Raw genomic sequence first — 50,280 nt, forward strand, 5'->3', positions numbered from 1 at the left:
GAAAAGTGTCCGGCTGGAGTTGACCAGAACATTATACCGAGCTTTCACTTGCCAAAAACAAACTTAAGTAGCAATGCAAACGTCCAGCAAGTAACAAAAGTCACCGCATAAACATATTTGTTGGACTGACTTTTTTCTCCTGCTGCTTGGCCTACTAAAGCCATTAGTCTGGCTTTTTCGCTATATAAAATCGCTAATATCATCAGAAGTAAAACCCCATTCACATAAGGTGTGCCTTGCCAACCAAGCGAAATTGGAATTATGGTTATGCTTAAGTGCATGGGCAATAACATGAGTGACGCGACCAATCTGAATTTATTAAAAAATAGCAGCAAACCAACTAGCAGCTGAGAGACTGCTATAAAATAACCAAACAAGGCCAGTTGGTATTTGCTGAGTTCGTCTATTAACCAGACTGGGCCTATTATATTTGGGAAGTCTGGTACAAGTTTACTCATACCAGCTGAAAAATAGATAACTGCCAGTAATACTTGAAAGCTGGTGATCAGCGATTTGGCTATATCCTTGTTCACCATAATGAACTTTCACCTTGTATGTTTGCTATTTTTCTAACTTTGGTTGTGGATTAGCGACTTTTTGTATCTTCTTTCTGCAATGTGCCACATTAATACACCAAAGCAGATACCTGCAATAGGCCAGATAAGATAGTGGCCAATCGCAGCTTGTGTTGTAAAACCATGTAGAAACGGTTCATTTATAAACGCCATTAAAATAAACATGGGCAATCCATAAAATAACAAGCCAAATTTACAGATAAAATGCCATTTTCCTTGTTTTCGGATGTCTTTCCACGCGGCTATTGTTTTATCTTGCGTCATGCTCTTCTTCTTTAGTTCCACTTTAATTTATTGCCTTTCTAATTCTTGCTGTTGGGGCTGATTGCTGAATATAGTAATAAGTTTTTTAAACAGACCTTTTAGCCAAACATGGGTTTTATAGCTTTGCCAATATAGGGTTGGCACAAATATTAAAGTCACTACTGAGGCAAATAATACCCCAAATGATAAAGCGACCACCATAGGGATCAAAAACTGCGCTTGGTTGCTTTTTTCAAACAGTATAGGCAATAAACCTACAAAGGTGGTGAGCGATGTTAATACTATGGCGCGAAATCTATCAACACCTGCTTGCACCACGGCTTGTTTTACCTCTACCCCTTGGGCGATTAAGTCTTTTAAGCGCGAGAGTAAAACTAGGTTGTCATTTACTACGACACCGGCGCAGGCTAAAAAGCCAAAAAATGACATCATACTAATGTCTAAGCCCAACAATAAATGTCCCCAAACTGCGCCCATAAAGCCAAACGGCACGGCAGTTAACACTAATAATGGTTCCCAGTACGAGCGAAATACAATGGCCATTAAGGCATAAGCTATGGCTAGTGCAATCATTAAGTTGGTTTGCAAACCTTGGGTGAAAGCTTGTTGGGCGCGTAAGTTGCCATCGGTACTTAAATTAATCCCTATATGTTTAAGTTGCCATTGTGGTAAGTAGTCTTGCAACATTTGTTCAACTGTGGCGTTGGCGTCAAACCCTTCTTGAATGTCTGCGGTTATGGCTATGTTACGGCGTCTGTCTACTCTATCAATTTGGCTAAAACCTGGAATTAATTTAACGTCAGCCACGGTTTCAATTGGTACTTGGTAACCTTGAGGGTTGCGAATACGCATGGAGAATATTTCTTCTAAACTACGACGATGCGATTCAGGAAATTTAAGCATTACTCGTACGTCTTCTTTACCACGAGGTATGCGTTGTACCTCTTCGCCATAAATTGCTTGGCGCACTTGCCTTGCTATCATCGCAAGGTCTATGCCCAGTGTTTCAGCATGCGGTTTTAACGACAGTTCTACTTCAACTTTTTCTGATTCTAAACTTGAACGTACATTATGCACGCCTGGGTAACTCGCCAATACTTTAGATACATCGTCTACAGCTGCTTGTTGGCTTGCTAGGTCGTTGGCTGCTATGTTCATATTCAAGAAAATGTCTGATTGGTTGCCACCAAAACTAAAAGCGAGTGAGTAGCTTTTTGCTTCTGGCAGCGGGCCTATCATATCTTGTAACTTGGCCGAAACCTCGTGCACAGGTATAACGTTTCTTTCGGGGATTTCTAATCCTACAAATACGTTGGCATTGCCTGTAACTACATTGGTTTTTATTTCGGTTACAAATGGAATTTGATCGTTTTGCGCTAAAAATTCTTCGTCTTTACTGAGCTCTTGAACTACTTGTTCTATGTGGTTGGCTATACGGACGGCTTCGCTATAGGGCGCACCTTCTGGTAATCCTACATTTACTGAAATAAAGGTTTGTGGAATGTTTGGGAAAAAGGTGGTGTTTAACCATCCACCAATATAGGTTGCCACACTTAAAGCGCAAGCCATGATAAAAGCCATTAATGTGGCTGAGCTTTGTTGCACCATGCTGGTTAATTTTTTGCCGTAGGTGTTTTGCGCAAAGTGTTCCATTTTGTCGGCAAACTTTTGGCGGCTATTTTGTAATTTTGCGAGTGGGGCAAAACTGGCAGTTTTTTCTGGTTTTAAATGGGCCAAATGCGCTGGCAGTATTAATAAACACTCAACCAGCGAGAATATTAAGCTTAAAGTAACCACAAAAAATATAGAGTGGGTGAATGGCTCAACATCCATAGGCACAAACAGCATAGGGGCAAATAAAATAATTGTGGTTAATACTGCCAATACCACAGGTTTTAATACTAGCTGGCTGCCAATAATGGCGGCATCTAATCTATTGTTGCTATTGTTTTTTTGTTGCGCGTATATGGCTTCACCCACCACAATAGCGTCGTCTACCACAATGCCAAGCACAACTAAAAATGCAAACATTGAGAACATGTTTATGGTTACATCAACATAGGTTAATAACCAAATTGCCCCAGCAAATGCGGTTGCTATGCCAACACATACCCAAAGTGCTAATGCTGGGCGTAAAAATAATACGAGTATAATAAATACCAGTATTAACCCGCCTAATGCGTTGTCGGTTAATAATACCAGGCGGCTGTCGAACAGCTCTTTCATTTCGTAGTTGATGTCAATTTGCATGCCTGCAGGTAGATTTTTTTGTAAATCGAGTAGGTAGTTACGTGCGTTTAATGTACCAGCGAATAGGTCTGGGTCGTCGCTGATCATTACTTGAAAATCAACTGCTTTTACCCCGTTAAACTTCACCGACATATCTTGTTCAACAAAACCGTCTGTTACTTGGGCAACATCACCTAAACGTATTTCGCGGCCAAAATTGTCAGACTTAACCACTATGTCGGCAAAGTCTGCTGCGCTATAAGCTTGGTTACGTGTTTGAATTTGAATGTTACCAACCGATGATTTTATCGTACCTGCAGGTAAATTCATTGAGGCGTTGCGAATGGCTTGCGCTATTTGGTCGAAAGTTAAGTTGTATTTTCGTAGCTGGTATTCAGATAATTCAATGCTGACTTCATCTGATTTAGTGCCGGTATAGTTAACGGTCGACACACCTTCTAGCAGCGCCATTTCATCGGCTATTTGTTGTGCTTTTGCTTTCATTAATTTGTCGTCAGCATTGCCCGACAAGGTGAAAAACATTAAGGGTACACGGTAAATTTGCTGGCTAATAATCGGCCGTTCGGTATTACCCGGAAAGGTGTTAATCGCATCTACGCGCAGTTTTATGTCGGCCAGTGCATCTTTTATCGGGTAACCTTCAATAATTTCGACAGACACATTGGCACTACCGTTATAGGCATTTGAACGAATTTGAAAAATACCGGGTAAATCGGCAATGGCTTCTTCTATGCGGGTAACAATTTGTTGTTCAACTTCTCGTGGCCCTGCACCTAAGTAGGCCATGTTAATGTTGACTATGTTGGTTTCGGTTGCCGGAAACACTTCTTTTTCAACTTCTTCTACACCGTATATACCACCAATGAAAATTGTGAGCATTAATAGGTTGGCAGCTACCGAGTTTCTGGCAAACCATGCAATTATTGAATTCATTTGGCTTTGCCTCTAATTGTTTTGTGCTATTTTTGTGGTTGACTCTACGTCTGTACCTGGCGACAGAAATCCAAGTTTGCTGATTATTACTTGGCTACCGTCGGTTAATTGCTTGCTGCTAATCCACACTTGCTCTGCGGTTTTGCCAACAACTGTCACCGTTTGTTGTTCTATTTGGCCATCTTGATTAATGATATAAATTTGGTTGCGTTTGAATAAGGCTTGTTTTGGTAGCTCAACCAATTGTTCAAGTGGTTTGCTGGTGATATTGCCATTTACAAATAGGCCGACTAATAAGGGTAAGCCGTGTTGTGATTTTTGTGCCTTGTGTTCAACCGTTACAATTAAATCAAGCATGCGTGTGTTGTTGTCTATTGCGGCGGATATACGTTCTATTTTCCCGCTCCATTGGTGTTGCTGCCCAGCGTAAAAACTTTCTAGTTGAACCAGTTGTGCTGTTTGCTGTGCTTGTGTGCTGTTCGACAATTGAATAATTGAGTTATCTATTAATGCTGCTTGTTGTTCGGTTAATGGTAATTTTACTTGTACTTTACTGGTGTCAAAAATACTGGCCAGCGGTGCGCCTGGGCTAACAAATTGGCCTACACCAACTAAGGTGTGTTCTATTCTGCCGTCAAACGGTAAGGATATTTTAGTGCGGCTTAAATCTAATTTTGCTTTGTTTAAACTGGCTTGGGCTGCTGCGTACCTTGCTTGCGCTGCGCTTAATTGTGGCTCTCGTTTAAATAGGGCATTTGCTTCGGCACTGCCTAGCTCTTGCCATTGGCGCTGTGCTTCTTGGGCGAGTGCTTGTTCTGTTGCAAGTTGCATTTTAGCATCCGCCAATGACGCTTGTGCTTGGGCTAAAGCAAACTGGTAGTCGCTGTCATCTAATTCAATTAACACTTGGTTTTGTTGAAATGCACCACCGTCGGCAAAAGTATCGGCAACCTTGACTATTTTGCCACTCACTTGCGCCATAAGTTGTGAGCTACGAATGGGCTCTACCACGCCTTGGCTGCTAACCGTTACTTGTTGGGTGGCCTTTTCAACCACTATGGTTTCAACCTGTGTTTTTACAACAGCTGTTTCGGCTGGTGGGGCTGGTTCTGGTTTAGGTTTGGCGGTTGCTACAAAAAAAATGATGATTGAACTAGGAATCAGTATTTTTAGTGTCAATGGTATTTTGGCGAACATCTTAGCGGTGGCTCCTGCAGTAAAAGAAAGTCCTCAAGCTAATTTAACACTCTATTGTTGTTTGCTATACATTTTAACAAATGCATACGTATGCATTTGTATGGTGAATAAAAGTCAAAGTCAGTTACCATCATGACTGTTTAAATATTAAATTTATTATTCACATATGATTAATAAAATGTAAAGATACTCATATTAGTTGCAATAAAATCTAATTTAAAAGGCGAGCAAAATATGAAAATAATGTCATATGCATCAGTATTGGTCGGCGCGAGTGTACTTGCCGGCTGCCAATTGACGAGTCAGAATGATAAATCACTTGTAAAACCACCGAGCAGCGAGTTGAGCACACCTGTTGGCTACCAGTGGCAGGTTATTGACAATATGTCTGATGAGTTTGAAGGTTCGGAGCTTGATAAGCAAAAATGGCGTGATCACATCACCACTTGGAAGGGACGCCCGCCCGCGGAGTTTCTACCTAAAAACGTTGCGGTTGCCGATGGTAATTTATTGGTTAAAACTTCAACTCATCCAAACCCATCAGAAAAATATACCATGGCGGGTGGAGCTGTTTCAGGTAAACATCAGGCGACATATGGTTATTTTGAAGCTAGAATTAAAGCGTCGAACACGCGAATGTCGACAACTTTTTGGTTGCATTCAGACAAACATGAAAATCAGCAACTTGGATGCGAACGAAAACACGCTATTGAAATTGACATTTTAGAGGCTATCGGTGGTTGGTATTCGTCTTTTTGGTCAAGCCAAATGCATTCAAATACTCACTACAAATCTTATCAGTTAGATGAAACGGGTAAATGTGTGCGATCGCCATATCTGTCAAAAGGGGCGAAGCATCAGCACGATGCAAAATTGGCTGACGACTATCACCTATTCGCAGCTTGGTGGGTAAACCCTAACTTAGTACATTTTTATTTTGACGGTCAATTGATGGGCACGGTAAATGTGGCTCACGACAAAGATCAAATACCTTTTAATGGGCCAATGTCATTGCGCATGGTTGCTGAGACCTACGACTGGCAAAAAAATATCGTACCTGCTGGTAAACCACATTATCCAACTGCTCAAGAGCTAGATGATCCTAGTATTAATACTGCATATTATGATTTTGTTCGCAGTTATCAATTGACGCCCAAAGCGACAAATTTAATGAGTAATGCTGATTTTGAACAAGCTGATTTACAAAATTGGCAGCTACACAAAGCGGAGATCGCGCAAGGTTTAGGCATGAGCTATACCCATGATGCTGGATTGCATATTCGCGCGGGCGGGCAAGCAGAATATCAACTGCGTGGCATTAAAGATGGAAACTATCAGTTGTCTTTTTATGCTCGAACAGCGAAAGCCAACGCTGCAGCCAAAGTGGAAGTGATAGACGCCAACGGCAATGTAATGGCGCAACAGAGCTTAACTGCAAACCAGTTTACGCCTTATCAATTATCGCTAACAAACCTTCAAGCAGGTGGAAAAATTCGTTTTGTTGCCAGTAGCGGCAGTGCGGTTGCGATTGATACTTTGGCATTCGAGAAAAACTAGGGGGGTGATATGCTAAGTTTTAACAAGGTTTGGCTTGTATGTTTAACGAGCCTGCTGTTTGCTTGTCAATCGGCTGAAGAAACAGCTATTGCTATAGACAAAGCGCAAACTCAGACGAAGGCGCATTCGAACCCGAATGTTGTGCTGATTCTAATTGATGATTTAAGTCACTATGGCGTAACAGCCTATGGTGCCAATAAATTACATAGTTATGATGGAGAATTCACCAACAAAGAATTCGCAACTCCAAATATAGATCAGTTGGCTAAAACAGGTGTGCGTTTTGACAACGCATTTGCTTATCCTATTTGTGAAAATACCCGAATAGCATTGATGAGTGGTAAGGTTAACGATGCTAATTATTTGCAGCCGAAATCTCAGCATAGCTCGGATATTACCTTTGGTGATGCATTTAAAAAAGCAGGTTATACCACAGGGTTATTTGGTAAGTGGAAACAAACACGTGGCACTAAAGAAGTTGCCGGTAAAGATTATATTGCTGAATTTGGCTGGGATGACTATGCGGCCTTTGATGTCGTTACCGAAGGGCAAAGGTTTATTAACCCTAACCTAGTCATCAATGGTAAAGAGTACAATTATAATGGCCGCTCAGATGTGGACCCAGCAACAGGTCGCCGATGGTACGGACCTGATATTGTGAATCGCCATGCACTAGAATTCATTGATAATAACAAAGACAAACCGTTCTTCTTATATTACCCGATGATTTTGGTTCATGATGATCACAAACCGACGCCTGATACTAAACCTAACAGCATCTTCGATAACTTTCCAGAAAACGCTGATTACAATAATACCCGTGGCGACGACAGAGAATATTTTCCTGACATGATCGAGTATATGGACAAGCTGATTGGTAAAGTGGTTAATAAATTAGAGCAAGCGGGTGTACGTGAAAACACCTTGATTGTCGTTATGGGCGATAATGCAACAAAAGAAACCTTCGGCCATATTCTACCTGACGGAACTATTTATCCTGGCCGCAAAGGTGGCAACGCCGACAATGGCATACACGTACCACTTGTGGTTAATTTTCCAGGTGTAGTTCCAGCCAGCAACAATCATGACTATCGAAGTTATGATGGCTTAACCTATGTAACTGACATATACCCAACTATTGCAGATGCTGCTGGCATTGAAATGCCAAATGCGGAGCAGGTTGAAGGCAAAAGCTTTTGGCCGCAAGCTATAGGTAAAAACAGCAATGAACATAGAGACTATATTTATGCGTGGTATATCGGTAACTCAAAATACACTTCAGATGAAGAGTTATTGCGGTATGCGTTTACCAAAGAGTTTAAGCGATATGCACCAGATAAATTTTTTCCAAAAGGACGGTTTTTTGATTTACGCTCAGACCCATTAGAAAGAGTCGGTGATGTGGTTGAAAAACGACGTTGGGGCGTTTTACGCTACAGTGGTTTGGATACAAATAATCTCACGGCTGAGCAACAACAGGCATATGATTATTTGGGCAAAGTATTAGATCAGCATCAAATGGTTCGCGTGACAGGGCTTAAACTTATCGCACCAAAAAACCAATTGTCTGTTGGCGATAGCATTCAATTGCAAGCGCAAGTGCTGCCTGAAAATGCAACTCGAAAAGGTGTTGTTTGGGAGAGTTCTGATCCTTCAGTAGCGACAGTTGATAAGTTTGGTCAATTGGTTGCACATAAAGCAGGACAAGTGACTGTTCGTATCTTCTCTTGGGACGATGCTTATCCTGTTAGCGCCAATCGTCAGCAAACCTATTATCGAAATGGAGTAACTGCCAGCAAAAGCTTTACCATCGGTCGTTAAAGCTTCCAGTCAAAGTGAGCCACTAGGCAAAATTTAAAAGGTTAACTGCCGTTTGGGCAGTTAACCTTTAATTGCGGTAGTAAAAGCTTTACCACCAAGTTGTATAGAAAGTAACAAGGATAATAGTGCAGCCTAGCGCCGCTAGGTTAAATCCTTTTGTGGTTGAAAAGTTGACTTCTGACAACGCAACCGTGTCCGAACTGGTGTAACCTTTGTTTCGCAATGAAACTATAGCTGTTACAACCAAGCATAGAACAAACACTAAACCGATGCGGTCCATAAACGGCAACTCAGGCCAAATAAATCTTAATGCAACCGACGCAACTGCTGAACAAATCGCAGCTGCTAATGCGCCTTCCGATGTGGTCTTCGACCAGAACATACCCATTAAGAATATTGCAGTGATACCTGGCGAGAACAAGCCGGTGAATTCCTGAATGTATTGGAATGCTTGATCAAATTTACCTAACAAAGGCTCAGCCATTAAATAAGCGATAATGAGTGACAGTACAGTGGCTAATCGACCAACGGTAATATAATGATGTTGGTTTTTATTTGGCTTCAGTGGCTTGTATATATCCATGGTAAATATGGTTGAAATACTATTGGTCATAGAAGCAAGAGAAGACACTATCGCGGCAACTAATGCTGCAAATACCAAACCTTTAATACCCTCTGGCATTAAGTTCATCATAGAAGGATAAGCTTGGTCCGGTTTGACTAAATCTGGATACAAAATCACCGCAGCAATACCTGGCAATACCACTATTAATGGCATTAGCAGTTTTAAGTAAGCAGCAAAGGCGATACCTTTTTGCGCTTCTTTTAAATCTTTTGCAGCTAGAGCACGTTGAATAATGTATTGATTAAAACCCCAATAACCAATATTCATCACCCATAAACCACCGACTAATACAGATATACCCGGCAGGCTCATATAGTTTGGATTGTCAGAAGATAAAATCATGTCGAAGTGACCAGGTGCTTTGTCAGTTAAAATACTGAAACCAGCAACAATACCATCCCCTTCAGCAATTAAATCAAGTGCCAAGTAACTTAATAACAAACCACCAAATACCAACAATACCACTTGGATAATGTCTGTATAAGCAACGGCTTTTAAGCCGCCGTAGGTTGAATAAGCGACCGAAAACACAGCTAAAAACATCATACCGTAACCCCAGCCAATGCCTGTAACTGTTTCGATTGCCAACCCGCCTAACCATAAAACTGAAGTCAGGTTTACAAAGATATACACAGCGAGCCAAAATAGTGCGAGGGTCGTTTTTATACGGCTATCAAAACGCTGCTCTAAATATTGCGGCATTGTATATATTTGGTTTTTTAAGAAGATGGGTAATAAATATTTACCGACTAATACTAGGGTAATAGCCGCCATCCATTCGTAAGATGCAATGGCTAAACCAATCGCGTAACCTGAGCCTGACATACCTATGATTTGTTCGGCTGAGATATTTGATGCAATCAGTGACGCGCCAATGGCCCACCAAGGCAGTGCTCGACCAGCCAAAAAGTAATCTTTGGTGTCTTTTTCATGGTTTTTCTCGTCGCGCGAAATCCACAATGCAATTGCCAATAAGGCAACTGCGTAGATAACCACAACGGCTATATCAACATTAGCTAAGTTCATTATGTTATTCCTATTATTATTAAGCTAGTGCTCGCCAAGGGAATTGACCCTGCTGCAAGGCTGGCTGCAGCTGCTTGTAGCCTTGGGTAAATGCCTCAACAAATACTGGGTTTTCAGCCAAGTCTTGCGGAAATACGCTATCGAGTGATAAAAATAGTTTCGCGTCATGCGTTGGCTCATCATTACATTGCTTGGCAATTGCAAATAATGCTTGTGCAAGTGGATCGACCAATTCTGCTTGTGCCATATAACGTTTTCTGCAGAATAAACACCAAGCTGCCAAAGCAACAGATAAGTGTTTAACGGGTAAGTTATTGGCTAAATTATGGCTGACAATCGGGATAATTCGCATTGGTAGTTTTTGCGAGCCATCCCAAGCAATTTGTGCCAGTAAGTGGCGGATAGCTGGGTTGCGAAAACGCTGTAAAATGTCTTGGCTATATGCCTGTACATCCAGCTCCTTAGGGGCAACAAAAGATGGAATTACTTCTTGCAGAATAAGTTGGCTAATAAATTCAACTAAGGCAGGCTGCTGCATTGCATCGTGTACAGTTTCAAGGTCTGCCAATACGCCAATGTAGGCCATTGTTGAATGTGGGCAGTTTAATAAACGCAGTTTAGCGTTTTCAAATCCTTGTACATCCGAAGTGAGGGTTGCGCCAACTTTTTGCCACTGTGGTGCATCAGCTGGCAGGGTGTCTTCTATTACCCATTGGACAAAAGATTCACGTTTAATCGGCCAATTATCTGCAAGTTTAATTTGCTCTGCCACTTGTGCACGAAGTGCATCGTCAGTTGCCGGTGTAATGCTGTCAACCATGGTACAAGGGCTAAGTAAATTTTCATCTAACCAGCTTGCCAGAGCGGGATCTTTTTGTTGGGCAAATTGAATTATCGCCTGGCGTAATTTTTTTCCATTGTCGGTTACATTGTCACAGCTCAAAACTGTAAAAGGTTTAAGCCCTAAGGTTTTTCGCTCAGCTAGTGCCGCTGTTAATAAGCCTATTGCAGTCACAGCTTGCTGACCTTGCAGGTCTTGCTGTATGTCTGGATTTTGCAGATCAAGTTCACCTGCTAGATTCAAACAATAGCCTTTTTCTGTGATTGTCATTGAAACTAATTTTGTTGTTGACGCTGTTAGTCGTTTGAATACCTGCGGGTAATCTTGTGCAGCAACCAATACTTCTTTAATAGAGCCAATAACTTCGTAAGCTGTTTGCTTGTCTAGTTCAGCTAAGGTGTAAAAACCATCTTGTGGGTTGAGGGCTTGACTGACTCCTGCCGAACGCATCGAAACACAGCTTATAGCCCAATCCCCACCAAATTGTTGCATTAATTTATGGGTATACCATGCTTGATGGCCTCTGAAAAATGCGCCTGGACCCAAATGCACTATACCTATTTCAGGTTGTTGTGAAGCAAAGCGGTATGTTGGTATGGAGATACCTTCTATTGATTGAACGGTTTTCGATTGCAATTGTTGCATAGCCGTATTCCTATTTATTTGTGAATATACTCAAAAATAATACATAATTTATATTCACTTGTTAATGTTTATATATGGAATTTGGTTGTTTTTTTGTGGTTTAATGTTAACCAAATTGGTTTTATTTTCAACATTTTATTTATAACTCTTTGATTATTAGTTATTTGTGTAAAAAATGGCTGATTCATTCAAAGGCAGGTTTGCAGTGTTTTTTTAGATCTCATATTAAAATTACGAAATTCACAAGTGAAAATAATAATTGATCTTTGTGCATATTTGATTATAGTGAGCATATTAAAAGAAACAATTTGTTAAATTGGGTGTAACACATATGGCAGGTTTAAAAAACAAATTTATTCAAAGCTCTGTTGCTTTAGCAATATTAACGGCTATCAGTGGTTGTGGTAGCACATCACCTTCTGGCGAATCTAACCACGCTGCAAATTCAGAGCACGCAGACAAGTTGGCTCAAATCGAAGAAGTTGCTAATCAAGGGCCATATAAGGCTTCGTTTGATTCCTTTACACAGTATGAAATTCCAGCTTGGTATCAAGATGCCAAATTCGGCATCTTCATTCACTGGGGCGTATATTCAGTACCTGCATATAATGGCGAATGGTACCCGCGCAAAATGTATCGTGATGAAAAATGGTCAGATGAAAAAGAGCATCATGCTAAAACTTGGGGCCCGCAAACTGAGTTTGGTTACAAAGACTTTGTGCCAATGTTTAAAGCTGAAAAATTTAATGCCGATGAGTGGTTACGCATAATTAAAAATTCAGGTGCTAAATATATTGTTCCTGTTGCCGAGCATCATGACGGCTTTTCAATGTACGATAATTCTTACACCCGTTGGGACTCGGTTGAAATGGGGCCAAAACGCGACATTATTGGTGAATTAAAAGTTGCGACGGAAAAAGCTGGATTACACTTTGGTTTGTCTAGCCATAGAGCTGAGAACTGGTGGTTTTTTGATGGTGGTCGAGAGATGCCGTCTGATGTGCAAGATGATGCATACCGAGATTTATATGGCCCGGCGGTCAATAAAGCGTCAACCGAAGCTGGCATAACGCCTGTTTCACAAGAATTCCTAGACGATTGGTTATTAAGAACCGTTGAGTTGGTTGACAAATATGAGCCTGAACTGATCTGGTTCGACTGGTGGATCGCACAAAAGCAATTCCATGAACATGTACAAAAGTTTACCGGTTATTACTATAACAAAGGGGTAAATTGGGATCGCATGCCTGCATTAAATTATAAAGAACATCATGATTTACGTTCTTTCAAACCAGGTAGTGCAGTACTGGATATTGAACGCGGCGCAATGACGGATATTCATCCGCACTTTTGGCAAACTGATACTTCGGTTTCTAAATCTTCTTGGGGTTATGTGACCAACCATAAATATCGTGATGCCAACTCATTAGTTGATGACATGGTCGACATTATTAGTAAGAACGGTTCGTTATTACTCAATATTGGTCCCAAACCAGATGGCACTATTCCTGACGAAGAAATCAAGCTTCTGGCGGAAATTGGCGACTGGTTAAAAATGAATGGTGAAGCAATTTACGAAACTCGCCCTTGGGTTGTGTTTGGTGAAGGTGAAACTGAAGTTCCAGACGGTAAGCATGCAAATGATGCTGAAAAACACCGTAAAGACTTTAACAGCAGTGATATTCGTTTTACCAAAAATGGTAATACAGTTTATGCAACTGTATTAGCTTGGCCTGGTAGCGGCAAAGAAATTACTATCCGCGCGGTTAACAAGCAGAATTTGCCTCAGAAAATTAAAAGCGTATCTATGATTGGCGCCGGTGAACTTGCTTTTAGCCAGACCGACAAAGGGTTAAAAGTGGTACTGCCAAATCAATCGCCTTCAAAATATGCGCAAGTCATTAAAATTAAGATTTAGTGTTTAGTGTGTGTAGTGCGGCCCTCGGGTGTTGGATAAATACTCGTTGGGCCTTTTTTACACTTTATTGTCTCTAAGTTTCTTCGAGTGGAACCTCTCATTTACTACTTTTAGATTAGTCGTTTATGAGAGGTTTTCGTTTATCTGGTTGATTAAGATTTACAGCCTTTGCTGCCTTTGGGTAGTGCTACAAGTCCTATATTAGCTACTTCAATGTCGAGCTTCCCTTGTGTCGAAATACTAACAATGTTGGTGACTTGGCTAAAATCCATGGTACTTTTGTGACTAAAACAATTGAGCGGTAAGGTCAGCATGCTCCACTCTTGCTCTGGAAGCTTTTTTAACTGATGCTTAATTGGGATTTTCCCTGAGCATTTATTAGAATACTTACATTGCATTGAAATAAACACGTTTTCAGAAGGTGATCTGTTTACTTTTAACTCAATTGCTATCGCTGCTTGATCTTCTACCTGTGCAATATCTATTTTGTGTTTACCCAGTGCAAAAAACGAATCGTTTAAAGTATTACCGCCCCACTGATTTTTAACTTTTTTACCTTTCCAAGTAATTCGCAGAGCATCATTGTTTCCATCCTTACTGCTCGGCTCAACCAATAAGTTGCCGCGAGGTGTTTTTGCTTGCTGATTTTCCACTGGCACAAAGTAGTTTAAAGCATTTCCAACATATGCTTGCCACTGAGGAACAGCTTGGCCTGACTGGATATAGCTTACCAATGGGTCTTGGGCGAATGATGTGCTTGAGCCGCATACTGCGATCCCAAATAATATTGATTTATATAGTTTCATAGCTCCACCTTTTTTGTATGTAAATTTAATGTGTTGAATATAATTGTTGCATAATGGTTATAAATAAGTCAATTTTCATTGGTTTATTGCTCGGGTATTATGTATATCTAATTGATATTACGTGATTTTGTTTATGTGTTACCTGTGAAATTTAAAGGGTTTTATCGAGGTTAAATATGAAATCTTCTGTTTATATGGAAAAATAGTGCTGGTATTTTTGCTGGTCAATGTTAAGATTGATCTATTAACGCTATTTTTTATTGGGAGATTGCTCACATGAGATCTATTGTATGTGTCGAGCCAGGCAAATTAGAAAGCCAAATAAAGGACAAGCCAGTTGCTGCTTCAGGTGAAGTATTAGTTAAGATTAAATCAATTGGTATTTGTGGTACGGATATTCACGCATTTGGCGGCAACCAACCTTTTTTTAGCTATCCAAGAGTTTTAGGACATGAGCTATCGGGCGAAATTGAAGCCGTTGGTGAGGGTGTAGATTTACCAATTGGCCAGGCCGTTTATGTTATTCCTTATATAAGCTGTGGTAAATGTGTCGCTTGCCGAAAAGGTAAAACTAATTGTTGTAGTAATATCGAAGTTATTGGTGTTCACCGCGATGGTGGCATGTGCGAATATTTAGCAGTACCCGCTTCTGCAGTCGTAAAAGCAGATGGCCTGTCATTTAATGATATGGCGGTAGTTGAATGTTTAGCAATTGGTGCGCATGCGGTTCGACGTGCACAAATTAGCCAACAAGATACCGTTCTTGTGTTGGGCGCTGGGCCAATTGGTATTGGTGCATTACAATTTGCTCAAGAAGCTGGGGCGAAAGTTTTAGTTGCCGATGTTAAGCAAGAAAAACTCGACTTTTGTCGTAAAGAATACCAAGTTGATGGTGTTGTTGATGTAACTGCTGATGTTGAAGCTCAGTTAAGAGATTTGACACAAGGTGATTTTCCTTCTGTTATTATCGATTGTACTGGCAATCTAAAAGCAATGCAGTCTGCTTTCACCCAACTCGCACATGGTGGCACAATCGTATTTGTCAGCGTCGTTAAAGGTGACGTATCTTTTACTGATACGGAGTTTCATAAACGTGAAACAACTTTGTTAGGTAGCCGTAATGCGACCCTTGAAGATTTTGAGCATGTTGTAGCTTGTCTAAAAGCTGGAACCGTTAAAAGTAGTGCGTTAATTACCCACACAACTAAATTTAGTGGTTTAGTTGAAAGCTTTACCCAATGGGTCAAACCTGAAAGTGGTGTCATTAAAGCAGTAGTAGAGATGGATTAAAACCATGAAGATTGATTCGCACCAACATTTTTGGCGTTATAACCAAGCAGATTATGGCTGGATTGGCGAGCAAGAGCAGGTGCTAAAACGAGACTTTTTACCCAGCGATTTAGCCCCTATATTATCAAGCAACCAGCTGGATGCTTGTGTAGCGGTACAGGCGCGTCAATCAGACTCTGAAACTCAATGGTTAATCGAGCTAGCTAACGACAACTCATTTATTAAAGCTGTCGTTGGTTGGATCGATATTGCAGCTGATACCTTGTCAGAACAATTAGCGCAATATGCTTCCCATCCCGTGCTAAAAGGTTTTAGGCATGTGATCCAAGATGAACCTGACGCTAACTTCATGTTAAGGCCTGAGTTTATTCGTGGCCTTAAAGTTTTAGCCAAGCATGATTATTGTTACGACTTACTGATTTTTGCCAAACAATTACCTCAAGCGATTGAATTGGTTAAGAGCATACCTGAACTACCTATTGTGGTTGATCATATTGCGAAACCCGAAATTGCCGCTGATATAGGCTTTGCACAATGGCAAACATATATGCAGCAAATTGCAGATTGCCCTAATACCATGTGTAAAGTATCAGGCATGGTGACCGAAGCGGATCATCAAAACTGGCAAGCTGAAGATTTTCAAAAATACCTAGCGGCGGTATTCGATGCTTTTGGCCCGCAGCGGATCATGTTTGGATCAGATTGGCCTGTGTGTTTGTTGGCTGCTGAGTATTCACAAGTTAAAGCAATTGTTGAAGACTTTGTAAAAACAAATTATCCGCAACAATTTGCTGCGATATTTGGTGGCAACGCGCAAACTTTCTATCGAATTTAACTTATTAATTTCCTCTAGCTGACAGTATGAATAAATTACCTAAAATCATTTTTGGCACCAGTAGTCTCGGTAACTTGTTTGTTGAATTAGATAATGCAACCAAATGCCAACTGGTTAAAGCTGCGATCGACAATAGCCCTGAACAGATTATTTTTGATAGTGCCGGCAAGTATGGTGCAGGTTTGGCGCTTGAAAGTTTGGCAGGGTGTTTGGCTGAATTGGCAGTTGCGCCAGGGAAAATCAAGATTAGTAATAAACTGGGTTGGAAACGTGTGCCGCTGACAACAGACGAACCGACTTTCGAACCGGATGCTTGGATTAACCTTAAGCACGATGCTGTACAAGATATTTCTTATCAGGGCATTTTAGATTGTTACCAACAAGGTAATGAATTGTTGTCGCCTTACAGTGCTGACATTGTTTCAGTGCATGACCCAGATGAATATCTAGCGGCTGCTGCTGATGAATCTGACCTAGAGCGGCGAAAAGCCGATGTACTCGGCGCATACAAAGCACTGCAAATGCTGCGCGATTCTGGACAAGTTGAATCTATAGGCGTGGGTGCAAAAGATGTATCGGTAATCGACTTTATCAGCGAGCATGTGCAGTTAGACTGGGCTATGTTTGCTTGTTCTCTTACCCCGTACACTCACAAAAAATCGACGTTAGATTTATTGGTTAAATTGGGTAGACAAGGTGTGACTGTAATCAACTCTGCGGTATTTAATGCAGGGTTTTTGCTTGGCAGTGATAATCTCGATTACAAAAAAGTATCGCGGCAAACCCATCCTGCACAATTCGCGTGGCGAGATAAATTCAATCAATTGTGTGACGAATTCCAAATTCATCCAGCGCAAGCGTGTGTGCAATTCTCCTTTTTGTTCAAGCAAGTGCAATCTATTGCATTGAATTCAAGTTCAGCTAAGCGGATTAAGAGCAATATTATGCTAACGGAAGCTGAAATCCCTATGCAGTTTTGGCAAGCCATGGCTGATCAAGGGTTGATTGACCAGCAAGTTTTTGCCTATATTTGAGGTTACATATAAAGGTATGTTGGTGTTTACATACCTTTAAGGTTATTAAAAAAGGCCGCATTACTCATGCGGCCTTTTTGTTTGGCTAAATAATCTATAATGTCACACCATTTTTCCAAATGGCGACTTCGCGATTATCGTTTTTCTCGTTGTTGGTTTTAGCACCCGAAGCAACTTGCAGAATATAGTCAAACAACTTGTCTGCACACTCGTCTACACTCATGTCTGAATCTAAAATTTGCCCAGCATTAAAATCAATCCAATGGGGTTTGCGTTCAGCTAAACCCGAGTTACTTGAAATCTTCACAGTTGGTACCGGGAAACCCAATGGCGTGCCTCTACCTGTCGTAAATAAAATTATATTAGCGCCAGCGGCTGCTAAAGCCGTAGAAGATACTGCATCATTTCCTGGGGCCTGTAGTAAGGTTAGACCGGCATTTACACTCGCCTTACCACCATAGTCGATAACTTCGTTAATTATCGCTTTACCGCCTTTTTGAATGGCCCCCAGCGACTTCTCTTCTAATGTGGTTAAGCCTCCGGCTTTATTGCCTGGCGATGGGTTTTCATAAATAGGTTGATTATTATCAATGAAGTACTGCTTAAAATCGCTAACCAGCTTAACGGTTTGATTAAAAATTTCTTCAGATTGAGCTCTGTCCATCAATACTTGCTCGGCACCAAACATCTCTGGAGTTTCCGTTAAGATCACACGGCCACCAAATTGAGTTAGCTTATCTGTGACTCGGCCAACAATCGAGTTTGCGGTTAAGCCGCTAAAACCGTCTGAACCGCCGCATTTCATCCCCAGTGATAGTTTAGATACAGGTTGTTGTGTACGTTGATCGCTAGCCATTTGTTGTAATAGCGCTTCGACACACTCTACGCCTGTTTCAATTTCATCCGTTACTTCTTGCGAATTGTAATAGCGAATGCGTGACTCATCTAACCCAGTAATATCGCCGATTAACTTTGACAACTGGTTGTTTTCACACCCTAACCCAACAACCACTATACCACCTGCATTTGGGTGTTGAATCAAACTAGCGAGTAAGTTTTTGGTATTCGACAAGTCATCACCCAACTGCGAGCAACCGTAGGGGTGGGTAATAGCAATAAAGTCGTCGGCTTGGCCTGCGTATTTTTGTTTGCAAATATCCGTTATGCGTTTCGCTGCTTGATTGACACAACCTACGGTATTAATTATCCAAATTTCGTTGCGAATGCCAACTAAACCATTATTGCGCTGGTAGCCCATAAAACTAGGTACCTTGTCAGCAATGCTTGGAGCTGCTACTTGATTGTTGTAATGATAACGCTCGGAACCATCTAATTTAGTTTTTAAGTTAAGGCTGTGCACGTGGTGCCCTACACGAATATCACAGGTTGCTTGGCCAATACTATAGCCGTACTTAATCACGTCTTCACCAGCAGCGATTGCTTTTATGCAGACTTTGTGGCCCGCTGGAACGTCATCTAGCAGTTCTATTTTGCGCGAGTTGTGTTCAAACACTTCGCCTTTGCTAAAAGGTTGAATTGCGACAACGACATTGTCGTCGTTGTGTACTTGAATAAATTGACGTTTGATAGGCTGTTTTGTTGAATTTTTCATAACTACACTCATAAAAATGATTATTTATAAAATTTACCATTTGTATATGAATTTGTTAACTGTTATGTTTATACTTATTGGTATTAATTAGAATAAATTGCCATAACTTGTTTACAATTTACTATTTGTTCGGCAGTCTAACCTAATTTAAACAATTATAACAATATGATGACTATTTAAAATTTGAACGTTGTCATTTACATAAACTTGTTATTTAGACAAATGGGGTAACAATGAATACAAGCATCAATCAAGTTGCTGATGAACCTGCGGTAGAAAGTCGCGACGACAGCAACAAAATAAAAATTTTAGAAAAGAAATATATCTTTCCATTTATATTAGTTGCGTCTCTGTTTCCGTTGTGGGGATTTGCTAACGACATTACTAATCCTTTGGTTAAAGCGTTCAAAGACATATTCTTAATATCGAACGCGCAAAGTAGTTTAGTGCAGTTTGCGTTTTACCTTGGTTACGGTGTAATGGCCATTCCGGCGGCTATTTTTATTCGCAAGTTTTCCTACAAAGCGGGGATTTTGCTCGGTTTGGCTTTATACGCTGTTGGCGCATCTTTATTTATACCTGCGTCTATGTTTGCCGAGTTTGGTTTTTTCTTGGCCGCTTTATGGATATTAACCTGTGGATTGGCTTTGTTAGAAACAACGGCTAACCCATATGTTTTGTCTATGGGCCATCCAGATACTTCAACGCAGAGACTTAACTTAGCCCAGGCATTTAACCCAATTGGCTCGTTGACGGGGATGTTTATCGCGTCGAGCTATATTTTAGGTGAGCTGAAAGTAGAGGAGTTTCGCGCAGCCGAAAAGGCATCAAACCCCGAATACAGCAACATGTTACCCTCAGTGGTCGATGGTAAACTAACCCAAGCACTGCAGGATTTTTCGATCAATAGCCCTGCAGAACATCAAGCTATGCAAGCTGCTGATTTATTAACTGTGCGCGGACCTTATGTCGCGATAGCTTTAGTGGTTGCTGTACTGTTTTTTGTATTCTTGTTCAGTAAATTACCACGTACTATTTCCCATGATCACCCATTAACCAAAAAAGAACTTAAAGATACTTTTGCTCGATTATTAGCGAACAAATGCTATTTAGAAGGTGTACTTGCTCAAGCGTTTTACGTTGGCGCACAAATTATGTGTTGGACTTTTGTCATCCACTACGGCATGACTTCGGTTGGTTTAACCGCAGCTGAGGCTCAACAGTATAATATGGTCGCAATGGGGATTTTCTTGGTGAGTCGTTTTGTTTGTACTTTTTTACTCGGCTTCTTCCGACCAGGTCAATTGTTGATGATATTAGCAGCCGGTGGTTTTGCGTTTACGCTTGGAACCATATTTATTGGTGGTATGACAGGCTTATATTGTTTAATCGCGACATCAGCATGTATGTCTTTAATGTTCCCAACAATTTATGGGATTGCACTAAAAGGTATGGGCGACGACGCTAGTTTAGCTTCTGCTGGTCTAGTTATGGCCATTGTGGGCGGTGCATTAATGCCACCAATGCAAGGTGCGTTAATTGATGGCAGCGAATTAATATCAGGCTTGCCATCGGTACAAACCTCTTTCGTATTACCACTTATCTGTTTTGTGGTTATTTGTGCGTACGGTTTTAGAGCGCATAATAAATATAAGGTTTAGTTTGCAACTTTGAGATAGACACTAACAAAAAGGCCGTTGTTGCTGTGAGCAACAACGGCCTTTTGTTTTGTTTGATTGGCAAGATATAAGTAGACGCTATTAACTCTGGTTAACTAACTCTTAGATTGATGAATTTGTGCTAAAAACTCAATATGGCTAGGCAATTTTTGTACTTCGCTTGAGACAGCGTTTTTTACATTATTAAAGAAAAATGCTACGTCTGCATCAGAATAGTTTTGTGAAAGAGTAGGGGCGTTAAACTGCATTTTTTGCCCTGTTAATACCTGCAACCAGCTCTCAAATGCAAATAAACTTCCTTCTGGTAAATCAATAAAACCTGTTTGTTTAAACTGGTTTAGTTTGTCGGTAAGTGAATCTGGCAATGGCATATTTTTAACATAACACCAAAACTCGCTGTCAGTTCTGTTAGTTGTGCAGTAGTGGGCAATTAAAAAATCACGAGTAGCGAGGGCATCTTGGTAAAAGTTGTTATTAAATGTGTCAGCTTCTTGCTGCCTATTTTTGCCGTATCTAAACGCATTCATTAGCTCTAATGAAAACTTATGCGTCATATGAATACTGGTAGACTCTAACGGCTCTAAAAAGCCACTAGATAAACCAATAGCCGCAACGTTATTTACCCAAGGTGTCTTTAAACAGCCTGTGGTAAATTTTAACGTGCGAAAGTCTGTTATTTTGCTATCTGAACTGAGCGCTTGTGCAAACTCATCTTGCGCCTGCTGTGGCTCAATAAATTGGCTTGCATGCACATATCCGTTACCAGAACGAGTAGTCAACGGAATTTGCCAACGCCAACCCGCCGACATTGCAATTGATTTTGTATAAGGGTGGGGCGCTTGGTTATTTTCAGTTTGTACTACAACGGCGCGGTCGCAGGGTAAGTAGTCTCGCCAATGCAAAAATTCAGCTTTAAGCTGTTTCTTAATCAATAAACCTTGTTCACCCGAACAGTCTACAAAAAAATCGGCTGGTACAGTATCACCGGTATTTAAATGCAATTTTTCAATATCGCCATTTGTACCGCAAACAACATCAGTAACAGTTGCGGGGATAAAATTGACGCCCATTTTAGTTGCATATACTTTTAAGTATTTAGCCAATAAAGATGCATCAAAATGATATGCATGGAACAACTCTGTTAGCGGGAAAAAATAATTGTCAGGCGCATTATCAGGCCGCTTGGATGCATAAGCAAATTTGCCCGTATACGCAGCGTGCGCGGTTGGTAAAAAACTGTGAATCGGCGCTAGATTTAGTTCTTGTTGGTAGGCCATCCAAGTTTGCGTAAATGAATTATCATGAAAGTTTGGCTGCATTTTGCCAAAGGCATGCATATAGCTATCACCAATGTCTGACCAGTGTTGAAAGTGGATGCCAAATTTAAAGGTGCCAGCAATGTTTTTAAGTAAGTCTAATTGGTCTATTTGTAAAAAACGCGCCAGCATAATAATTGGTGGAATGGTCGCTTCACCAACACCAACTGTTGGAATATCTGGGCTTTCAATTACACTTATTTTAAAGCCTTTTTCTATCAGGCCTTTAGCGAGTACAGAGGCGGTTATCCAACCTGCCGTGCCGCCACCGACTATGGTGATGTGTTGTGGACGGGTGAAGTTTGCCATAAAGCTTTAACTCCTAAACAGAAAAACTCACTTAAGCGAAACACCTAAGTGAGTTTAAAATTACATATCTATCACGACCTGCGCTAGTTAATCAGACGTAACAGGGGCAATTCGAATATTGTCTATATACACATCAACTGCTTTTCCTGGCGCACTAATGTATAGATCCATGCGGCCAAGTACTGTGTATGCCGACCAGTCTTTAGACGATTTTTCTACCGTTATTGTAGACCAACCATCTGCATTGGCGGCAGATACATCGTGTTTCCACCAGCCATCCCATCTTTCAGGCCAACCGCCTTGTGGGATTGCTCTAAACCAGCCTTCCACTGTGCCGTTATTAGATTTAATGTCAAATGTTAGCTTATAGGTTTTACCATCGTTAGAACCTAAGTGCTGAGGTGCAACACTTGGTGCCAAATTAATACCAACATTTTTAGAACCGTCCGAGGTAATATGTAAACTTCTGTTACCAGCGGTAGATGTACCTTCTACTGACTCTAATACAGTGCCCGCAGGGTTTTCCCAATAGTTTGTCCAAGGCTCAATTTCTGCTTTTTCGAAACTAGAGTTAAAGCTATAAAGTATGTTTGAGTTCTGCTTAACATTTACCATAATGCTATCGGTAAAACCTTGAGATTCAGTTTTAACCGTCAGTACACCTGATTCATATGTTTTAATGCCAGTCAACGCCCCTTTGTCAGATATCTCGAAGAAACCTGGTGCAGATGAATTCCAGCTAACGTTTTTGTTCGAGTCAGCCGTTTCATTTTGGAATAGTACATTTGCACCTAAAGTAATGGTTTGCCCTTCTTCAACCACAATTGTTTCGATTGATTGTCCTTGATTAGTAATATCAACGCCAATCGGTTTAGTTGAATCTGTCACTACGGTTAACGGCTTCGTTGCGGTAATGCCATCATCATAGGTTTTACCAATAAGATTAGCAGTGCCCGTTGCTACAGCAGTTACAGTGCCATCCGCTGCTACAGTAAATACTGAAGTATCAGAGCTTGACCAAGTAATCTCTTTAAACGTTGTGTTTGCTGGCATAATCGATGTTTCGATTTGGACAGATTGGCCGACAGGTATCTCAGCGTTGTCTTCTGCTAAGATGTCAACTTGTTCTGCTTTAACCTCTTCACCGACAATTTTTATTCTTAAATTCTGTAGTACCTCTTCGTTAGAGCCATTGTCCAAATAATAAGTAAAATCGTACTCCGCTGATTCTTGATACTCTAAAATATCTAACCAAGCGCTAGGATTAACAAAAACCTTCTCTCCCTGTTTAACTATTGATTCAGGGGGAAGATCCGCATTTTGTGGTACATCCAATTCCTCTCCTGCATCATCAACGTATACTATGCGTTTAAATTTTGTTGTAAAAACCCTTCGCTCAGGATGAGGGTTTGTTAAACCCTGTATCAAATCGTAAGCTTTTGCGGATTCTGTTTCGCCGACTTCGATAAGGATGTTAGTGTTGGCAACCTCTACAGGTTGAATTTGACTGGAGTCCACACTATCACCAATTTCATATTCATCACCACAGCCTGCTATACCTTGGAGAACAGCAAGGGCTAGGATTGATTTTGTTACATAATTTCTATTCATTTTTTTTCACCTAAAACTGTTTTATACCCAAGATTAAAAGTCAATTCTTACGCCTAAACGGTAACGTTTACCAACGCGATACTCTTGTACTGTGCGACTAGTATCAACACTACTATCGTCCATTGGGTTTCCTTCGTCGTAAGGAATGGCGTTTCCGTCAGCGTCAGTCAATCCTAAATCTAAGTCGTTACTAGTGAAAAAGGTTCGGATATTTTCATCAGTTAAATTAAGCGCATTGAAGGTAATCGCAATATTATCTCTTAACTTGTAAACAGCAGAAAAGTCTAAGGAGCCTTTTGCATCTTGCCAGTTGGCACCACCAGCCGGACCGCGATCGACAAGCTGAATCGAGTTATACCGATAGGTAAACTTCATTGAATGACCATATTTTTCCCAATAAACAGCCGTATTAGTCGTATGTTTAGGTGTAAACGGAAGCGGCAATGGTTTGAGCTTCTTGCCTGTGTCTATGCCGCCTAACGAAAAATTTTCGGCCTCAGTGCCAGACTCTTGATAGGTGTAGTTGAAGTTTACACCTAAGCCAGAAAGCTCACCGGGTAAAAAGTCAAACGATTGAAGGTAAGCTAGCTCAATACCTCGAGTATACGCTGTTTTGCCATTGCGCTTCGCCACAACGCGTACTGGTTCACAACCTAGTGTAAATGAGTTTTTTAGCTTGTCTTGTACAATACGATCTGGCATACATTGGACGGATTCTCCTCCAACATTTGTTAAATCCATACCAGCTTTATATTCTTCATTGTACGGCAATAAAACTTCATCAATGTCTAATGCTGTAATGCCTGTATCGTAGCGAACGTCTCGAACATAAAAGTCAGATTCAATCGTTTCGATAAAATTTTTCATATCCTTGTCAAATAAAGCCAATGACAATTGGCCGGATTGATCGAAGTACCACTCTAAAGATAAGTCTAGATTACGTGATGTAAGTGGTTTTAATTTAGGATTTGGCGCAGACATTCTACTAAAGTCACCCCAAACATTTTCATTGAAACTCCATCCAGGACGCAAATCATCAAAATTCGGGCGCGTCATTGTTTTGGATACTGCGAATCGGGCAATTAATTTTTCATTGACAGCATAGTTTAGATTTAAACTCGGTAACCATAAATCGCTTTCCCCTTGACCACTACTACTGTAGAGACGTTGATCTCTGCCGTCGTTAAAACGTCTTTGAGTACTGATATCGGTGTGACGATAGTTTTGCCACCAGCTGCGACCTTCATGAGTTGTAGGTACTGGCACGTCATAGTTTAAGAATGAGTTCGTTTTATCAGCCTTGTCTGTTATTTCGGCAATAAAAGGTTCGTAACAAGGATATAAGTTAGGTACGGTGTCCCCAGCTTGCAAATAATCTTCAGGTGATTCAACAGGCGTATCATCAAAAATTTCGTTGCCTGATAATGTGTATGTGCCATCTATTCGAATTTCTCGATTTGCGCCACTGTTCGAAGGACACGCTGGGTTCGAATCATCAAACAATCCATTTGCTATCAGTTCATGAGCGGTAAAAATTCTGTCACCGTCAAAAAATTTCATCGTCGAAACACCTATTGGAGATTCAACTTCGGTATGGACAAAACGAACCCCAACATTACCTGTTAACCGGTCATTTAAGTAACTGAAATTTAGCTTGGTATAAGCTGAATAGTTGTCTTGAATAGTGTTTCGGCTTTGAGATTCATCAACTTTAATGCTGAAATCTTTTAAGCCAAAAATTTCATCAAAAGCTTTTTTCGAATCGATCAGTCCCCAGCCTTTCAGAAATTCATCACTATATTCAGGTCGAGAACCGACTAAGTTTTCCATAAAGTTATCGACAGGTAGATCGCCATCATCTAGGATATCTACTACATATATGTCTGCCGTTGATTGGCCCGATACCGGTTTTCCTTCTTTGTCAAATACGGTTTGATCTGCACCTTGGAATTGTTGATAGCCTGTGTATACGTCTTTATCGCGCTGCGAAACTTTTACACCAAACTCCAACTTATTAATACCAGCTACATCTAAATTCCAATCTACATCCAAAAATAGTGTTTTGTTGGTATCTATAGTTTTGTTGTCGCTGCTAGCAACGTAACCAACGTGCGATGCGTAAGGGTCGAGTGGATTAAATCCACCCGTAGCAATATTAGATTCATTATCATTATTTCCCCCAGGTACGTATATATAATCTTGGGTTGAGGTAACAAATTGGCATTTCTGCCCCCCGGTACAGTCATAACCAACAGGTTCAAGAAGTTCTAGTGGGGTTTTTTCTAATACAGGACGAGGTATTGTGCCCCAATTTGCGGTATTTACGTTCGAGTTTGGCAAACTTTCAAACTCCGTACGCATAATGCCTGCTTTCAAATCAACTTTAATGTCATCGGTAATATACTGGCTAAAAGATAATGTAGCACCTTTAGTTTTGTTTAAATCCCCACCGCGGTTACGTCCGAAAGAGCCGCCACCATAGCGATTTAATGATTTAACTAAAGTGTGTGAATCAGTATTTATAACCCACCAATCGTGCTGAGGGTCCGTTTCAAGATTTTCGTAATCCGCATTTGAGGTGTTTGGTGCGTTTACACCAACTTTATGGTTGTCACGTTGAACTTCTTGTTTTGTATAGGTTAAATCAAGCTGCAAATCTGAGTTTTCTGTTGGTAAAAACTGTAGGCCTAGGTTAACCGTTTGACGCTTACGTTGATTTCTATGCAACTCGTAGCTTATTGATTTACGAATAATTGCGTAACTTTCATCTTCGATAATATTACCATCTAAATCACGAGCGCCGCCAGCACGGACTTTTTTAACTTGATAAGGGGTTAACCAATCTCCGCCAATTTGATCTTTACGGACGTTATCAATTTCATCGGAAGCAGTCACGATGACACCTAGCGTTTCATCAAAGAACTTACGAGAAATTGAACCGGAAATTTTTCTATCTGCCGCGCCTGCTAAGTCGTTGTAACGACCTTGTATTTCTACGTTAGTTCTTTCTTTAGCTTGGTTTAGAGGCTTAGCTGTATTTAATACAACCGTAGCCCCTAAAGAGCCTTCATCATGATCAGCTGCCGCAGTTTTATATACATTAATAGACGAAAGAATGTCTGACGAGAACGCACTTAAATCAACAGATTGATTAGGATCAGCACTAGTTAATGTTATACCATTTAGCTGAATATTGTTCATGTCTGGATTTGCACCACGAACAGTGATTACCGTACCCTCGCCATCTTCAGACTGCACAGTTACACCCGTTACACGAGACAAAGCATCGGCAATGTTTTGGTCGGTATTTTTACCTATATCTTCAGCGAAAATTGAATCAACAATACCTTGGGCATTACGTTTTTCAAAGATTGATTTGAGTACGCTTCCTCTATAACCAGTTACTTCAATAACTTCTGCTTCATCTGACTTTTTAGCTTGTTCTTTTTCATCTTTTTCCGCTTCTGCTGCTAAAGCTGTTTGAGTGCTTGCTGCAAACAAAATAGATAACATTGAAAGCGTGAGTGGCTTTATTTTGAACCTTTGGGACATTAGGTGTCTCCTCAATGTGTTGCTCTAACCTGTACTGATTTAAACCGTAACAACAGCTTCATTTACGCCCAAATCAGCAGTGTGTTTACCTGAATTCTCGTTTTGTTGTATATAAAATATAGAATTCATATTTGCCAAGTTTATGTATTTTGATTTTATTTGTAAAGTCCGTATACAAAATTTAAACATTTTTTTGTGTACTTTTGTAAGAAAAAATAGATTGGAGTCTGCAGATTTTTTCTATCTATTGTTCGTAACTTATTGTTTTTTATTTGCTTGGGATGTCATAACAAGCCCCACTTATATAGTCTACCGCGTTAGCCACGCAGGACGATTCGACAAGGCTACAGACAGATCGTCTACCAATTAATCAATTTTTAAAAAATGTTTAGATTTTGTTTAAATTTGCTGGTAATATTTTTGATTCATGTTGGATTTAAATGCGAGAGTTGAAATATGAAGTTTGTTGCTGGTGTATTCAAACAAAAACTATTATCGTTAGCAATATCTGCAAGTTTTATTGGTTTTAGTCAATATGCGTTAGCTTCGACAGATGTAAAAATAAACCTTACAAAACAAAAGTTTATTGGAGATGTGTCTGAGCTAGATCGTCAGAAGTTCTTTAATCTTCATGCATCACCAACTGCTTCTGAGTTTTCAGAGCAAGATATCCTTTTTTTTAAAAATGAGTTAAATGCTGGTTTTGGTCGTGCTTTTTGGGGGCCTTTAAGCACGGCAAAAACTTCTGACTATCCAACAACTGAACAAGCAATCGCAAACGGTGCTACAAGCATCACTAATGCGAAAAATAATCCTCTGGCGCATCATCACGACCAACGCATTATCATGACAGAGCATCCATACAATGTAATTGTCGATGGTAATGATCCGGTAGCCGGGGCGCGTTGGGCCGCAGATTATTTTCAACATTATTACACTGACGAAACTCGCCCATTGTTTTACGAACCAATGAATGAGCCTTTTGTGCATTCAAAAGATTTTGTCGGCACGTGGGATGAAGCTCCAAATGCAGAAATGCGTAGGCACATGGCAACTTGGTTTGCTGAAATTGGCAAAGCATTTGACCAAAGAGGTTTGGAAACTCAAGTCGTTGGTTATTCAGCGGCCTGGCCGTCTTTGGAGTTATGGGATTTTGCCCATTGGAACTCTCGTCAAAAAATGTTTATGGATGTGGCGGGAGAGTATATGGATGCATTCTCTTTCCACTTATACGATGGGGTAAATGTCACAGGGCAAAGTAATGAGCGTTCTGGTAGTAATGCTGAAGCGATAATCGATTTAATTGAAACATACAGCTATATAAAGTGGGGTGAGGTTAAGCCACACGCTATTACCGAATATGGCGGCATTATTGACGGTTATGGTGTTGAGTATAGTGCTGAAAAAAGCAGTCAAGAGCTAAGGTCATACAATCATCTGCTATTCAGCTTTTTGGAAAAAGAAGATCGTTTGTTAACCTCTATTCCATTTATTACTGGTATTGCGAAATGGTACTACCAAGCAAATAATTTCCACCCATATTCTGCAACCGTGTTGCGGCCTGATCCAGCAAAAATTGTCAATGGCAAAGTACTTGACTATTTGCCAACTGAAAAAGCTAAATTTTTCCATTTATGGGCTGATGTGAAAGGGCATCGAATAGATGTTGCTGAGCAAGACCCAGATTTAGCCGTTCAGGCCTTTGTATACGGCAACAAGCTTTTCGTTGCACTCAACAATTATGACAATGCTAACAAAGCCGTTAATTTAGACTTTGTTGAATATGCGCAAACGCCTTCTCAAGTTAGAATAAAGCGCCTCAATGTGCCTTTTGCTGAAGCCGCGCAATATAGCGACGAAACTTCATCAGACATATTTACTGCAATTGAATTGGCTGCACATGAAACTGTAGTGTTGGAGTACAGCTACCAGACGGACATCATGCACACTGCGCAGGTTCATCAAGCATCTTATTATGCCAATGAATATATGCAAGAGATTGTTGCCAACCAGCCATTAACCTTTAATTTTAGTCAGGTTGATGTGCAGCAAGATAATTTGTCATTTGCTGATGCATTAGCCGATCACGTTACTTTTGATAAAGAGATGCCGGTCAAAAAAAGCTTATCTCGTAGTCAAAAGTTTATGATCAAACGTTTTGAGCGTTTATTTAACATAGTTAAACGACGTTATGCAGGAAATTATCAAAATAGCTTCTTGTTTAAAGTATTAGTTAAGTTCTTTAATGAAAAAGCTTATTTAAACCAAGCGCTACAAAACTATTATGCGGTTAATGGTTATAACGATGCCACTGGACAAGCAACTTTGCGCATGAGCATAGGTCGCAAGCATGATAAATCAAAACAACCAGTGGTTAAGGTTAATGGTCACCTAGTTGACGTGCCAAACAATTGGAAAGGATATGACCAAGCAGCCAGAGACGACTTCTTTGGCACAATAGAAATCCCTGTCGCGGCTAAATACTTAAAAGTACATAACCAAGTTGACGTGACTTTTTCCGACTCTGAAGGTCATGTAAGTTCTATTGTTTTGGTTAATCAGACTGAAGAGGTATTTGAACACGTACCTGCGACCGATGTCAGTATTGAGGCTTTGGCCAATTCCTCTATAAACAAAGACAAACCTGTGCGTTTGCATGCCAACGTGTTACCTGCAAATGCTTCGTATAAAAATGTATTGTGGAGTTCGAGCGACCCCAGCATTGCAACAGTTAATGAACATGGGGTTGTAACACCAATCAATCCGGGTTTTGTAGCAATCACAGCAACAACTGCCAATGGGGTTGCATCAAGCTCGTTGGATTTACAAGTGTTAGATCGAGAAACGCTGCGAAATACTGTTGCTATTACCGATTCACTACAAGACTTAGCCGTAAACGATAGTTATAGCTTTAACGTGCAATATTCAACCGACACTGATCGAGATATCGCAGTTGAAATTTCAACTGCCTCAGGCCAATGGATTGCAACAGCCAAAACTACCGTTGCTGCAGGTGAAGGTGTAGCCACCGTTGTGGTGAATTTGCCTGATGAACTAGAAGCTGGCGCAACTTACCAAGTGCTGGCATCGTTAAGAGCAGTTGGGGGTAATTGGCAAACCGGTGTTGATGGCCATCGAATTACTGATATGACGATTGAGCAGCCTGAGGTGATTGTAGATGAGAACAATTTGCTAGGGGAATTTAATCCACAATTTGAAACGGGCAGCATGTTTCCATGGGAACATGCTTGGGATGCCGTTGGCAATGCATATACTGATGCCAATGCAGCAAAGGACGGTGATTATGGTTTAGTTGTTGATACAACTGCTGGCAAAGTGGGCGTTACCATTGCGCCAAGTTTATTCGCGGATGGTCACTTTGTTGCAGGCAAAGAATATAAACTCAGTTTTGACCTTAAACGCATTCAAGGCTCTGGCTGGGGCGGTGGTTTTAGCCAATACATCAATACTGCAGACGGATGGAAAGCAACACCGCAAGCTTGGTTTGGCCTGACTAACCAAAACGCTTGGACAAGTATTGAACAAACAGTCGTCATACCTGAATGGCAAGAAACAGCAACCACAATTCAGCTTAATTTCCAAACACTTGGGCAAGTGTGGCACGTCGACAACATTAAAATTGAAGACATCACACCCGATCCAAATGTGTTGTCTACGGTAAATGCTAACTTTGAGTCAGGCGAAATTGCACCTTGGGTTCCTTATTGGGAAAACAATGCAACAACGGTATTAACTGTGTCAAACGCTGCCGCCAAAGATGGTCAATTTGGTTTAAATATTCAGGCAGATGGCAACAAAAATACTGGCGTTACTTTAGCGCCAGATGTCTTTCCGCAAGATTTAGGATTAAACCAAGGCAAACAATACAAAATATCTTTTGAAGGTCGTTCAAACACTGGAGGTAAAGCTCAAGGCTGGATCCGTGCTGTCGCTCAAGGTGGCTGGAGCAGCCGAATAGAAACATGGTTTGAGCTTGGTACAGAATGGACGCATGTTGAGATTATCCGCTCAGATGTCGACTGGACTGTTCTGGCCAATCCTGCCCGTTTAGATTTGTATCTACTTAACAACGCTGGTTTAGGCATAGACGTTGATATAGATAATGTTCATATCGAAGAGATCGAATAGTTAGATCTTTCCAAAAATAAAAATTGTTGAAGCCCTTAATTGGGCTTTTGTATTTTCGAGAAAACATAAAAATGGCCACTAAATTGAAACAACTATTAAATTTATCCTGCACTGCTGGGATGTTTTTTATTACAACAGCCAGCGCAAATGACAATCAACCACCACCTGAGTGGACTGAAATTTGGGAACCAGAGCCCAAAGTGGTTACGGTAAACCCGATACCATCAGACGCAATTGTTTTGTTAGGTCATGATGGCGTCAGTGCTTGGGAGCATAATGATGGTTCTCCTGTTAAATGGCATTATGCAAATGGTGTAATGACAGTTAACCCTGGTACAAAAGGAATTCGCAGCAAACAAAAGTTTTGTGATATGCAATTGCACATCGAATGGCGCGCTCCTGAAGTAGAAGATATCGACTGGAAAAAAGGCCAACACAGGGGCAATAGTGGTATATACATTCAAGGTAGATACGAAGTGCAAATCTTAGATTCTTACCAAAACCGCACATATTCAAATGGCCAAGCCGGGGCTATTTATAAACAAACACCACCACTGGTTAATGCTACAAAGCCGCCATTGCAGTGGCAAACTTACGACATTATTTATCGTGCACCTAGGTTTAAAGCAAATGGTCAGGTTGATCAAAAAGCTTATATTACCGTGCTACATAATGGTGTGTTAGTGCAAAACCACACACAAATTCAAGGCGCAACAACCTATCGTGGGATAGCTAAATATCCTGCAGCACATGGTTGCGCGCCTATTCATCTGCAAGACCATAGCAATCCGGTGAGCTTTAAAAACATATGGGTGCGACCACTATGAAAGTAAAATTAACCACATATTTATTATCCCCTTTGTTGTTAACCACTATGCTTGGTTGCCAAGAGCAGCCAAAGCAAAATGAAACTTTAGTTAATCAGCCCGTCGTTGAAGATAAAACCACTCACTTTACCTTTGATCAAGTGGCATTTTCACAGGCTGATGAATGGCAACAGGTGAAAGATGTCAGACTCAATGCATCAGAGTCGGCTTTTGCGCCTGTCGCTGGTGAAGGAGCCATTGTAAATATCTCATCTCAGGGCAACGACCATCCAGCTAGTAATTTGTTGACCGCAAATGAATATCAAGATGTTCATATAGAGTTCGACTTTAATATTGGTCGCAACACTTGGTCTGGTATTTATTTGTTGGGTCGTTACCGCATCAATATAAATAACATCTATGGAAAGAAAAATTGGTGGCCAGGCGCTATGGGCGGTATTCATCCTAGATACGACGAAGAGCGAGAATGGAAGCAGTACGATGGGGTAAAAGCTACAGCCAACCCAAGTAAACCTGTGGGCGAGTGGCAAACATTAAGTATTGATTTTAGAGCGCCGCGATTTGATCAAAATGGCCTAAAAACAGCCTATGCGGAGTTTATCAATGTTAAATTTAATGGCGTAGACATTCATACAAACCAAATTACCACAGGACCAAGCCAAGGCAGCCTGTTTCAAAACGAAGCGACAGCGGGGCCTATTATGATAATGGGTCGTAATGGTCCTTTGGCTATTCGGAACTTAACCATAGAAGAGCGCGACTTTTCGAGCTATCAACCACAAGTAGCGGTAAAAGCAGAACATCAAGCCCCGTTAGACAATAAACGTGGTAAACCCATGCTCAACTTAGTTGAAATGGGCAAAAAAGCTTTTACCAACAAAGGCTGCAAAGAGTGTCACGAAGTTAAAAAAGATGCCCAATCGGTGAAAACCGGCCCAAGCTTGTTTGGCGTATTTGCAAACAAACCAACTCAACTGACGGTTATTGATGGTTCCAACCAACAAACCACTGAAGTTACCGCTGACTTTAACTATTTTGTTGATTCGATTCGCACGTCAACTCTACATATCGCGACACGAAAAAATGCAGATGGCAGCGTGAAAAACTTTTTCCCAATAATGCCTTCATTTAATGCAGAAGCGATTAATCAAACTGAACTAGCTGCATTATTTGCCTATATGCAAAATTTGAATGATGCAGATAAAAAAGGCCCTGACTACGTATGGCAACCACAGCCTGAAAAACCTTATGTACTGATGGAAGATTTAACGGCTGAACTTGTCAGTGACGCACCCCGTTTAGCCCGAGTTAATATTAGTAAACACACTTCGGGTAGAGCTTTTCATGTTGGTTTGCCAAATCATACTAACTACACATTTGACCCTAGAACCTTAGCGATAGAGTTAATTTGGTCGGGACGTTTTTTAGAGTTAAAAAATGAAAAACAGGGTCGAGCTGATTCTCCAAGTGCGATTGGCCGAGGGGCTAAACTATGGCCGGTAGAGCAATTGAAAAACCTATTTCAGCCAAAATTAGCGAGTGGCCAATGGGTTGATTTTTCGTTTAAAGACACAGCCGATTTAACCGCCAAAGTTGGTAAACAACACCAAAATGATGCGATTGATTTTAGCGAGCATATGGCAAAGGTTGATGCTGCGATGATTGCGGTTAAAACACCTGAACGGCAACTGCCAACTTTTAGTTATCGTGTAAACCAAAATACTGTTGAATTGCAGCTCAATATTGTTGCACCAAACCAATTGGCTGCTGAGTTTAATTTTGACAATGCACAAGCATTGCAGCTAAAAATACCGAAGAAAGGGTTAGCAGACATCAATGTGAGTGTCGGCAAGGTCGAACAGGGAGTATGGTCCATCCCAGCGGGTAAACACCAACAAGTGCGTTTTACTGCTATGGTTGAAAATGCTGCGAAAATTCCAGAATTAGCCGACAATGTACCACCACAAAAAAATCAACCTCAAGCATTAGTTTGGAGTGAATACACGGGTAAATACACTTTACCTGCTGGTTATGCAATTGAAAGTGCGTTAGATCCAAGCGACAAATTTGGTCGCCGTGTATTATTTGAACCACTGGGGATTGCTTTTACTGATAAAGGAAATGCCTATGTAAGCACTAGAACCGCAGGTATATGGAAAGTAACTAACGGCAAGTGGCGTCAATTTGCTGAAGGTCTATTCGATTCAATGGGGGTCGTAGTCGAGAACGAAGATCAAATTGTTGTCGGCGAAAAGGGTGGCTTGTACAGATATATCGACCAAAATAAAGATGGTTGGGCGGATGTACGCTACCTAGTTTCAAATGCATTTAGATTTAACTCTAACTACCATGAATATTTGCATGGGCCAATCAAACTACATGATGGTAGCCTAATGTTTAACTTAAATTTAGGTCATGGTGTACCAGGTGGATACAATGGTGGCGGCATGATGGCAACAACCGGAGGTTACAGAGGTTGGGCACTAACTGTCGATAAAAAAGGAGCAACTAAACCATTTGCATTTGGCTTGCGTAGCCCAGCAGGGTTAGCCATGCGAGAGGATGGCAAGGTGTTTTATACCGAAAATCAGGGTGATTTTCACGGTACTTCCAAACTTTATCTACTTGAACAAAATCGCTACTATGGTCAACCCGTTTCATTACTTGACCTACCGGGTAAAACCGCTGCAGATCCCAGCATTGAATGGCGCAAATTTAATAGTCAGCGCGCTTTACCTGTTGCATTATTGCCGCATGGTCGCGCGATGAATTCACCTGGAAACCCTGTGTGGCAAACGAACGAAATTAACTTTGGTCCATATAAAGGCCAAATGTTTGTTGGTGACCAAACCCAATCGAATATCTTCCGTGTCCATGTTGAAGAGGTGAATGGCGTAATGCAGTCAGCCCTATTGCCTTTTATGTCTGGTACAGCATCCGGCGCAATGCGTTTAACATTTAATCCTGAAGACAACAGCATGTGGGTCGGACAAACAGGTCGAGGCTGGTGGGCCAAAGGTGGAAACTTAACGGCATTGCAGCGTATTGTTTGGGATGGCCAAACCATACCTCAGTCTATTCACGCAATTGAAGTGACCACAACGGGTTATAAACTGAATTTCACCCAAGCAATTAAAAAGTCGCAGCAAGCTAGTTTTGCGCAGTTGGCGTTAAGCTCTTGGTATTACAAAGAAGACTTCAATTATGGCTCTGAAGAGTTGGATATTCGCGATGAAAAACTCAGTCAATTTACTTGGGCTGAAGATGGCAAAAGTGTTTCATTTGTTGTCGAAAACTTTGCTGTAGATAAAACTAAAAAAGATATCTACACCAACCGAGTATATCAATTCGATTTGAGTAAAACCGCGTTTGCCAAAGGGCTCGATAAGTTCCATTCAATTGCTTATTACACCTTAAACCAAGTGCCTAGCAAATAGTGCGGGCGTTTCTGGGGCTGTTGTTCTTTGTACCATTGAATAAACAAGGATTGACAGCCTACAGAAATCGCTTATGTAAATGACTTAAAATATCGATACGCTTAAACATAATATGAATGCGTTTGTAATTCTTTTGTGCTGTCAGTGTAAATTTGCTCTATACTGTTACCTTGTTAAGAATTTGAGAATAAGTAACTAATTTAGGTGAAGCTGATGCTACGTAGTGTTTTTGTCGTTTTAAGTTGTTTAGTGGCGTTAATAGGTTGCAATGGTTCAACAGAGCAGCAAGTGGATAAACGTCCGAATATCGTATTTGTGTTGCTGGATGACCTAGGATATGCCGATTTAGGCTATATGCCTAATAGCGAGCCGGATATTTATACACCGTCAATTGATGCGCTAGCGAATCAAGGTACACGCTTTTCGCAAGCCTACGTAACTCACCCGTATTGTGGCCCGAGCAGGGCCGGTATTATGACAGGACGCTACCAACATGAATTCGGCTCACAATTTAATTTAGCCGACTACTCAACACATGGCATTCCTACTAGTGAAACGTACTTCAGTACAGTGTTACAGCAAGCTGGTTATTCAACAGGTTTAGTGGGTAAATGGCATTTAGGTGAAGAGCCTGAATATCGCCCGAATGTACGCGGCTTTGACTATTTTTACGGCATGTTAGGTGGCGGTCACGTATATCACACTAAAGACTTTGTACGAGTGAAAGACCATGACCCAGCAGATAAATCAGTTTGGTTGTACAAAATTCCATTAATGGAAAATGACGAATATGCCAGCGAAGAAGGATATGACGATAACTTATATATCACGGATATGTTAACAGACGTAGCGATTGACTATATTGATCGCGAAAGTGCTAAACCAAATCCATTTTTCTTATTTATGAGTTACAACGCGCCGCACACCCCTGAACAAGCGAAAATAGAAGATGAAAAAGCGTTACAACAAATTTTAGGCGATAAAGCTGCGAGCGATCCTAAACGCTTAACCTACACAGCAATGGTTTATGCGGTTGACCGTGGTATGCAGCGTATTGTTGAAAAACTCAAACAAACAGGTGTGTATGAAGACACCTTAATTGTATTTTTAAGTGACAATGGTGGTCGTATAAACCATGCTAGTGCACGCAATACTCCGCTTAAGCGAGGTAAAACATCTGTTTATGAAGGTGGTATTCGTGTGCCTATGTTCTGGCATTGGCCAAATGGTAATTTGCCGCAAACAGCTTACTCTCACCCAGTTTCAGCGTTAGATTTTTATCCAACATTTACTGCATTGGCACAGGGCAAGGTACCGCAAGACAAACAGCTAGACGGTAAAGATATCTTGAGTGCGGTACGCGCGAATAAAAATGCCCGCGAAAACGAAGCTTTGTATTTTATGATGCATTTACCAACCAATGACGGTGGGTTAAACCAGACAGCCGTAGTATTAAATGAGCAAAAGTGGTTTACCGACGGCACTGGAAATTGGCAATATTTCGATCTTTCTAGCGACTTAGCCGAGCAAAACCCACAAAATACCGGACCAAATAAACAAGTTTTACTGGGCGAGTTACAGCAATGGGCATGCGGTCATATCAAACCACAGTGGTTTGATACTCCTAGGTATGGCTTTGAAGATTCCTGGAACAAAAACAATATGCCGAATTGGTCAAAAACTTTTGCTGGCGTATCTTTAGAAGAGCCGTGTAATTAGCACTAGGTAACAGAAGCTGATACAGGCAATGGATGTGCTTGCAATTCAGCTTCTGGGTGAATGGACTGAATATCAGTTCATAACCTATTAATTTTTGTTGTTTCTGACATTCACTTGCAGCACAGCGCTGGCAACTTTACCGCCATCGTCTGGATACATTAGGCTTACTGTACTTTGTGGTTTTAAAGCTTGCATGGGTATTTCAAGCTCGACCATGCCATAGAACATGTTGCGGCCTTTTTGATCATCGCCCGCCCAATTGGTTGGCAATGTTAAAGGTGTACCGTTTATATGTACTGTAGACGGAAGTGGTTGGCTACCGAGTTTTCTTGCTGGTGATAAACGCAAAATTGCACTGCCTTTGCCTGTTGGTACCTGGTTAAAGGTAAAGTTAATTTGTTGTCCACCTTTTATATCTTGCAGGTAGTTATCAGCGTAAATTCTATGTTCTTTTACTGATTGTTGTGGTTTTTGTGGTTCGTTTAACTGCACTTGCAACATCACAATTTCACCTGCTTTTAACTCAAGTTCATCAGGTATGTTTTTAATTAAGCTTTGGTTAAGCTCTGGCTTTGTTACATTTGTTGTTAACGAGCGAACAGTAACTGATTGAGCTTTTACATTGTTCAACCCAGTTAAACGCGCCGTTTTTGCTTGGTTATCCAAGTTCATCATAATGACGTTTAGTTTATTGTTATCGGCTAGCATATGTACACGAACATCTGGATTGTTGCTGGAACTATAGCGCCATTCACCTTCAACCCCTTTCCAGAAATAATAAAATTTCATCAAATCGGTTTTAACGTAGGTTTTGCCATCCGCAAGGCGACGCCATAATAAATATGGGTTAGCATTTCCGGGTACGTGGGTGTTGGTCATGCCATATGTCCATGAGGCTTTACCTAAAATAAAAGGTACAGTACGGATTAATCTGTCGGGGTGATCCATAAAGGTCATCAACTGGCCTAATGCAGAGTAGAGCATGCCTGCCGAGCGTTCTTCGCTATAAGGCATGGTACTCATATTGCCTTGGGGAATTTTGCCGTATTCGGTGATCATTATTGGTTTTGCCACACCAAATTTGATATGACTGTAGGTGTCGATAATATCCATGATAGCTTCTGAGTTACTGCCTGTCCTAGCTCTTGGTGTACCCATTACATTGACACCGTCGTATATATGGTACGACCAAAAATCCATGTCTTCACCTGCAATATCCATAAACTTTTTCTGCCAGTTCTTCCAGTTATTCCAATTGCCGCTTTCAAATTCAACCCAAGCGGCAGAGTAACCACCTACCATTACATCTGGGTTTAATTCTTTTACTCGTTTTGCGACAATTTTGTGCTGTTCGCTCATTGCTTCAATTGTCGTAGGTATTTTTTTCGCTTTGACAAAAGGTTCGTTATAAACCTCAATTGCGCGTGGTCTGTTAGCGTCAGTAAATCCATATTTTAATAGGTTGGCTGTGTATTCGGCTGTCGCCTCGGCAGAATACGGGCCCCATTCATACGATTTATTGTTTTTGTGGCCATGCATTTTTTCAGGATGAGTACACAAAATAACGTTGCGCATGTTTTCTGCGTTAAATCGAATTGAATTATTGTTGTTTACGAATTTATTTTCGAATAGGTCTTTTATTTTGCCGACATCAGGCATGCTTGGGTTGTTTTTATCAGCGGGAATGTCTCTAGCCAGCCATGAAATTAAACCGCCATCTCGGCCAAATTCTGCTTCTAATTCGTGTTCTATATAAAGTAAATCTTCTTCGGTTAAATCCGATGAGCCAAAGCTCTCATGCAGGGTAATGTATTGTGATCTATCAAATTTGCTGACACCGCCTATGTTCCGTACTGTGGTTGGTTCTAAATGAACCTTTACCACCTCTGCGAAAACAGGTTGCGCAAGTGCTGTGAGAATAAGTGTTATAATTTTACTTGTTTTCATACTAAAACTTTTAAGTTTAAATTTAAATGAAAATAGTATACAAAAAATATTGATGTTTATGCTAGTGTAAATTTTAGTCATAATTTTGGTTAAGTATTTATTAGTAGATCCAAGACTAACTTTTTATGCTAAAGGTATTTTGTGAAATTTGATATTTAAATGTAAATTCTTGATGTGCTATAGTAAGAAAAACATTGCAAAGTAACCAAGTTATGCTCAGTGCAGATAAGTATGAAACAGGCTCTAGTGGTTTTGTTTGGCAAAACCATTTACCCAGTGATTTGTTTAATCAAATTCGCTTCCACGTCTATACCACGCATCATATGGTTATAGGTAAAACTTGGGCAGGTAGTGAGTTTATTAATCATTATAATCGCGTATATTATGTCAACTCAGGCGAAGCTGTACTCAAAGCAAAGGGTAAAACCATACAGATGCGACCTGGGCATGTCTATTTAATACCACCCTATCAATTATCCTCGCATTATGCTTTAAGCGAACTCGACTTCTACTGGTGCCATTTCCAAGCCGCTGTACACGATGATTTAGACTTTTTTACCTTATACCCAGACATTATTGAATTGAATGGCAATGGTGATTCGCAGGTGCCTCTCTCATTTAAGCTACTAGCTGATAATAACGAACAGACTGGTCTCGCCGCCCAAGCTTTTCGCAATAGTACGCTGATGCAACTGCTCTTGCCTTTTTTGGATAAAATTGATAGTTCAAGCTCAGCTAAGCAATCTATTAAACACAAGGCATTGATGCCTGCAATCAATCTTATCCAGCAAAATTTGCATAATCCCCCGCAAATAAAAGCTTTGGCTGAGTTGTGTAATTTCTCACTAGAGCATTTTTCTCGTAGCTTTAAACAAGCATTTAACATTTCGCCCAAACGCTATATTTTGGCTACTCAATTAGCCAAAGCGAAAAAAATGTTGTTGTTGGAAGATTTACTAATCGAAAGAATTGCTGAGCAATGTGGTTTTGGTGACATCTATCATTTTTCAAAAACTTTTAAGCAAGAAGTTGGCTTGAGCCCAACAGAATACCGCCGACAAAAACAATCAGAGAATTTGAAATAGTTAACCTAAAATTAACGCTTTGACTTGTAAACTGTTCTTTGATTTTATATAAATGCATTGGTTTAAATATAAAAATAAAGGTTGTTTTGTGAATTTGCTTAAATTGGTGAGCTATACACTGAGTTCTGCTGGAATATTGTTGGCCTTGCAGCTGCAAGCCAAACAGGTTGATGATTTTAATTTCGATTGGAAATTTACTTTAGAAAAGCAGCGCCAAGGCTTTGAATACGAGTGGGACACCCAAGGTTGGCAAAACGTGCGCCTACCGCACGATTGGGCTGTAGCCTTGCCATATACAACAGAAGGTGCTGCCAGTTCGGGCTTTAAACTAGGTGGTATCGGCTGGTATAGAAAGTCATTTAAGTTAGCCAATGAAGACCAAAGTAAACGTTTATGGTTGGAATTTGATGGCATTTATAATAATGCGCAAATTTGGGTGAACGGCCACTACATTACCGAAAGGCCTTATGGATATAGTAGCTTTAAAGCTGATTTTACCGACTACGCACATTTTGGTGACAAAGCTAATGTTGTCGCAGTAAAAGTTGATAGAACTGCTTATGCAGATTCACGCTGGTATACAGGCTCCGGCATCTATCGTAATGTACGCTTAGTTAAAGGGCATGACGTACATATTCCACAATGGGGTGTGCAAGTGACCACGCCTGAAGTTTCTAACCAACAAGCCCTAGTTGTGGCTAGTACCGAGCTGGTCACTAGCAAATACGCTGGCAAAAAAGTACGTATTGAAACTGCTGTTTTAAATTCAGCGAATCAAGTTGTCGCGAGCAAAAAACAAATCCTTACTTTGCAAGCTGAGCAAATAATTACCAATCGGTTTGTGGTTAAACAGCCACAGTTATGGTCGGTTGTCACGCCTAGTTCAGCCGAACAACCTCTGTATCAGTTGTCGCACAAAATCTACTTAAATAATGAATTAGTTGAACAAGAACAGGCAACTTTTGGTATTCGCAGTATTCAATTTGATAGCCGAAAAGGCTTTTTTGTTAATGGAGTAAACACCAAAATTAAAGGGGTAAATTTACACCATGATGCTGGCGCTGTCGGAACTGCCGTGCCTAAATCTGTATGGCAATCTAGACTAAATAAACTGAAAGACTTAGGGGTAAATGCGCTGCGTTTATCACACAACCCACATGATCCTGTATTGTTAGATTTAGCCGATAAAATGGGTTTTGTGGTTAACGCTGAAGCCTTTGACGACTGGGATATTGCCAAGAAAAAAAGCAAAGAATATTTAGGGGACAACAAAGCCAGTGGCGAAGCTGCTATCTCTTACGATGTGCACTTTAACCAATGGGCGGAGCGTGACATTAAAGATTTAGTCCGTCGCGATTTTAATCACCCAAGTGTGATTATGTGGAGCATCGGCAACGAAATTGAATGGACCCACCCGCACTATCCAGCAGCAGTTTCGCATACAGTCAATGGCACCTCTTATTATGAAGATGCGCCAGATTTTGCCAAAGAACCAATTATGCAGCGCTTGAAAAAAGCCAATCCTGAAGCGGTAGATAGCTTGCCGATTATAGCGAATAGGCTTGCCAAATATGTTAAAGAAATAGATACCACAAGACCCGTAACCGCAGGTTTAACTCACCCAAGTGTTGGTTTTGCATCAGGTTATACAGATGCATTGGATATTGTAGGTTTTAACTATCGTGCAGCTGCGTATGCAAAAGCGCATGAAACCTATCCAGACAAAGTGATATATGGCTCTGAAAACTGGGGCGCATGGCGTGAATGGCGTGACGTAAAAGACAAAGACTATGTTGCCGGTATTTTTATTTGGACAGGTTTTGCCTATAAAGGTGAAGCTGGGCCAATGCCACGCATGGGGTTAGATATTTCGTTGTTTGATTTTGTTGGTAATATCACACCACGCGGTCATTTCTTTAAAACCTTGTGGCAAGACAAACCACATATGTATTTAGGCACAACGGCTGCAAGTGAATCAGAGTTTTCTTTTGATAAAAACAGCGGTTGGACTTTTACCCCACGTAAATACCCAGCACATATTTGGGACAAAATCCGTATGTGGGAGTGGTACGACGTCAACGCGATTTGGCAGTACAACAAGAACGAACCTGTGGTTGTACAGGTATACACAAATACTGAAAGCGCTGAGTTATTTTTAAACGGTAAATCTGTTGGTAAACACAACCTATTAGATTTTGACGACAGAGTGATTAAGTGGTTAGTGCCGTATCAAGCTGGTGAATTAAAAGTTGTTGGTTATAACCAAGGTAAAAAGGTTTCAGAACAGGTATTAAACAGCCTAGGTCAACTGGCACAAATTGAGTTAACCAGTGAACGCGCTGAGTTAACAGCTGATCAATACGACACAAGCTATGTGCATGCAGTATTAAAAGACCAAGCTGGCAATATATTGGCAAATTCAACCGATAAAGTTGAGTTTATTGTTGAAGGCCCAGCGACACGATTAGTGGTCGATAATGGCTCTGAATACAATGTGCAAGATGTGTTAGCAGACTCGCTTGGTGCCCACCGTGGTCGAGCTGCCATGCTTATTCAAGCGGGCAGTTATCCGGGTAAAGTAAAAGTGACAGCCAAGGTTAATGGGGTTAAATCTAACCCTGTTTTCATCAGCCTAGTTCGACCTAACGCAAATAGTTATTAATGAGTATCTAACATGACAGCGCAAAAAAATTCTAAAGTCTTGTTGCCGTTTTTCCCTAGCATTGCGGCACTGGCTGTGTCTGCTGCTTTAATGGGCTGCAACAAGTCGAATGAAAATACCCAAGCACCATCAGCCAAAACGGATAATACATATAAAGCAGATTGGGACGACTTAGCCAAAGTAAATCATCAACCAGATTGGTTTTTAGATGCCAAATTAGGTATTTACACCCATTGGGGGCCAACATCAACAGCCAATATTAACCTGAAATGGCCGTCTGGCTGGTATGGTTTAGAAATGTATAAAGACCAACAATATGACTGGAAAACAGGCGAAGTGGTGTTGTACGGTGAAGACAAACAGCCAAGACCCTCTTATGTATTTGAGCAGCACATTAAAAACCATGGTCCACAAGCTGAGTTTGGCTACAAAGACATCATCAAAAAATTTAATCCAAACAAATTTAACGCCGAAGAATGGGCTGAATTGTTTGCTAAATCAGGTGCTAAATTTGCAGGCCCTGTGGCAATTCATCATGACAACTTTGCCATGTGGGACAGTGAAGTAACCCGTTGGAATGTTAAAGACTTCACTGGCATTGATGTAACGGGCGAATTAAAAACCGCGATAGAAAAGCGTGATATGAAGTTTCTAACCTCATTCCATCACGCATTTACCTGGGTTTATTTCGCTAACGCGCATAAGTTTGATGCAACCGCAGAAACGGCCGACCTTTATACTGATGAACACGATTTAACTGATTTTAAACCAAACAAGAAATTCCACGATCGCTGGTTAGCCAAGTTAAAAGAGGTCATTGATAACTACCAACCAGACGTAATTTGGTTTGACTGGTGGGTAGAAGAATTAGACGAAGAATACCGTAAAGAGTTTGTTGCGTATTACTACAACAAAGGTAAAGAGTGGGGCAAAGATGTGGTTATTAACTACAAAAATACCTCCTTCCCTGAATCTGTTGGTGTTTTAGATTACGAACGTGGTCGTCCAAACAAACTTAAAGATAATTTTTGGATGACTGATACCTCACCAGGCGCTTGGTTTTTTGATCAAAACGCTAAGTTTGTTGATGCTAACGAAATTATCGACATTTTAATTGATATCGTATCGAAAAATGGCTTGATGCTATTAAACGTACCACCTAATCCAGATGGGTCTATACCTGCTGAAATCACCCAAATGTTAACTGACATGGGCGAGTGGCTAAAAATTAATGGTGAAGGCATATACGAAACGCGCCCATGGACTGTATTCGGCGAAGGCCCAACCCGCATTCGTTACGGTGGCCACAAAATTGAAAAGCAAAAAATTGTTTATACCGATAAAGACATTCGTTTCACTAAAAAAGGTGACGATACATTGTTCGCATTTGTTATGGACAAACCCGCTGGTGACATAGTAATTGAAACTTTGGGCTCCAATTTGGCTGTGTTGTCTTCGAAAATTTAGCAGATTGAATTAATGGGCAGCAGCGAGATAGTTGAGTGGACGTTAACGCCAAATGGCTTAGTAATTAAACAGCCTAAGCGTATTCCAAATGACTTAGCAATTGGCTATAAAATTAGCTTATACGATGAAGCGGAAGTCGGCATTGGTGGTGAAGACCCAGGCGATGATGGCAACTAAAACCACAGCTAAAGTGCCAATATAAATTTGCACGACCAGAACCCAAACAAGGATGTTGTGCCTAATGGGTTCGGGTCAAACTGAGTTAATACTTGAAAACCTAACATAAATTAGCGATCGTAGCGTTTCTCCCACAATTTAAGGAAAAACTATGATTGTAATCTATGGAATTAAAGATAAGTTAAACCCAATAAAATCCACATTATCTGACGTTATCCAGTCTTGTATGACTGATGTATTAACGCTTCCCGCAAGTAAACGCGCTCACCGAATTGTGCCATTAGACAAAGAAGATTTTTACTATCCTGATGGCAGAAGTGATTCATACACTGTCATTGAAATAAACATGATGGAAGGGCGGCAACAAGACACCAAAAAATCTTTAATCAAACAGCTATTCAATCGCATTGAAGCAGAGTTGGGTATTTCACCAATTGATATTGAAATTACAATAAAAGAACAACCTGCGCATTGCTGGGGCTTTCGCGGAATGACTGGTGATGAAGTGCAAGATCTAAAATATAAAGTTAATGTATAAACAGGCTGGTGAATACATCCGTTTTACGCGAAAGTCGTGTTTTATCGCACCACTAAATTACAGGATGAGAAAATGAACTATCAGGGAAGTCGTTTCAAGACACGTAAATTCGAGAGTATGATTACCATAGCTTTCATCATGTCTCTGATATTTATGGTATTCACTAATAAATTGCCAATCGAAATTTTATACTTTTATGCAGGGCTTAGTGTTTTTGCATTTCTTTTATATGCAGTTGATAAATCTGCAGCTCAAAACAATAGATGGCGTACACCTGAAAGGCACCTTCACTTAATTAGTCTTCTTGGAGGTTGGATTGGTGCTTTTTGTGCCCAAAATATGTTAAGGCACAAGTCAAAGAAACGAGAATTCAAACTGATTTACAGAGTTACTGTTGCTATAAACATATGTATTTTAGGCTGGCTATTGGGAGAACAAGGCCAGCAATTTTTGCACTCAATTTTGGCTAGTTTGGAATAATAATGGTTCAGCATGTATATGATCAAATGTGGGATAAATTTAAACTCGCTTGTCACAGGAATGAGTTTGAACTAGACCCATACCTGTTGAATGATACAAATGACAGCCGCCGAGGCATTACGGCTTTGGCATATTTAAACCAAGCCGAACCACCTGTGGCTAAACAAATTACAAACTTCCAAGATACGATTAGAAATATTGAACCCGAGCAATATTACTACCCAGTAGATGAGCTGCATCTAACTGTTTTATCTGTTATTTCATGCATCGCTGGATTTCAACTGAGTGATATTGAAGACCAAGCTTATGCTGACATATTTCAGTCAGTATTTGCTTCGGCACAACCGATTGAGCTTGAATACCGAGGAATCAGTGCCTCTGCTAACTGCATTGTTATCCAAGGGTTTCCGGTAGATACTGCCTTAGAAAATCTAAGAAACAAACTTCGAACACTGCTGGCTAAATCGGGCTTGAGAGTCACCTTTGATAGTCGCTATAAATTGGTTACAGCACATAGCTCTGTGATACGCTTTAGAAAACCAATAAACAATGGACGAAAACTTTTTGAGCTTTGCCAGCAGTATCGTAATCATCATTTTGGCAATGTCATTCTCAAAGATTTCGAGCTGGTGTTTAATAATTGGTATCAAAACTTAGCCGTTACCAAAACTTTGGCTAAATATTCAGGTTAACCCGTTTTTAATTGCAACCAGCTGCAAATAAAAATAGTTTTGTTCCATTGCCTATTTATTTGCTATCAAGTCGGTAGTTTTTAAAATAGTCTGTTAAATCAGCATACAAAGTATTTACCCAAGCTTTTTCATCCTTAGCGTAAGGCATAATGTCTACTTTACGTGGGTCGTCAGGCGCAATCGCGACTTCTACATTTGTTTTACCAATGTCAGCAACCAATATAAATAGCTCTTCAATAGCGACATCCCCCATGGCTAAACATCCAATTGACAAGGCTTTGCCATGGATAAAAATATTAGTTCCTGGTTCGTTTCGCCCTTCTAACTTAGCGTGTTTTAGGTCAAACTCATTGGGGTAATTCAGCTTCATTGATAAGTGATAGGCGCTGTTAGGGTTAAGGTACTCAAGTGTATAAATACCTTCCGGCACTTGTTTATCACCTTCGCGTAATTTAGGACCCAAAATTCCGCTGGCCGCTTTGATAGGGTAGCTTTTAATTAGTTTTTTATGGGTATTGTCTTCCGCCCACAGCTCTAGAGTTTTTTCACTTTTAATCGCTAATAATGTGATGCGCCGAGGAGGATATTGAATACCAGCTTCATTAAAATATGGAATCAATCTTGATTTTGATTCTTCACCATATTGAGCAACTACATCTGAAATAGTTCGTTTACCCACAATTTTTTGATATACAGGAACCCACATTGGCCTACCATATATGTAAAGCGTCGAAGCGCCAAACAAAATAATTAACAAGCCAATAAAAAGTAATTTTTTCATGTTGATTTAATGCACCTTCTTCAAATTCAATGTTGTTGCGTAAACAACATGGTAACGATATGAGATATTCCCACAACATTAATACCTAATCCTTCGCGATCAAAAACCTTTCACCAACTGGGTTGTAAGCACTGGGTTTATCTATTTGTACAACATTAAGGTTTTGCGGTAAAAATGGTTCTAATAAAGGTGTGAATTGCTCAACATCATTAAACTTGGGGTCTAGCCACATTTCCAGCCAGTGGCCAGTTTGAGGTAAAAGTAACGGCATCGATTTAGAGTGGATGTTAGCAAGTTTCGGGTGGGGTGGTTTGGTTATAACAGAGAAGGATGTGATAGTTTCACCAGTTGTATTATCAACCCAATCACGGCAAAGGCCTGTTAACAAGGTAGCTTCATTATCAACTGCAAACATATCATGAAAACGTGCTGATTTACCTTTGCCTTCTGTTTCACCAAAACCGCTTACAGGCACAACACAGCGTGAGGTGCGATACGCTTGATAACCCGCACTATTTTTTACATTTAGTTTGTCGTAGCGGGTATTAAATGAAGTGTATTTACTGCACTTTAAACCCGTTTCAGTTTGCTGTTGCAATAACCACCAAATTGCATTTGTTGTTTGCCTTGTGTCAGATTGGCGAACAATAGATGCTCGCTGACCTGCACCAATATAACGTTTAAACAACAAAGTTTGGTAGTTGATGCCTAATGTGTCACAAATTGCTTGAACACCTGGGTTATCAATTACATTTAGTCTCCCACACAAAACAAAGCCTCCAAGCAAAATAGTAAAGGGCTAAATTAAATATACTACAAACTGGCGTCATTTACTGTGTCAAAGGTTTTATGTTAAGTTACCTTATCTAGACTTTAGAATACGCCAAGTTCTTGTTCTGCCTCGTTATCTGCATTCAAAGGAATGATAAAATGAAAAAAATTATTGGTTTATTGCTTGTCGCTATTTGTTTGGTTTCTGTCGGAGCACAAGAGGCTGATTTACGAGTAACTTTCATATAGCAAATTTGGCGATAACAGTGTGTGTTGTCATGTAAAACCTTGATAGGTTTAAATGTTAAACCGCCATCACAGCCATAGGTTAATTTTGCTTCTCACGAGGTAAAAATATACCTTTAATACAATCAGGGTTTATGATGGCTAATTGGATATGATTTTCAGAATAAAACCTTGCGCCTTCATACAGTGGAGCTCCTTCAATAAACGCGGCCCTAACAGAATCGAAAGGCTCTCCCGCTTCTTCAGCTAAAGCACACGCGTATCGAATTACAGCACAATCAAGCTCACGAGCTTTAAAGTCAAAATCATTGGAGCTAAACCCCTTATTTGTCGGGATTTCAATGTTTTCAGCTTCCAAATCTTGTTTTAATTGTGTGTACGCTACTTTCAAAAAATCATTATATTTTTGATCAAGTAAATCTAAGCAATTGCCTAGCTCGATAACAGCGGCTAAAACAAACGGTTCTTTGATTGAACTATTCTTACGTTTGCTGTCTTGTATGGCATATTGTTTAGCTCGTTCAAGATTATTTTCCCAAAAATAAATACCACTTCCAAGCCAATCGTATTTGTTAGTGCTGTGGCGGAAGCTGTCTTCTTGTAACAGTATTTTTAGCGCGGTAGTTTTGTCTAAGCCGTGAAAGCCATAAATAATAGATGGTTTTGAGGAGTACATTATTTGTTTGAATTTTCAGTAACCTTTAAGTTTGAGCTACTAAAAAAACGTGGATCAATTTTGCCTTGTGAGTTTAAAACATGCGCCTTTTTAAGCAGTTCCATACGTTGCGTGTGATCTCGATTTTTACCTGCATGTTGTACGCGAGCTGTTAATTCTGCAATAGTCATGTACCCTCCTAAATTTAAGGTTAATTATCCGCTTATCTCTTAAATATTGCAAACATTGATAAACATCCCCTAATTTAACTAGGCTTATATCACTCGAATTACGGTATGAAAATTATTTGAGGTTAGCCACTTCCATCCATTTCAATTTCTAAAATCTGGTTGGCTTTACAAAGCTAACTAGCTGGTATAATTTTGATTATTAAACAAATAGCAACGAGCAATAGATTTGGGCAATTTCATACCTGTACCCGTCGATAGGCAATTTTCACAAGTATTAGCAGACGATGAATCGAGCAAATACTCGTATTTTTCAGGGTTCACAAAAAATGTTGGTTGGTCGGATTGGTTAAAGCACAAGGGGCTGGTTTACGAGTAACTTTTACATGGCAAATTTGGCGATAACAGTGTGTAGCCATGTAAAATCTTGATAGGTTTAAATGTTAAACCGCAAAGCGTTAAACTTGTTTTGAGCAATCATTGGTCAGTTTTGGATGAGAAGCGGGCGGTCACTCTAGCACGCTTTTGGACAATTGTGAGTTACGAGCGAATGCGTGCTTGGTGCCAATAGCGGAAGCTTAGCTCTAGGATATTAGACGTCGGCTAAAGCCAGTTAGCCGACGTTAAATACGGAAAACGCCGTTATAACCCGCCGGAGCGGAGTTGATTTGTTTGCGTTAGCGTAGCGATTTAACGCAAACGAAGCAACGCAGTGGAGGTCGGGTTGATAACCTTGTGTACGCCCGACATGGGCATTAACTAA

General features: G+C 40.5%; 34 protein-coding genes. 18 read left to right on the forward strand and 16 right to left on the reverse strand.

Features of this window, described 5'->3' with window-relative positions; genetic code table 11:
* Positions 1-44: 44 nt before the first annotated feature.
* From DS2_RS14775 to DS2_RS14790, 4 genes are read right to left on the reverse strand one after another with little or no spacing between them, the layout of a single operon-like run.
* The gene (locus tag DS2_RS14775) at positions 45-536 is read right to left on the reverse strand and encodes a hypothetical protein (protein WP_035015602.1); all 492 of its coding nucleotides are present in this window, start codon (positions 534-536) and stop codon (positions 45-47) included.
* Between the two features lie 33 nt (positions 537-569).
* Complete coding sequence (locus DS2_RS14780; RefSeq protein ID WP_035015603.1) at positions 570-839, reverse strand: hypothetical protein; 270 nt, start codon at positions 837-839, stop codon at positions 570-572.
* A 27-nt stretch (positions 840-866) separates the two neighbouring features.
* A complete protein-coding gene (locus tag DS2_RS14785) occupies positions 867-4,022 on the reverse strand; it encodes an efflux RND transporter permease subunit (protein WP_051479913.1) in 3,156 nt (1,051 codons plus the stop codon).
* 12 nt (positions 4,023-4,034) lie between these two features.
* A complete protein-coding gene (locus DS2_RS14790) occupies positions 4,035-5,219 on the reverse strand; it encodes an efflux RND transporter periplasmic adaptor subunit (protein WP_035015604.1) in 1,185 nt (394 codons plus the stop codon).
* Positions 5,220-5,453: 234 nt separating this feature from the next.
* Here DS2_RS14790 and DS2_RS14795 point away from each other — a divergent pair, with 234 nt between their 5' ends.
* Both DS2_RS14795 and DS2_RS14800 read left to right on the forward strand, forming a co-directional pair.
* Positions 5,454-6,776, forward strand: a complete 1,323-nt coding sequence (locus DS2_RS14795) for a family 16 glycosylhydrolase (RefSeq protein ID WP_051479914.1) — start codon at positions 5,454-5,456, stop codon at positions 6,774-6,776.
* Positions 6,777-6,785: 9 nt separating this feature from the next.
* Entirely contained in the window at positions 6,786-8,597 is a 1,812-nt protein-coding gene (locus tag DS2_RS14800) for a sulfatase-like hydrolase/transferase (protein WP_081754294.1), read from the forward strand.
* Positions 8,598-8,685: 88 nt separating this feature from the next.
* On the opposite strand, the gene DS2_RS14805 is transcribed toward DS2_RS14800, so the two are convergent.
* Both DS2_RS14805 and DS2_RS14810 read right to left on the reverse strand, forming a co-directional pair.
* Positions 8,686-10,248, reverse strand: coding sequence for a sodium/sugar symporter (locus DS2_RS14805; protein ID WP_035015605.1), 1,563 nt, complete (start codon positions 10,246-10,248; stop codon positions 8,686-8,688).
* Positions 10,249-10,267: 19 nt separating this feature from the next.
* The gene (locus DS2_RS14810; protein ID WP_051479915.1) at positions 10,268-11,734 is read right to left on the reverse strand and encodes a mannitol dehydrogenase family protein; all 1,467 of its coding nucleotides are present in this window, start codon (positions 11,732-11,734) and stop codon (positions 10,268-10,270) included.
* Between the two features lie 331 nt (positions 11,735-12,065).
* Between DS2_RS14810 and DS2_RS14815 the strand changes: the two genes are divergently transcribed.
* A complete protein-coding gene (locus DS2_RS14815; RefSeq protein WP_152537619.1) occupies positions 12,066-13,652 on the forward strand; it encodes an alpha-L-fucosidase in 1,587 nt (528 codons plus the stop codon).
* A gap of 152 nt (positions 13,653-13,804) precedes the next feature.
* Here DS2_RS14815 and DS2_RS14820 read toward each other — a convergent pair whose 3' ends face one another.
* On the reverse strand, positions 13,805-14,458 hold the full coding sequence (locus tag DS2_RS14820; protein WP_051479916.1) for a putative glycoside hydrolase: 654 nt from the start codon (positions 14,456-14,458) through the stop codon (positions 13,805-13,807).
* A 276-nt stretch (positions 14,459-14,734) separates the two neighbouring features.
* Here DS2_RS14820 and DS2_RS14825 point away from each other — a divergent pair, with 276 nt between their 5' ends.
* From DS2_RS14825 to DS2_RS14835, 3 genes are read left to right on the forward strand one after another with little or no spacing between them, the layout of a single operon-like run.
* Positions 14,735-15,748, forward strand: a complete 1,014-nt coding sequence (locus tag DS2_RS14825; RefSeq protein WP_035015607.1) for a zinc-binding alcohol dehydrogenase family protein — start codon at positions 14,735-14,737, stop codon at positions 15,746-15,748.
* Positions 15,749-15,752: 4 nt separating this feature from the next.
* Positions 15,753-16,583, forward strand: coding sequence for an amidohydrolase family protein (locus DS2_RS14830; protein WP_035015608.1), 831 nt, complete (start codon positions 15,753-15,755; stop codon positions 16,581-16,583).
* A gap of 26 nt (positions 16,584-16,609) precedes the next feature.
* Positions 16,610-17,617, forward strand: coding sequence for an aldo/keto reductase (locus DS2_RS14835; protein ID WP_035015609.1), 1,008 nt, complete (start codon positions 16,610-16,612; stop codon positions 17,615-17,617).
* A gap of 94 nt (positions 17,618-17,711) precedes the next feature.
* On the opposite strand, the gene DS2_RS14840 is transcribed toward DS2_RS14835, so the two are convergent.
* Positions 17,712-19,229 (reverse strand): UxaA family hydrolase, encoded by a 1,518-nt coding sequence (locus DS2_RS14840; RefSeq protein ID WP_035015610.1) that lies wholly within the window; start codon positions 19,227-19,229, stop codon positions 17,712-17,714.
* A 233-nt stretch (positions 19,230-19,462) separates the two neighbouring features.
* Between DS2_RS14840 and fucP the strand changes: the two genes are divergently transcribed.
* Positions 19,463-20,890, forward strand: a complete 1,428-nt coding sequence (gene fucP, locus DS2_RS14845) for an L-fucose:H+ symporter permease (RefSeq protein WP_035015611.1) — start codon at positions 19,463-19,465, stop codon at positions 20,888-20,890.
* 113 nt (positions 20,891-21,003) lie between these two features.
* Here fucP and DS2_RS14850 read toward each other — a convergent pair whose 3' ends face one another.
* The 3 genes from DS2_RS14850 to DS2_RS14860 form a co-directional block, all read right to left on the reverse strand.
* Positions 21,004-22,533: a tryptophan halogenase family protein gene (locus tag DS2_RS14850; RefSeq protein ID WP_035015612.1), complete on the reverse strand. Its 1,530-nt coding sequence runs from the start codon at positions 22,531-22,533 to the stop codon at positions 21,004-21,006.
* 87 nt (positions 22,534-22,620) lie between these two features.
* Positions 22,621-24,144, reverse strand: a complete 1,524-nt coding sequence (locus DS2_RS14855; protein WP_035015613.1) for an Ig-like domain-containing protein — start codon at positions 24,142-24,144, stop codon at positions 22,621-22,623.
* A gap of 33 nt (positions 24,145-24,177) precedes the next feature.
* Positions 24,178-27,696, reverse strand: coding sequence for a TonB-dependent receptor (locus tag DS2_RS14860; RefSeq protein WP_035015614.1), 3,519 nt, complete (start codon positions 27,694-27,696; stop codon positions 24,178-24,180).
* Between the two features lie 456 nt (positions 27,697-28,152).
* Between DS2_RS14860 and DS2_RS14865 the strand changes: the two genes are divergently transcribed.
* The 4 genes from DS2_RS14865 (at position 28,153) to DS2_RS14880 (ending at position 37,828) form a co-directional block, all read left to right on the forward strand.
* A complete protein-coding gene (locus tag DS2_RS14865) occupies positions 28,153-31,845 on the forward strand; it encodes a carbohydrate binding domain-containing protein (RefSeq protein WP_152537621.1) in 3,693 nt (1,230 codons plus the stop codon).
* 71 nt (positions 31,846-31,916) lie between these two features.
* The gene (locus tag DS2_RS14870) at positions 31,917-32,672 is read left to right on the forward strand and encodes a 3-keto-disaccharide hydrolase (protein ID WP_035015616.1); all 756 of its coding nucleotides are present in this window, start codon (positions 31,917-31,919) and stop codon (positions 32,670-32,672) included.
* The gene (locus DS2_RS14875) at positions 32,669-36,109 is read left to right on the forward strand and encodes a 3-keto-disaccharide hydrolase (RefSeq protein WP_235188622.1); all 3,441 of its coding nucleotides are present in this window, start codon (positions 32,669-32,671) and stop codon (positions 36,107-36,109) included. The genes DS2_RS14870 and DS2_RS14875 overlap by 4 nt, the downstream gene beginning before the upstream one ends.
* A gap of 213 nt (positions 36,110-36,322) precedes the next feature.
* Complete coding sequence (locus DS2_RS14880; RefSeq protein ID WP_035015617.1) at positions 36,323-37,828, forward strand: sulfatase-like hydrolase/transferase; 1,506 nt, start codon at positions 36,323-36,325, stop codon at positions 37,826-37,828.
* An 87-nt stretch (positions 37,829-37,915) separates the two neighbouring features.
* On the opposite strand, the gene DS2_RS14885 is transcribed toward DS2_RS14880, so the two are convergent.
* Positions 37,916-39,775 (reverse strand): hypothetical protein, encoded by a 1,860-nt coding sequence (locus tag DS2_RS14885; RefSeq protein WP_035015618.1) that lies wholly within the window; start codon positions 39,773-39,775, stop codon positions 37,916-37,918.
* Between the two features lie 194 nt (positions 39,776-39,969).
* On the opposite strand from DS2_RS14885, the gene DS2_RS14890 reads away from it, so the two are divergent.
* The 7 genes from DS2_RS14890 to DS2_RS14915 all read left to right on the forward strand — a co-directional run bounded on the left by DS2_RS14890 (position 39,970) and on the right by DS2_RS14915 (position 46,876).
* Positions 39,970-40,860 carry an AraC family transcriptional regulator gene (locus DS2_RS14890; protein WP_081754295.1) on the forward strand — a complete coding sequence of 297 codons (891 nt, stop codon included), beginning with the start codon at positions 39,970-39,972 and terminating at the stop codon, positions 40,858-40,860.
* 88 nt (positions 40,861-40,948) lie between these two features.
* Positions 40,949-43,522, forward strand: coding sequence for a glycoside hydrolase family 2 TIM barrel-domain containing protein (locus DS2_RS14895; RefSeq protein WP_235188623.1), 2,574 nt, complete (start codon positions 40,949-40,951; stop codon positions 43,520-43,522).
* A 12-nt stretch (positions 43,523-43,534) separates the two neighbouring features.
* On the forward strand, positions 43,535-44,989 hold the full coding sequence (locus DS2_RS14900) for an alpha-L-fucosidase (protein ID WP_235188624.1): 1,455 nt from the start codon (positions 43,535-43,537) through the stop codon (positions 44,987-44,989).
* Between the two features lie 12 nt (positions 44,990-45,001).
* Positions 45,002-45,166 (forward strand): hypothetical protein, encoded by a 165-nt coding sequence (locus tag DS2_RS20890; RefSeq protein ID WP_235188625.1) that lies wholly within the window; start codon positions 45,002-45,004, stop codon positions 45,164-45,166.
* A 151-nt stretch (positions 45,167-45,317) separates the two neighbouring features.
* A complete protein-coding gene (locus DS2_RS14905) occupies positions 45,318-45,704 on the forward strand; it encodes a tautomerase family protein (protein WP_035015619.1) in 387 nt (128 codons plus the stop codon).
* Positions 45,705-45,776: 72 nt separating this feature from the next.
* Positions 45,777-46,184, forward strand: coding sequence for a DUF1294 domain-containing protein (locus DS2_RS14910; protein WP_035015620.1), 408 nt, complete (start codon positions 45,777-45,779; stop codon positions 46,182-46,184).
* 2 nt (positions 46,185-46,186) lie between these two features.
* A complete protein-coding gene (locus DS2_RS14915; RefSeq protein ID WP_035015621.1) occupies positions 46,187-46,876 on the forward strand; it encodes a 2'-5' RNA ligase family protein in 690 nt (229 codons plus the stop codon).
* A gap of 55 nt (positions 46,877-46,931) precedes the next feature.
* On the opposite strand, the gene DS2_RS14920 is transcribed toward DS2_RS14915, so the two are convergent.
* The 4 genes from DS2_RS14920 to DS2_RS20585 all read right to left on the reverse strand — a co-directional run bounded on the left by DS2_RS14920 (position 46,932) and on the right by DS2_RS20585 (position 49,520).
* Positions 46,932-47,657 (reverse strand): L,D-transpeptidase family protein, encoded by a 726-nt coding sequence (locus tag DS2_RS14920; RefSeq protein WP_035015622.1) that lies wholly within the window; start codon positions 47,655-47,657, stop codon positions 46,932-46,934.
* 85 nt (positions 47,658-47,742) lie between these two features.
* Complete coding sequence (locus DS2_RS14925; RefSeq protein WP_035015623.1) at positions 47,743-48,426, reverse strand: SOS response-associated peptidase family protein; 684 nt, start codon at positions 48,424-48,426, stop codon at positions 47,743-47,745.
* A gap of 330 nt (positions 48,427-48,756) precedes the next feature.
* The gene (locus DS2_RS14930) at positions 48,757-49,350 is read right to left on the reverse strand and encodes a hypothetical protein (protein ID WP_035015624.1); all 594 of its coding nucleotides are present in this window, start codon (positions 49,348-49,350) and stop codon (positions 48,757-48,759) included.
* Positions 49,350-49,520, reverse strand: a complete 171-nt coding sequence (locus DS2_RS20585; RefSeq protein WP_160168576.1) for a hypothetical protein — start codon at positions 49,518-49,520, stop codon at positions 49,350-49,352. The genes DS2_RS14930 and DS2_RS20585 overlap by 1 nt, the downstream gene beginning before the upstream one ends.
* Between the last annotated feature and the right edge of the window lie 760 nt (positions 49,521-50,280).

The organism is Catenovulum agarivorans DS-2 (genome assembly GCF_000568405.1).
GTDB classification, from domain to species: Bacteria; Pseudomonadota; Gammaproteobacteria; order Enterobacterales; family Alteromonadaceae; genus Catenovulum; species Catenovulum agarivorans_A.

Coding starts and splice junctions, on each gene's coding strand:
- DS2_RS14775 (WP_035015602.1), bottom strand. CDS start 536: ATGGTGAACAAGGATATAGCCAAATCGCTGATCACCAGCTTTCAAGTA.
- DS2_RS14780 (WP_035015603.1), bottom strand. CDS start 839: ATGACGCAAGATAAAACAATAGCCGCGTGGAAAGACATCCGAAAACAA.
- DS2_RS14785 (WP_051479913.1), bottom strand. CDS start 4,022: ATGAATTCAATAATTGCATGGTTTGCCAGAAACTCGGTAGCTGCCAAC.
- DS2_RS14790 (WP_035015604.1), bottom strand. CDS start 5,219: ATGTTCGCCAAAATACCATTGACACTAAAAATACTGATTCCTAGTTCA.
- DS2_RS14795 (WP_051479914.1), top strand. CDS start 5,454: ATGAAAATAATGTCATATGCATCAGTATTGGTCGGCGCGAGTGTACTT.
- DS2_RS14800 (WP_081754294.1), top strand. CDS start 6,786: ATGCTAAGTTTTAACAAGGTTTGGCTTGTATGTTTAACGAGCCTGCTG.
- DS2_RS14805 (WP_035015605.1), bottom strand. CDS start 10,248: ATGAACTTAGCTAATGTTGATATAGCCGTTGTGGTTATCTACGCAGTT.
- DS2_RS14810 (WP_051479915.1), bottom strand. CDS start 11,734: ATGCAACAATTGCAATCGAAAACCGTTCAATCAATAGAAGGTATCTCC.
- DS2_RS14815 (WP_152537619.1), top strand. CDS start 12,066: ATGGCAGGTTTAAAAAACAAATTTATTCAAAGCTCTGTTGCTTTAGCA.
- DS2_RS14820 (WP_051479916.1), bottom strand. CDS start 14,458: ATGAAACTATATAAATCAATATTATTTGGGATCGCAGTATGCGGCTCA.
- DS2_RS14825 (WP_035015607.1), top strand. CDS start 14,735: ATGAGATCTATTGTATGTGTCGAGCCAGGCAAATTAGAAAGCCAAATA.
- DS2_RS14830 (WP_035015608.1), top strand. CDS start 15,753: ATGAAGATTGATTCGCACCAACATTTTTGGCGTTATAACCAAGCAGAT.
- DS2_RS14835 (WP_035015609.1), top strand. CDS start 16,610: ATGAATAAATTACCTAAAATCATTTTTGGCACCAGTAGTCTCGGTAAC.
- DS2_RS14840 (WP_035015610.1), bottom strand. CDS start 19,229: ATGAAAAATTCAACAAAACAGCCTATCAAACGTCAATTTATTCAAGTA.
- fucP (WP_035015611.1), top strand. CDS start 19,463: ATGAATACAAGCATCAATCAAGTTGCTGATGAACCTGCGGTAGAAAGT.
- DS2_RS14850 (WP_035015612.1), bottom strand. CDS start 22,533: ATGGCAAACTTCACCCGTCCACAACACATCACCATAGTCGGTGGCGGC.
- DS2_RS14855 (WP_035015613.1), bottom strand. CDS start 24,144: ATGAATAGAAATTATGTAACAAAATCAATCCTAGCCCTTGCTGTTCTC.
- DS2_RS14860 (WP_035015614.1), bottom strand. CDS start 27,696: ATGTCCCAAAGGTTCAAAATAAAGCCACTCACGCTTTCAATGTTATCT.
- DS2_RS14865 (WP_152537621.1), top strand. CDS start 28,153: ATGAAGTTTGTTGCTGGTGTATTCAAACAAAAACTATTATCGTTAGCA.
- DS2_RS14870 (WP_035015616.1), top strand. CDS start 31,917: ATGGCCACTAAATTGAAACAACTATTAAATTTATCCTGCACTGCTGGG.
- DS2_RS14875 (WP_235188622.1), top strand. CDS start 32,669: ATGAAAGTAAAATTAACCACATATTTATTATCCCCTTTGTTGTTAACC.
- DS2_RS14880 (WP_035015617.1), top strand. CDS start 36,323: ATGCTACGTAGTGTTTTTGTCGTTTTAAGTTGTTTAGTGGCGTTAATA.
- DS2_RS14885 (WP_035015618.1), bottom strand. CDS start 39,775: ATGAAAACAAGTAAAATTATAACACTTATTCTCACAGCACTTGCGCAA.
- DS2_RS14900 (WP_235188624.1), top strand. CDS start 43,535: ATGACAGCGCAAAAAAATTCTAAAGTCTTGTTGCCGTTTTTCCCTAGC.
- DS2_RS20890 (WP_235188625.1), top strand. CDS start 45,002: ATGGGCAGCAGCGAGATAGTTGAGTGGACGTTAACGCCAAATGGCTTA.
- DS2_RS14905 (WP_035015619.1), top strand. CDS start 45,318: ATGATTGTAATCTATGGAATTAAAGATAAGTTAAACCCAATAAAATCC.
- DS2_RS14910 (WP_035015620.1), top strand. CDS start 45,777: ATGAACTATCAGGGAAGTCGTTTCAAGACACGTAAATTCGAGAGTATG.
- DS2_RS14915 (WP_035015621.1), top strand. CDS start 46,187: ATGGTTCAGCATGTATATGATCAAATGTGGGATAAATTTAAACTCGCT.
- DS2_RS14920 (WP_035015622.1), bottom strand. CDS start 47,657: ATGAAAAAATTACTTTTTATTGGCTTGTTAATTATTTTGTTTGGCGCT.
- DS2_RS14930 (WP_035015624.1), bottom strand. CDS start 49,350: ATGTACTCCTCAAAACCATCTATTATTTATGGCTTTCACGGCTTAGAC.
- DS2_RS20585 (WP_160168576.1), bottom strand. CDS start 49,520: ATGACTATTGCAGAATTAACAGCTCGCGTACAACATGCAGGTAAAAAT.